At 48.8% G+C, this 44,258-nt stretch carries 24 protein-coding genes; 19 read left to right on the top strand and 5 right to left on the bottom strand.

The window, feature by feature from the left end:
* The 11 genes from B5D63_RS34080 to B5D63_RS34030 all read left to right on the top strand — a co-directional run.
* On the top strand, nt 1-5,511 hold a 5,511-nt coding region (locus tag B5D63_RS34080; protein ID WP_143313350.1), incomplete at its 5' end, for a non-ribosomal peptide synthetase.
* 22 nt (nt 5,512-5,533) lie between these two features.
* Nucleotides 5,534-10,273: a non-ribosomal peptide synthetase gene (locus B5D63_RS34075; protein ID WP_078673373.1), complete on the top strand. Its 4,740-nt coding sequence runs from the start codon at nt 5,534-5,536 to the stop codon at nt 10,271-10,273.
* Entirely contained in the window at nt 10,266-13,403 is a 3,138-nt protein-coding gene (locus B5D63_RS34070; RefSeq protein WP_078673372.1) for a non-ribosomal peptide synthetase, read from the top strand. The genes B5D63_RS34075 and B5D63_RS34070 overlap by 8 nt, the downstream gene beginning before the upstream one ends.
* 41 nt (nt 13,404-13,444) lie before the next feature.
* Nucleotides 13,445-14,710, top strand: a complete 1,266-nt coding sequence (ectB, locus tag B5D63_RS34065) for a diaminobutyrate--2-oxoglutarate transaminase (protein WP_078673371.1) — start codon at nt 13,445-13,447, stop codon at nt 14,708-14,710.
* Between the two features lie 29 nt (nt 14,711-14,739).
* Nucleotides 14,740-19,422, top strand: coding sequence for a non-ribosomal peptide synthetase (locus B5D63_RS34060; protein ID WP_143313348.1), 4,683 nt, complete (start codon nt 14,740-14,742; stop codon nt 19,420-19,422).
* 7 nt (nt 19,423-19,429) lie between these two features.
* On the top strand, nt 19,430-21,085 hold the full coding sequence (locus B5D63_RS34055; RefSeq protein WP_078673369.1) for a cyclic peptide export ABC transporter: 1,656 nt from the start codon (nt 19,430-19,432) through the stop codon (nt 21,083-21,085).
* A gap of 26 nt (nt 21,086-21,111) precedes the next feature.
* Entirely contained in the window at nt 21,112-21,834 is a 723-nt protein-coding gene (locus B5D63_RS34050) for a thioesterase II family protein (protein WP_078673368.1), read from the top strand.
* Between the two features lie 11 nt (nt 21,835-21,845).
* Nucleotides 21,846-22,799 carry a TauD/TfdA family dioxygenase gene (locus B5D63_RS34045; protein WP_078673367.1) on the top strand — a complete coding sequence of 318 codons (954 nt, stop codon included), beginning with the start codon at nt 21,846-21,848 and terminating at the stop codon, nt 22,797-22,799.
* Nucleotides 22,800-22,813: 14 nt separating this feature from the next.
* Nucleotides 22,814-25,201, top strand: coding sequence for an ABC transporter permease (locus B5D63_RS34040; protein ID WP_078673366.1), 2,388 nt, complete (start codon nt 22,814-22,816; stop codon nt 25,199-25,201).
* Between the two features lie 25 nt (nt 25,202-25,226).
* Nucleotides 25,227-26,000 carry an aspartate/glutamate racemase family protein gene (locus B5D63_RS34035; RefSeq protein ID WP_078673365.1) on the top strand — a complete coding sequence of 258 codons (774 nt, stop codon included), beginning with the start codon at nt 25,227-25,229 and terminating at the stop codon, nt 25,998-26,000.
* Between the two features lie 33 nt (nt 26,001-26,033).
* Nucleotides 26,034-27,161 carry a serine hydrolase domain-containing protein gene (locus tag B5D63_RS34030; RefSeq protein ID WP_078673364.1) on the top strand — a complete coding sequence of 376 codons (1,128 nt, stop codon included), beginning with the start codon at nt 26,034-26,036 and terminating at the stop codon, nt 27,159-27,161.
* Nucleotides 27,162-27,214: 53 nt separating this feature from the next.
* Here B5D63_RS34030 and B5D63_RS34025 read toward each other — a convergent pair whose 3' ends face one another.
* Nucleotides 27,215-27,667, bottom strand: a complete 453-nt coding sequence (locus B5D63_RS34025) for a hypothetical protein (protein ID WP_078673363.1) — start codon at nt 27,665-27,667, stop codon at nt 27,215-27,217.
* 194 nt (nt 27,668-27,861) lie between these two features.
* On the opposite strand from B5D63_RS34025, the gene B5D63_RS34020 reads away from it, so the two are divergent.
* Nucleotides 27,862-28,662, top strand: coding sequence for a 3-keto-disaccharide hydrolase (locus B5D63_RS34020; protein WP_078673362.1), 801 nt, complete (start codon nt 27,862-27,864; stop codon nt 28,660-28,662).
* Between the two features lie 112 nt (nt 28,663-28,774).
* On the opposite strand, the gene B5D63_RS34015 is transcribed toward B5D63_RS34020, so the two are convergent.
* Nucleotides 28,775-29,182, bottom strand: a complete 408-nt coding sequence (locus B5D63_RS34015; protein WP_078673361.1) for a winged helix-turn-helix transcriptional regulator — start codon at nt 29,180-29,182, stop codon at nt 28,775-28,777.
* Nucleotides 29,183-29,274: 92 nt separating this feature from the next.
* On the opposite strand from B5D63_RS34015, the gene B5D63_RS34010 reads away from it, so the two are divergent.
* The 5 genes from B5D63_RS34010 (at nt 29,275) to B5D63_RS33990 (ending at nt 34,419) form a co-directional block, all read left to right on the top strand.
* Nucleotides 29,275-29,652 carry a nuclear transport factor 2 family protein gene (locus B5D63_RS34010; RefSeq protein ID WP_078673360.1) on the top strand — a complete coding sequence of 126 codons (378 nt, stop codon included), beginning with the start codon at nt 29,275-29,277 and terminating at the stop codon, nt 29,650-29,652.
* 200 nt (nt 29,653-29,852) lie between these two features.
* Entirely contained in the window at nt 29,853-30,128 is a 276-nt protein-coding gene (locus B5D63_RS34005; protein ID WP_078673376.1) for an ArsR/SmtB family transcription factor, read from the top strand.
* Between the two features lie 78 nt (nt 30,129-30,206).
* Nucleotides 30,207-31,397, top strand: coding sequence for an MFS transporter (locus B5D63_RS34000; protein ID WP_078673359.1), 1,191 nt, complete (start codon nt 30,207-30,209; stop codon nt 31,395-31,397).
* A gap of 227 nt (nt 31,398-31,624) precedes the next feature.
* Complete coding sequence (locus B5D63_RS33995; protein ID WP_078673375.1) at nt 31,625-32,098, top strand: (2Fe-2S)-binding protein; 474 nt, start codon at nt 31,625-31,627, stop codon at nt 32,096-32,098.
* Between the two features lie 29 nt (nt 32,099-32,127).
* Nucleotides 32,128-34,419, top strand: a complete 2,292-nt coding sequence (locus B5D63_RS33990; RefSeq protein WP_078673358.1) for a xanthine dehydrogenase family protein molybdopterin-binding subunit — start codon at nt 32,128-32,130, stop codon at nt 34,417-34,419.
* Nucleotides 34,420-34,561: 142 nt separating this feature from the next.
* Here B5D63_RS33990 and B5D63_RS33985 read toward each other — a convergent pair whose 3' ends face one another.
* The 3 genes from B5D63_RS33985 to B5D63_RS33975 all read right to left on the bottom strand — a co-directional run bounded on the left by B5D63_RS33985 (nt 34,562) and on the right by B5D63_RS33975 (nt 37,369).
* Nucleotides 34,562-35,299 (bottom strand): SDR family oxidoreductase, encoded by a 738-nt coding sequence (locus tag B5D63_RS33985; protein ID WP_078673357.1) that lies wholly within the window; start codon nt 35,297-35,299, stop codon nt 34,562-34,564.
* 62 nt (nt 35,300-35,361) lie between these two features.
* Complete coding sequence (locus tag B5D63_RS33980) at nt 35,362-36,234, bottom strand: AraC family transcriptional regulator (protein ID WP_078673356.1); 873 nt, start codon at nt 36,232-36,234, stop codon at nt 35,362-35,364.
* 286 nt (nt 36,235-36,520) lie between these two features.
* The gene (locus B5D63_RS33975) at nt 36,521-37,369 is read right to left on the bottom strand and encodes a metallophosphoesterase family protein (RefSeq protein ID WP_078673355.1); all 849 of its coding nucleotides are present in this window, start codon (nt 37,367-37,369) and stop codon (nt 36,521-36,523) included.
* An 889-nt stretch (nt 37,370-38,258) separates the two neighbouring features.
* Here B5D63_RS33975 and B5D63_RS33970 point away from each other — a divergent pair.
* Nucleotides 38,259-38,774 carry a UpxY family transcription antiterminator gene (locus tag B5D63_RS33970; protein ID WP_078673354.1) on the top strand — a complete coding sequence of 172 codons (516 nt, stop codon included), beginning with the start codon at nt 38,259-38,261 and terminating at the stop codon, nt 38,772-38,774.
* 50 nt (nt 38,775-38,824) lie between these two features.
* Nucleotides 38,825-44,258: non-ribosomal peptide synthetase (locus B5D63_RS35225; protein WP_078673353.1), on the top strand; the 5,434-nt coding region annotated here is incomplete at its 3' end.

The following is a 44,258-nucleotide window of genomic DNA, read 5'->3' as shown; positions in this document are numbered from 1 at the left end:
CAGGAAGGAGCGACCCTGTTCATGGGGCTGCTGTCCACCGTGTATGCGCTGTTGTACCGGTACACCAACCAAACCGACATCATTATCGGCAGTCCTGTCGCCGGCAGGGACCATATCGACCTGGAACCTCAGATCGGATGTTTTCTTAATACGGTTGCTTTAAGAACACAGGTTGCCGGGGAAGGCAGTTACCTGGATTTGCTGCACAGCGTGAAGGACACCACCTTGCAGGCGTATGAGCATCAGCTGTATCCTTTTGATGAACTGATAGAAACATTGGAGCTGCAGCGTGATATGAGTCGAAGCGCATTGTTTGATGTTATGGTAGTGCTACAGAATACCGGTGAGAAGGTGACAACAGGTTTTAATGATCAATCCGTAAGGCCGCTGGAAGGCGTGGAAGATGTCGTCAGCAAATTCGACCTCACGCTCACTTTCCGGGAAGAAAATGATACGATCCGCTTCAATATAGAATATAGCACCGATCTTTTTGAGAAGGAAACGATTGTTCGTTTGGCAGGGCATTTTCAGCAGTTGCTGGCTGTAATGCTGCAACAGCCTGAATCTTCATTGAACTGTGCAGTATTTATCAATACAGAAGAACAGGAAAAATTGTACGCTTTTAATCCTGCGCCATCTTATTTGCCGTCTGAAAAAACAATTATTACGCTGTTTGAAGAGCAGGTATTGAAGACACCTCAAAATACCGCGCTTGTGTTTGAAGATGTTTCGCTGAGCTATGAGGAATTGAATAAAACGGTGAACCGTTTCAGCAGATACCTGCGTACAAAGTATAACATACAACCGGATGACCTGATCGCCATCATGCTGGAACGAAGCGAATGGATGGTCATTGGTATGCTGGCTATTCTTAAGTCCGGAGCAGCTTATGTCCCTGTAGATGTACAATATCCCGAAGCAAGAATTGCCTATATCCTGGAGGATACCCGCTGTAAGGTGACTGTGGATGAAAAGGAAGTGGCGGCATTTTTAGCGGTGCAGGACCAGTACGATGACAATAATCCGGTGGAAATTGCCGGTCCTGGTCATCTCGCATATGTGATTTATACCTCCGGCACTACAGGGAAACCCAAAGGGGTCCTGATTGAACATGTGTCGCTGATAGATTACAGTGATACCTACCGTATTAAATTTGGTATCGCGGACAGCGATGTAATATTGCAATTGTCATCAATATCTTTTGACATTCATATTGAAGAGGTTTTCCCTACCCTGATCAGTGGCGCGGTGCTGGTAATGGGAAGAAACGGGCAGAAAGATATGGATGAAACGGTAAAGCTGGTGTACGAAAGAAAAGTGACGGTTATCAGTGCTACTCCATTGGTACTAAAAGAACTCAATGATAGTATTTCAGGAGTTACAAATTTAAGGTTACTTATCAGCGGAGGTGAAAGGTTCAATCCTTACTATGTAGCGCAGTTTGTGGAAAAAATCAGTATAGTGGATGGTTATGGGCCTACAGAGTGTACCGTTTGCAGTACCTATCACGACATTGTTTCGCTGGACCAGGCGCCGGCGATTGGCAAGCCCGCGCCGAACAGAAGTGTATACATCGTCAATGAGCAGTGCCTGTTACAGCCACTGGGCATTGTCGGGGAAATATGTATCAGTGGCATTGGGCTTGCAAGAGGGTATCTGAATAAACCGGAACTGACGGCAGAGAAATTTGTTGACAATCCTTTCAGGCCGGGAGAGTTGATGTATAAGTCCGGAGACCTTGGCCGCTGGCTTCCTAACGGAGACATAGAATTTGTTGGCCGTAAGGATGACCAGCTGAAAATTCGTGGCTACCGTATAGAAGCCGGTGAGATAGAAGCCACGTTGCAATCGTTCCCCGGAGTGACCGCAGCGGTGGTCACTGCCTGGCTTACGCCACAGGGCGACAAGGAACTGGTCGCCTACCTGGTAAGCGAGCAACAGGTACAGACAAGCGAGGTTACCGCTTTCCTCGGAAATATACTGCCTGCGTATATGGTCCCCTATTACTATGTGGTGATGGATGCGCTGCCGCTGAATTCCAATGGAAAAGTGGACCGCCGTCAGTTACCTTCTCCGGCAACAGACGCGCTGGCTTCAGATGTAACTTATCATCCGCCGGTTAATCCTGTACAGTCGGCACTCGTGCAGCTATGGCAGGAATTACTGAACCGCAACCAGGTAGGCATTCACGATGACTTTTTTAGACTGGGGGGCCACAGCCTGAAGGCTACGCGGCTTGTCAGCCAGATTTACAAAACGCTGGAAGTGAAAATCGGGCTGAAGGACATCTTCCTGCATCCGGTGCTGGAAGACCTGGCTGCGCTGATCATGTCCATGCAACGTACTGCCTACGCGAATATCCCTGTGGTAGCACCATCTGTCAGCTACCCCTTGTCGTCTTCACAGCGCCGGCTGTGGGTAATCAGCCAGCTGGAAGGAGGGAATGCGGCCTATAACATGCCGGGGGTATATGTCTTTGAGGGAACACTCAACACTGATGCGCTGGAGGCTGCGTTCTACTCCCTGATTGCCCGCCATGAAATTCTGCGTACGGTTTTCCGGGAAGATGAATCAGGGGAGGTCCGTCAATATATTCTTGATAAAGACAGCATCGGATTTGCATTACAGGAAGAAGACCTGCGGGCGTGTCCCGATGCCGACGAAGCATTGATGAGGGGGCTAAATAGGGTGGCGTTGACACCATTTTCGCTGTCTGAAGGGCCGCTGTTGCGTGCCTGCCTGTACCGGCAATCTGACGAGAAATCAGTGTTTGCCTGCACCATGCACCATATCGTTAGTGATGGCTGGTCAATGGGTATTATGATGAAAGAACTGTTGTATTTCTATAATGCCGCAGCAGCCGGGACCTCTTTATCGTTGCCCCCATTGAGGTTACAGTACAAAGACTATGCGGCATGGCAGCAACAGCAATTAAGCGGTCCGTTGCTGCGTACTTACCGCTCCTACTGGCATCAGCAACTGGAAGGGGAACTGCCGGTATTGGAACTGCCGGCAGATAAGATTCGTACTGCGGTCAAAAGTTATCGCGGCAGTAGTATAACGCATGTTATCAGTGAGGAATTGACGGACCAGCTGAAGTCATTCTGCCTTAATAATGGCAGCACGTTGTTTATGGGACTGTTGTCCTGTGTAAATGCTTTGCTGTATTGTTATACAGAGCAGCATGATATCATTATCGGCAGCCCTGTCGCCGGTCGGGAGCACGCCGACCTGGAAGACCAGATAGGCTTTTATGTGAATACGCTTCCCCTGAGGACCCGTTTTAGCGGCAGCGACAGCTTCCTTCGTTTGTTGCATCATGTCCGTCAGGTTACCGTGGACGCCTATACGTATCAGCTATACCCGTTTGATATGCTGGTGGATGAACTGGACCTTCCGCGGGATACCAGCCGTAATCCGTTGTTTGATGTCATGGTAGTACTACAGGAGGCAGCAGAGGACAACAGGACGTCACCGGTGTTGGAGGGCGTACAGGTAATGCCTTATCCGGAAGATACCGCAAAACCCAACAAATTCGATGTGTTGTTCAGCTTCAGGGAAATAGCGGGAAGGCTGCATCTGACAATTGACCACAATAGTGATCTGTATAACAGTAACAAGGTGCGTAAGATGGCTGTCCACCTGGAACAACTGCTGGTGGCTGTGTTGAAAAACCCTGATATCGAACTGGAAAGGATTGCATACCTGGACGCCGGCGAAGAGACAAAACTGATATCCGGTTTTAATGCCATACCTGAAAACTATGATACTGATAAAACCGTAACAGACCTGTTTATTGAACAGGTACACAATACACCCGACAAGATAGCTTTGGTATACGGCAGCAAGGTGTTTACCTACCGCCAGGTATATGAGAAAGCCGCGGGGCTGTCTGCTTACCTGTACCGCCAGGGGGAAATACAGGCAGGCGATATCATTGCCATACACCTTCCGCGTGGCGAGTGGCAGGTGATCAGCATATTGGCGGTCATGTTTGCCGGAGCAGCCTATTTACCCATTGATACCCGGTTTCCTGCTGAAAGGGTCGACTTTATCGTGTCAGAAAGCAATTGCCGTTTTGTAATAGACGAAAATTTCCTGAACACTTTTGAAGTGCTACAGCCTGACACAGATCAGTCTGTGTTATTCAGACACGCATCGTCAGATGATCCGGCCTATGTTATTTATACCTCCGGCTCTACGGGCAAACCCAAGGGAGTTGTGAGCAATCACCGAGCACTGGTGACTTATCTGCGCTCTATTGCCCGTGAATATGATTTTACTGCTGATGAACGGGTGGTACAGATATCCAATATCTCTTTTGATGCTTCCGTGGAACAGCTCTTTTTAACGCTTACGTCGGGCGCCGCGCTGTACCTGATCAATGAGGACGAGCTGATGAATGCGGACGCACTGCGGGAGTTCATTGGGGAACGCGGCATCACCCATCTGCACACAGTGCCCGCCTTGCTGGAAACGTTTGTGCTGCCGGAAAACCATTGGGTGAAAAGGATCGTAGCAGCGGGAGAAAGCTGCCCGGTCGCACTGGTGAATAAGTTTGCCGGCCCGGTAGACTTCTTCAATAAGTATGGCCCGACCGAAGCCACTATCTCTGTGACTATATTCAAAGCATCCGGGGAAATGAATAAGGCCGAATATGTTCCTATTGGTCGTCCTTTATCACATGTGAAGGTGTTTATTATGAACCGGAAAAATATGCTGGTGCCGGAAGGCGTTACAGGCGAGATCTGTATCCGTACCACCGCACTGGCCACCGGTTACCTGCATCAGCCGGAACTTACGGCGGAAAAATTTATACCAGCTCCTTTCGGTGAGGATGGCTATATGTATCGTACCGGCGACCTTGGATACTGGCGCGCTGACGGTAATATTATTCTCACCGGCCGGCGGGATGACCAGGTCAAGATCCGGGGCTACCGGATTGAAACCGGTGAAGTGGAAAGCGTATTGCGCGGGTACGAAGGGGTGGACTCTGCTGTTGTTTATGTGAGAAAAGACCATCAGGGAAATAATCAGCTGATGGCCTGTTTTGTGGCTGCCTGCGAAATAGACATTCCATCGCTGCGTGCCTTTATGAGCAGCAGTTTACCCGTATATATGCAACCTGTGTTCTATAAACAGATAGCGGCGTTGCCACTGCTCTCCAATGGAAAAATACACCGCGGCCGCCTGCCGGAACCGGATAGTCTGCACGCAGAAGTAGTCAGTATTGCACCCCGCACCGAAACGGAAACCAGTATAGCGGCTATTTGGGAAGAAGTGCTCGGAAAAAAGCAGATAGGGGTCAACGATAACTTTTTCCAGCTGGGAGGACATAGCCTGAAAGCCGTTAGAGTACTCCAGCTAATGCAGGCGACCTTCAGGGTAAAGATAGAGCTGTCGGTATTTTATATGGACCCTTACGTGGAAGCGCTGGCGACAGAAATCGATCATCTCCGGTGGCTCAGCGCTGCTGAAAACAGTGGAGGCGCAGACAAGGTAATCATTTGATGTGCTGTAACCATTTTTATATATGAACGAAATAAAACAAATACTGGAAGATATCCGCAAGACCGGCGCCAGCCTCGCTGTAAATAATGGAAACATAGAATTACAGCCAGGGCTGTTGCCGCTGGGGGACACCCTACTGAACGCCATACGCGAAAACAAGCAGCGGTTAATGGAGTATATCAGTAAAACAACGACTACTGCAGCATTCAATGATATTCCCCGGATGGCCGACCAGGATAACTATGTGTTGTCTTCTTCCCAGCGCAGATTATGGTTGTTGAGCCAGATAAAAGAAAGAAGCATTGCCTACAATATGCCCGGGGCTTACATCTTCGAAGGACAATTGAATAAAGCGGCGCTGGAACAAGCCTTTGACCTGCTGGTGAGGCGGCATGAGATCCTGCGCACTGTCTTCAGGGAAGATGAAAAAGGCGATATAAAACAGTTTGTTATCGCGCCGGAAGACGCCCGCAGTAATATTAAATATGACGATCTCACGGGAAGGCAGGAGCAGATAGATGCGGTGTCGGCAAGGGAGGTCCTGACGGAATTTGACCTGGCGGAAGGGCCTCTGTGGCGGGCTGCCATATATACCATCGGCGCAAACAAATGGCTTTTCATTTATACCCTGCATCATATCATCAGCGATGGCTGGTCAATGGAGGTGTTGATAAAGGAGTTGCTCGCAGCGTATAACGCGGCATGTATGAAAATGCCTGCAGGACTGCAACCGTTGCCAGTCCAGTACAGGGACTATGCGTCCTGGCAACAGCAACGCCTGCGGGAAAATAATATGGGAAGCAGCAGCGAGTGGTGGCGGCAGCATCTGTCCGGACCATTGCCTGTGCTGAGTTTGCCGGTAGACAAAAGCGGGGCTCAAAGTAAAAGTTATCAGGGAGATGTCGTTAATTTCTTTTTTAACGATGAAGATAGTAAAGCCCTGAAAAAAATGTGCAGGGAGACAGATGCCACCCTTTTTATGGGTTTAATGGCGCTGATAAACACCCTGTTCTTCCGCTATACAGAGCAGGAGGATATTATAGTGGGGTGTCCTGTGGCCGGCAGGGACCATCCGGGGCTTGCAGGACAGATCGGTTGTTACATCAATACCCTGGCGCTACGGACGCAGTTCAGCGGTGATATGCATTTCCCGGAACTATTACAGGAAATCAGGCTGCGGGTTACAGCAGCTTTCCGGCATCAGGAGTTTCCTTTTGATGAACTGGTGCAGCTGCTGGACGAGGATAGAAAAGAACTTTTTACGGTGATGATGGACCTGAAATATGCTGAAACAGCGGTGGTTCAACATCAATTGCCGCGTATGCATGGTGTTTCTGTGGAAAGATATCCGCTACCGGCTCACACCGGCAGTAAGTTTGATTTCATATTTCATTTTAGTGAGACCGCCACAGGCCTGGCATTGAGTGTAGAATTTAATACGGACAAGTATTTCAGGGATACTGTGCTGCAAATGTGCCGGCACCTGCAACAGTTGATGAAAGTGGCATTGGCCCAGCCGTCGCAGCCCCTGTACCTGCTGAATTATCTCGATGATGAAGAAAAAAGTAAACTGCTGCCCCGGATTAATGAGGGTTATTGTCCCCCGTTAACCGCTACCATACCGGCGCTGTTCCGGCAGCAGGCGGGGAGAAGTCCCAATACTACAGCTTTGGTGGCGGATAACCGTACGTGGACATACGGGGAGCTGGATGATCTGTCAGAAAGAATGGCGGTGTTCCTGCAGCGACGCAACCTGGGGCCACGGTCCAGGATACTGCTTTTCCTTGACAGGTCCCCCGAAATGATTGTGGCCATACTGGCTGTGCTGAAGCTGGGAGCGGTATATATACCGCTGGACATCACGAGTCCGCCGGAACGCCTGCATTACCTGATAACCGATACAGCGGCGCAGTTGCTGATAACCAGCCAGAAATGTGCGGCAATGCTGCCGGAGGGTGTCACGCTTACGCACGTACTGGTTGAAGACGCCCTGAAGGATGCCGGCGGCTCAGATGCGCTTATGGGCGAAAAGGATATTACGGGTGCTGATCCGGCCTATATAATCTATACTTCCGGCTCCACGGGGAGACCCAAAGGGGTGATAGTCACCCATCATAATGTGGTCAGTCTGGTGACTGCCCCCGGCGTCATTGCGCTCAATAGCGACGATCGTGTACTGCAATGGTCCAACTACGTATTCGACGGTTCGGTGTATGAGATCTTCGGTACGCTGCTGAATGGCGCCAGCCTGCATCTTATTTCCGCTGAAACCGCTATGGAGGCCGACAGGCTTGGACAGGTACTGGTAAGTGAAAAAATAACGGTTTCTTTTCTTACAACGGCGCTTTTTAACGGCCTTGTGGACATCCATCCGGAATGTATGTCCGGCATGAGAAAGATAATATTCGGCGGGGAGAAAGCATCCGTAACGCATACACGAAAAGCGCTGGCGCATCTTGGGCCAGGACGACTGGTAAATGCCTACGGCCCTACAGAAACAACGGTATTCGCAGTAGTGGAAGAGGTGAATTGTATTACTGACGATATCGTACCTATCGGGATGGGACTGGCAAACTGTTACGTCCTTGTCCTGGATAAGCGTGGGCAGCTGGTGCCGGCGGGGGTACCCGGCGAGGTATTTATTGGCGGGCGGGGCGTGGCTGCCGGATACCTGAACCTCCCGGAACAGTCGGCCGAAAGGTTTATAACAGACCCGCTGCATCCGGAAGTTACTACACGGTTGTATCGTACCGGCGACCTGGCACGCTGGCTGCCAGATGGGAGATTGTTATTCTCGGGGAGGAGAGATAATCAGGTAAAGATACGTGGATACCGCATTGAGCCCGGTGAAATAGAGCATGTGCTGATGGAAAATGAGCGTGTTGACAGGGCCGTAGTACTGGTGAAAGATGATGGTGAAAATGGTAAATGCCTCGTAGCGTGGTTTACCGGGAAAATGCCGGTACCGGAAGCATCAATCCTGACCTGGCTGAGAAGCAGGCTCCCGGAGTATATGATACCTGCGCTGCTGATACAGCTTGATGAATTTCCATTGACTGCTAATGGTAAGACAGATAAAAGAAAACTGCGTTTGCCGGAAACGATGGTTGTAAAGCAGGATGTTGATTACGCTGCGCCGGCCAACGACGCGGAGCGTGCGCTGGCTGACGCCTGTGAAGAGGTGCTGAGGGTCAGGAACGTGAGTATGAAAGCTAATTTCATCGCGCTCGGGGGAGATTCCATTAAGGCTATCCGCGTGGTGGCCAGACTACGCGGCAATGGGTTCCGCCTTACCATCGGAAACATACTGGCGTATCCCGTATTGGAAGATATGGCTGCACGGATAAAGATCGATACCCACACCTGCTTTCAGGGCACGGTAAGAGGCAGCGTTCCTCTGTCGCCGGTGCAGACTTACTTTTTCCGCAATCATCCCGAAAATAACCATCATTTTAATCAGTCTGTGATGCTGTCCTGCAAAATTGCGGTGGATACCGGCATACTGCGGCAGGTGTTAAACAGCCTGCTACACCACCACGATGCGCTGAGAATGATCTATCGTCAGGAAGAGGGTATATGGCAACAGGAGAACAGGGGAGAAGGAGAATATGCTGAGATCGAGGTTGTCGATAACCCAGGGGCTGACATCACTGCTGTCTGCGATGCTATGCAGGCCACTTTAGACCCCGGGAAAGGACTGTTGTTCAAAGCGGTGCTGTTCCGTAATGGCGATGCAGACAAATTGCTGCTTATTTCCCACCACCTTATCATAGATGCGGTGTCCTGGCGGATACTGCTGGAAGATATCAATACCCTCTACTATCAATACCTGCATCATCGGCCGCCAGCGCTTCCTCTTAAAACCGATTCGTTCAGGTATTGGGTAGAGAAGCTGGGGGATTATAGCAGAACTGACGACTTGTTAAAACAGGATACCTACTGGGCGGCTATTGCCGCACAGGTTGTCCCGCCGTTGCCATCTACTTTCCCGGATGCCGCCAACATGGTAAAAGATCAGGTGTACAGCCAGTTTACACTTACTATGGAAGAGTCGGAACTGTTATTTACCCGTTGTTATACTGCGCACCGTACAGAAATAAATGATATTCTGCTCACTGCGGTCAGCCTGGGCGTTTCGGAAATATTCTCCCTGGACAAACTGCTGTTCTGTATGGAAGGACATGGAAGAGAGCAGATAGATGATACCACTGATGTTAGCCGGACCGTTGGGTGGTTTACTTCTATGTATCCCGTTGTCATCGACATGCAGTACCGGGAGGATATGGTCCGGCAGCTGATAGCAGTAAAGGAAAAATTGCACCGTATACCCGACAGGGGAATAGGCTACGGTGTATTATGCTACATCGCAGGAAAAGAATATGACGTAACACCGGAAATGTCTTTTAACTACCTGGGGGATTTCAGTACGACCGACAACACAGAGGAAGGTGATAGCCATTCATTGTTTTCTTTTACCGGAGGTAATCACGGCCGGGAAACTGACGAAAGGATGGCCAGGAAATTCCTGCTTGATTTTTCGGGGATGTCGGCAAACGGGCAGCTGCAAATGGGAGTGAGCTATAGCTCCGCCAGGTATAGCACTGTTATAACAGATGCCTTGCTGAAAGCCATCAAAAAATGGTTGCAGGCTATCATTGCCTACCTCTCTGAAACAACCGTAGAACAACTTAGTTCGGTTGATTTTACCTATAAAGATCTCAGTATTGAACAACTGGAAAAATTAAATCAGATTTATGGTTGAAAATGTTTATCCATTGAGCCCTTTGCAGGAGGGATTATACTATCACTGGCTGGCAGCGCCGCAATCGCCCGCATATCTTGAACAGATGTGCTATCGTGTGGCAGGCGCGCTTGATATAGCATTGGTGGAAAAGAGTTTCCGCGCCCTGGTGAAACGTCACGCCATCCTGCGTACTTCCTTTACGCACGAGATCGGAGAAAAATTACTGCAGATAGTGCACAGAGATGTCAATACATCTTTTGTATTTACTGATGCCGTGGCTGATGACAGCTTCTCAATGGAAGAATTTAAGCTGAAGGACAGGGCGACCGGATTTAACCTGCAAAGAGGCTCCCAGATGAGGCTTTCCTTAATCAAGACGAATGAAAAGGAGTACGAGTTCATCTGGAGTTATCATCATATACTTATGGATGGCTGGTGTGTGAGTATTCTGATCAGAGAGTTTTTTCAGATGTATCATGCATGGGTGCAGCAAGCAGAGCCAGTGTTGACAAAAATTTACCCATATGCTGATTATATCAGCTGGATCAGTAAAATAGACCGCAAGGTATCCCTGGACTACTGGACTGCTTACCTGGATGGGTTTAACCAGCCTGCTACCTTGCCACAACGCTGCCCGGCAACCGGAGAAGTGCCGGTATTGGCGGAAACGGAGATCGTTTTGCCGGCAGATGTGCGGCAAAATATTGCCCGCGTATGCCGGGAAACAGGCATAACGGAAAATATTTTTGTCCAGGTATTGTGGGGTATGTTGCTGGCAACCTGGAATAATACCAGTGACGTGGTTTTTGGCGCGGTAGTATCCGGCAGGCCCGGTGATCTTCCGGGAGTGGAAGAAATGATAGGGTTGTTCATCAACACCGTGCCCGTACGGATTACCCTTTCGCCGGACATGTCATGCCGCGCCTTGCTGAAATCGGTGCAGCAGGACTATATCAGGGGCGCTGAGCATCATTATGTGCAACTGGCTGAAACACAGGAAGCGTCTGGGTTGGGAAGCAGATTGTTTGATCATATTATCGTCTTTGAAAACTACCCCGTTCAGGAAATGCTGGCGCAAACAATGGATACGCTCTCCCTGTTGTCGTCCAATGTTTATGAACAGACGAACTACGATTTTTGTCTTACGGTTTCTCCGGGTAATACCTTCAGAATATTGATCTCCTATAACAGTAACGTATACACACAAAATACGCTTGCGCTGATCAGCAGCCACCTGGAACGGCTAATCGCAGCTGTAGCCGCAGACCCCGACGTGAAGATCAGAAATGTGGATGCGTTGGACCATGCGGAGAAACTACGGCTGCTGGAAACATTTAGCGGTGAAGTAATTGATTACCCAACGGATAAAACACTCCCGGACCTGTTTGAAGAGATGGTGGCAATATCACCGGCCAGCATCGCGCTGGTGGCCGGTGATATCACCCTGACCTACCAGGAGTTGGATGAAAGATCAAACCGGCTGGCGCGTTATCTTATGGAGCGGTATCATACTGTCCCTGGCGATCTCGTAGGGATAATGCTGCCCCGGGATGAATGGATGGTCATAACTGTCATGGCTATATTAAAATCCGGTGCCGCATATGTACCGGTGGATCTTTCCTATCCGCAGGAAAGAGTGGATTACATGATGGGCGACGCCGCCTGTAAAGCGCTGGTGGACGGGGATGTGATAATGGCATTTCTGTCGGCTGCGCATTTATACAGTGATGCCGCGGTGATATCTGGTGTAACTGCCGCCCATCCGGCTTATGTAAACTATACTTCCGGCTCAACGGGTAAGCCGAAGGGCGTGCAGGTCGCGCATCGGCAGGTTGCGAATATCTGCCGGGGATGGCAGCAGGCCTATGGCCTCGGCACATTTTCCGTGAGCCTGTTACAGTTGGCAAGTATCGCATTCGATGTATTTATGGGCGACTGTTGCCGGTCCCTGTTTTCAGGCGGTACAATGGTCATCTGTCCGGATGAGGTGAAACTGGACATGGAAGCGCTGTATGCAATAATGTATCGCCGCCGTATCACTATCCTGGAAGGCACCCCCGGAATACTACTTCCGCTGATGGAATATGTACAGCAGGAACAAAAGGATATCAGTTTCCTGAAAGTACTGATCTTCGGTTCCGATACAATGAATGCTGCCGCTTATTATGAGTTGCAGCAGCGGATAGGTGACAAAACCAGGATCATTAACAGTTACGGCGCGACCGAAGCGACCATCGACACTTCCTTCTTTGAGCAAAAATATCCCGCGCCGGACTATTCCGCAACAAACCTGCCGGTGGGAAAGCCATTTCCCAATAATACTTTCTATATCCTGAATTCAATGGGACAATTGCAGCCAATAGGGTTGGCCGGGGAAATATATATCGGCGGGGAAGGCGTAGCAGACGGCTATCACCGGAACCCCGAACTGACGTCAGCACGATTTTTACCGGACCCCTTCAGGCCCGGCGGCCGCATGTATAAAACAGGGGATCTCGGAAGGTGGCTGCCGGACGGAAATCTGGAGTTCCTGGGCCGCACGGATTATCAGATAAAAATCCGCGGATACAGGATAGAACCGGGTGAGGTTGAAAATGCGTTGACTGCCTGTCCGGGCGTCAGGAACGGTATTGTGACAGTACACACTACCGTCGACGGAGAGAAGGAACTGGTGGCGTATTTCCAGGCCGATGAATCTATTAGTTCCGACAGCCTGAGGGCTGCCTTGCTGGACATGCTGCCTGTCTACATGTTGCCGACCTGGTTCATACAACTGGAACAGTTTCCGGTTACCGCAAACGGCAAGATAGCACGTGAAAGGCTTCCTTTGCCGGACAGCGCCGGCAGACAGGCGGCGCAGGAAATAGTGCTGCCGCGGAACGAAACAGAAGAAAAATTATTGGAGATCTGGCAGCTTGTACTCAAGCGTGAAGTGATCAGCGTGGAGTCTGGTTTTTTTGATCTCGGTGGTCATAGCCTGAAGCTCATGCAGGTGGTGGCAAGAATAGCGGAGCACTTCGGTATTAAGATCGAAATAGGATATTTTTTCCGGCATCCCACCATCGCCGCGCTGGCCAGATATATTGACGCGTTGCTGTGCGTGCCGGAAGATACAAATGCAGATACAGCAGAGGATCTGATCTTTTGAAGCGGTCCCTGTATTTCTTTAGGTTTAAAAAACATATCAGTATGCTGAATGAATCAAATGTTAACTACTACGCCAAAGCATTTCCTGCTGTTTTTACCGTTGCAAAAGGAGAAATTGTTACAGATACTACCGGGAAGGACTATATCGATTTTTTCTGCGGCGCCGGTACTATGAATTATGGACATAACAACCCTGCCCTGAAAGCGGCTGTTCATTCCTTTCTGGATAATGATCATATTCTGCATTGCCTGGATATGGACAGTAAAATGAAGGAACTGTTTCTTACGGCGTTCCAGGAAACGATCTTAGAGCCAAGAGGGCTTGACTACAAGGTCCAGTTTCCCGGACCTACCGGTACGAATGCTGTGGAAGCTGCTGTTAAACTGGCGCGCCTGGTTACAAAGAGGAAAAAGATCATAGCGTTTACCCAGTCGTTCCACGGAATGACTTCAATGTCCATGTCTTTGTCGGGATGCAGGGAAGAACAACATCCCGGCAATACCCTGCATGATGTAACTTTTTTTCCCTTCGATCAGTTTGGGGATGGCGCTTTTGATACGCTGCGTTACCTGGAGGCAATGATTAAAACATCCGGCTCCGGTGTGACGCTGCCAGCGGCCATTATCCTGGAAACCATACAGGCGGAAGGCGGGGTGAACATTGCCGGGGTAGCATGGCTGAAAGCATTGAGAGCATTCACCGCCGAAAACGGGATACTATTAATCGTAGATGATATACAGGTAGGTTGCGGCAGGACCGGCTCCTTCTTTAGTTTTGAACGGGCGGGAATTATTCCCGATATCGTATTGTTATCTAAATCCATTAGCGGGTTCGGGCTGCCCCTGTCGGTCATATTAATGAAGCCCTCGCTCGACCACTGGAAGCCGGGAGAGCATAACGGCACCTTCAGGGCTAACAACCTTTCACTGTGTACGGCCCATGCGGCGCTCCACTACTGGAAAGATGACGGCCTGCTGAACGAAATAAAGGAAAAAGAGGAAATGATCGGGTTGACACTGACGCAATTGGTCACACAGTGTGAAGCAGTAAAAGGTGTCCGGGGAATGGGAATGATATGGGGGGTTGAATTCAGATCGGGAAGTGAAGCCCGTGCCGTGGCTTCCGGTTTGTTCCGCGACGGGCTGCTCATTGAAGCCTGCGGAATGGATGACCAGGTCCTCAAAATCCTGCCGCCGCTGACGATCAGCAAAGACAATCTAAGGACCGGCCTTGCCATGATGGAAAGGCGTATCAGGGAACCGGAATATGCCGGCGCAACCCGTTTGATGAATGAAACAGCGAGCTGATTTGAATTTCCCAAAGTTTGTACTTTCTTATGGAACATATACCTGACCTCATTCTCCATTTAAAAAGCAAAGGCATTTTTGTTAAAGCGTCCGACGGGCTCCTGAGGGTTGTGGGCAATACACCGGCCTTATCCGATAAGGAAAAGGAGAAAATAAAACAACTGAAAGCGCCCATACTGGCATTTTTGCAGGAACATTCTCCTGCTGCCGACGTGCAGGGCGGTATTCCGTTGGTGGCGCCGGCGCCGGATTATCCGCTGTCGGCAGCCCAGCGACGCTTATGGATATTGAGCCAGTTTAGTGAAAGCAGCATTGCCTATAATATACCCGGCATATATACCTTCTCCGGAGAAATGAATATTGGCGCGTTACGGCAGGCATTGCAGCAGGTGATCCAACGTCATGAAATCCTGCGTACCGTTTTCCGGGAGAATGGAAAGGAAGAGGTGCGGCAGTGTGTCCTGCCGTTGGAAGCGTTACCCTTCCGTATGGAGGTTTTCGAATTGGTCAACGACCCGCATCAGCAGGAAGAAATAGACAGGCATGTGCGGAGGGTGACGGCCACTGCTTTCGATCTGAGTGCCGGCCCGCTTTTAAGGACCACCTTGTTGAAAATTGAAGAAAATAAATGGATGCTGGTCTATGCCATGCATCACATCATCAGCGACGGCTGGTCTATGCAGGTACTGCTACGGGAGTTACTTTGGCTGTATTGTATGGGGTGCGGACAGTCAATAGCGCCTTTACCTCCATTACGACTGCAATATAAAGATTATACCTGCTGGCGGAACTCGCAGCTAAAAGGCCCTCTGCTGGATTATCACCGCCGTTACTGGCTCCGTCAGTTCGATGGAGATATTCCGGTACTGGAACTGCCGGCTGATAAACTACGTCCCGCGGTAAAAACATACAACGGTCTTACACTGACCAGGGTCATCCCGGTAGCGCTGGCAGAGAGGTTAAAGTCGTATGTGCTGCAACAGGGCGCCACGCTTTTTATGGGCCTGCTTTCACTGATGAATGCATTATTCTACCGGTACACCGGTCAGGAAGACATAACGATCGGTACCCCGGTAGCTGGCAGGGACCATGTGGACCTTGAAACACAGATCGGCTTTTATGTAAACACCCTCGCGTTACGTTGCCGTTTCTCCGGAAAGGATTCTTTCCGTACGCTCCTGCAACAGGTAAAGCAGATAACAACAGAAGCGTACGAGCATCAGATTTATCCGTTTGACATGTTGGTGGATGAATTGCGGCTGCAACGCGACATGAGTCACAGCCCGTTGTTTGACGTAATGATAACGATGCAGGATACAGCGGAAACCAGCGCCGGCAAAAAAGGAGGCGGTGAACTGACGGCCACGGCGCTTGCTGAAGGCGCCCGTTCCAATAGCCAGTTTGACCTGTCGGTAGATTTCGCCGACACGCCGGAAGGATTACTGGTAATACTGGAATACAATACGGATCTGTATCACTATGACAGGGTGGCGAGACTGGGAGCGCATATGGAACAATTACTGGAAGCGGCCCTGCATCTTCCGGACCAGCCATTGTCGGTACTCGATTTTCTCAGCAGGCAGGAAAAACAATACCTGCTGGAGACGCTAAACAATACCGATACGCTTCCTGACGATACGGTTTTTCCCGCCTGCTTCGAGGAACAGGTTGCGCTGTATCCCGATAACATTGCCGTTGTTGCCGGAGCGGTAACGCTTACCTACCGGGAACTGAATGAAAAAGCCAATCAGCTGGCCCGCTATCTGCGGCAGTCCTGTAATGTACGCCCGGATGAACTGGTGGCCGTATGTCTTGACAGGAACGAACAAATGCTGATAGCCGTGCTGGCCATCCTGAAAGCCGGTGCTGCATATATGCCGGTTGACCCGCTTTTTCCGCAGGAACGCAAAGACTACATGATGCAGGACAGTGGTTGCAGGGTGTTAATTGACACAGAGAGCCTTGACTGTTTCAACGAACAGCGGGACCTGTATGCGGTAAGTAATCTGCCTGCTGTAGCTACGCCGGCCCACCTGGCTTACGTGATATATACTTCAGGGTCTACCGGCAAGCCGAAAGGAGCGATGATTGAGCACAAAGGACTGTTCAATCACCTGGTGGCGATGAAAGAAGAACTGCAATTGCAGGCTGACAGTAAAATAGCCCAAACGGCTCCCTTTACCTTCGATATATCCGTATGGCAATTGCTGAATCCCCTCATATGCGGTGGCGCTACAGTCATATACGAACATGCACGGATTGCAGATCCCGGCGATTTTATTCATCAATGCATCTCCGATGAGATAACGATACTACAGCTGGTGCCCAGTTATCTGAAGGTGATGCTGGATATCCTTGAGGAGCATCCCGGAATATTGTTTCCCCGGCTGAGGTATTTGCTGGTAACAGGAGAGGACACGGAAGCGGTGCTGCTACAGCGTTGGTTTGCGCTCTTCCCGGCTATTCCTGTTGTGAATGCCTACGGACCGGCAGAAGCGGCGGATGATGTGACCCTTGCCATTATGCACAAAGCGCCGGTGTCAGGAAAAGTCCCTGTCGGCCGGCCTATTCGTAATATCCGCATATACCTCCTGGATAAAGACGGGATGCTTTGTCCGCCAGGGATTGAAGGCGAAATATGTGTATCCGGGACCGGGGTGGGAAGGGCTTACCTCAATAATGAAGCGCTGACAGCCGCCCGGTTTACGACAGATCCTTTCAGGCCGGGTAACATACGCATGTATAAAACCGGCGACATGGGCAAATGGGGCACGGATGGTAACCTGTTTTTTTCCGGAAGAAGAGACGGACAGGTAAAAATCCGCGGACACAGAATTGAGACCGGCGAAGTGGAAAACCGCTTGCTGCAGGCTCCCGGGGTAACGGACGGCGTGATAGCCGTGAAACGCAATGCCAACGGGGAACAACAGCTGGTAGCCTATGTGATGGCTGGTCCGGCTGTCGGCATAGCAGGAATCCGTCAATATCTTAGTCAGTACCTCCCGGCCTACATGCTTCCGGCGCATGTCGTCTTTCTGGCCGCTTTGCCACTAACAGCAAATGGGAAAATAGACAGAAAGCACCTTCCCGATCCCGGTGACTACGCCGTCGCCCGGCCGGAAACAGATTTGCCGGCCAATGAAATGGAAGAAAAACTGCTGATATTATGGAAAGACGTATTAGGCGTGGCAGCAATCGGGATGAATGACGACTTTTTCCTGTTGGGAGGAAATTCCATTTCCCTGGTGAAACTTAATATCAGGTACAACCGCGTGTTAGGAAGAAATGAGCCTCTGACGGTTCTCTATAGCTACACAACCATCCGGATGCTGGCTGATTATTTTTCAACGGAAAGTGGCACGCCATATGCCCCGGCTGAGCCACTATACAGCCTGCCGGCATCCTCCGGGACATATGATATTTCCTTTAACCAGCAGAGCTATTTTCAGGACTTTGCAATACCAGGCGACCCTGTTCAGTGCAATTATACCGTTTGCGGACTGGATGTTGCCGCTTTCAGAAAAGCGCTGCAGCTGCTGGTACAAAGACATGAAATTTTAAGGACCGTTTTGGTGAAAACAGAAGGCCGGATACAACAACGGATATTACCTGTAACGGAGAATGAGGTCCCGGTCACATTAAAGCAGATTGTCAAGGAAGATATGGCCGCGATGATTACAGCGGAAAAACAAGAAGATTTTTGTCTTTTCGGGGAACCGCTAATACGCGTTACCATACTCGCAATGCCGGAACAAGAGTACCATGTTATGATCACCCTCGATCATATTATTGCCGACGGTGTGTCTATCGGAATTCTGAAGGATGATTTGCTGCAATACTACCAATACTGTTGCGGGGACAGTACCATTGATGTGACTCCCCTGAAATGCCAGTACCGGGACTTTGCGGTATGGCAACAACATTTTGTGGCTTCTCCTGCGGGGCGTTGTCAGGAGAACTACTGGCTTGCGCGGCTGGAAAATTTTATGCCCGCCGTCAGCTTTGCTGCCCTTGCAGAGCAGGGCGCACTTCTCAACACAACGGCTGTGGCCGGGGCCATAACCGGCGACTGCTACCAGGAGGTGGTACAGTTTGTGAGAACACACCAGCTAACGATGTCGGGCCTTATGCTGGGCACGCTTATGTTGCTGGTGAGGCAATACAGCGGACAGCAGGACATTACGGTGCAAACACAGTTGTCCGGAAGGTATGCGGTAGAATACGGAGACATGGACGTAAGCCGGACGATAGGTCTTTTTTCCAACCAAATCATGATAAGGGGAATCACCGATGGCTCACTGGAAGTATTGGGATGGCTCAAGAAATTTCAGCTGCATTTTCTGGAAGATATGGCCAATGGCAGTTATCCTTTCGTGAAACTGCTGGAACGCTTGCCAGTGAATCCGCTTCAGCTGGTGAATGCCGACCTGCTGTATAACTACCAGGACTATGACTACCTGAAAGATATGCCGCTGCCGGAAGAGACTACTGTAAAATACCTTCAACTGGATAAGGAACAGAACAGAATAGCACTGAGTGTAATAGAAGCAGGGAAGGGATTGCTGCTGCAGTTTCTAACGGACCGGCAGTATTTTTCCCCGGAAAGGTCAGTGGCTTTATTTACACATTATAAACAGCTGCTGCATGCGGTTATACAATGTCCGCATATGATTACCGACGATTTGCCAATGGTGGCTGATATTTCAAATTAACGCTGATATGAAAAAACTGATGAGACTTACGTTGCAACATACGGGGCCGGGCAGACTGATGCTGTACACACTGCTTGGGATTTTATCCGGTATCAGCAGCTTCCTGTTTATCAGCCTGGTAAACAAGGCGGTAGGGCTGTTGCTGGATGAAACATTTACGGAGAACCAGCTGGTGTTTTGCGCCGGGTTTCTCCTGACCGTTGGATTATTTGTTGGCCTGAAGTTTTTATTGGCGAGGTCTATTATCCGTATGTCGCAGGAAACACTGTGGAGCTTGCGGAATGATATCCTGTCGTCCGTGCTGAAGGCGGGTTATCAGCAGCTGAACGCGCACCGTATACGGATACGTTCCGCGCTGCTCAATGATGTATATACGCTTACGGACGCTTCTATGAGTGTGATAGGGTTTTCTACCTCCCTGATACTGTCTGTTGCCTGTTTACTTTATCTGTTGAGTATTTCATGGTCGCTTTTCCTGATCACGCTCTTGGTGGCTGCCGGAGGGATAGTGCTCTACCGATGGAATACCAACAAAACGCTGGGACATTTCAAAAATGCCAGGGTGTTGGAAGATAACTTTGTTAGAGAGTGTGATGATATCCTGGACGGGTTCAGGGAAATATACCTGGAACCGGCGAAGGGGCGTGTTGTATACCGGCGTATCAGTGTTGATATTGCGGGGAAATCGATTGCGAGCAATACCATTGCCTACCGGGGGTTTGTAAATAACCAGATGACCGGTCAGGTATTGTTTTATATATTGATTGCTGCTGTATTGTTATTCCTTGGGAAAGCCCTGCATATAAGTCTTGCGGATACCATCAGTTTTATTTTTACGCTGCTCTACCTGGTCGGCGCACTGGAAACGATTATGGTGATGCTGCCGGTGCTGGCCCGGGCATCCGTTGCGGCAGGCAGTATCATAGAACTCCGGGAATTCATGTCAGATACATCGTCCGATACGGAGGAAAAGACCATCCTGCCGGCAAGAGCGGAGGCGGTACCTTTTTCCTGTCTTGGTTTGCAGCACGTAGTTTTTTCCTATCCCCATAACGAGAACATTTTTAGAGTAGGTCCTGTGCGGATAGAAATTAACCGTGGTGATATTGTTTTCATCCACGGCGGCAACGGCAGTGGTAAAACGACGCTGTTATATCTTATGCTGGGATTATATGTGCCCGATGCGGGTGAACTGACACTGAACAATGAACCGGTAGATCGTGATAATTATGCCGCATACCGAAATAATTTTTCTGCAGTGTTCAGCGATTTTTATCTCTTTAACAATATCTCGGGGTGGCCGGGAATGAACCTGGAACGATGGGAAGAATACCTGCATCTTTTTGAGCTGGAAGGAAAAGTGAAGCTGGAAGGCAGTTGTTTTTCCACAACGGACCTTTCTACCGGTCAGCGCAAGCGGCTCGCGCTTATTGTCGGGCTGATGGAAGGGAAACCCATCCTGATGCTGGATGAATGGGCCGCTGATCAGGACCCCTATTTCAGAAAGAAGTTTTATATGGAGATATTGCCGCAATTGAAAGCGGATGGCTTTACCATTATTGCTATTACACACGATGATAAATATTATCACTGTGCAGATTATATCTACAAAATGGAACATGGGAGGTTAATAAACGAAACAGTTGGAGTAGCGCAGCATTGAAATATGTCATTCATTAAAGGATTTATATGAAGAAGCCACAATTATTTCTGTTACACTTTGCCGGGGGAAATTATTTCTCGTATCAGTCTATGATCCCTTATCTGCATGGTTTTGAAGTGATCTCGCCGGAGCTGCCCGGCAGAGGCAAAAGAATAATGGAACCCTTGGTGACCACGTTTGAGGAGGCGGCAGCTGATATCTTCCGTCAGATAACAGCGCGTTTGTCCGGCCGGTTCTTCATTTACGGACATAGTATGGGAGCATATCTGGCGTTGCAGGTGGCGCATATGCTGGAGCATATTTCACAAGCCCCGGAAGCGGTATGGGTAAGTGGTACCGCCGGTCCGGACTACCTGGAACATACAGGCCGGCATCTGTTGTCCGGGGAAGGACTGACAGAAGAGCTTAAAAAATTGGGAGGTATTCCGGATGAATTCTGGGAAGATGATGACCTGTTTAGTTTTTTTGAACCTGTTATCAGGGCGGATTTTGAGATAGTTGATACCTGTTATATCCCGGACGGTACCTGCATTAGCGCGCCGTTATACGCCATGATGGGAGAGGAGGAGGAGAATGCGCAGCACATTGGCTGCTGGGAAAAATTTACACGGGCTGCATTTAAAAGCCAGTTGTTTCCCGGAAAGCACTTTTTTATACACGACCATCCGGCGGCTATTGCCTCCGCTATTCACAGCGTCGGTTATCCGGCAGCGGGCAACAATAAAATACCTGAAAAGTCTCACCTATAAACATGTAACATATGAGCAACCTGAAAGATACCGGCAACGGACAGCTCCCCCAGCTTATTCAGCTGGCAGATCTGCCGGCTGATGAATTTGTCAGTTATTTCCGTCATCACCGGGGGGAGATAGCGGAAAAGCTGCTTACGAGTGGCGCTGTTAAATTCACCGGTGTGGAAATTAGTTCACTGGATACATTTCAGCATATTGTAAACAGTATCTCTACCCGCTTTCTCAGCTATATTGATGGTAATTCACCCCGTACAAAATTGTCGGAAAACGTGTATACCTCGACAGAATATGATAATGCCATGAAGATAACCATGCATAATGAATTGTCTTATTCTGCCAGGTGGCCCGGACAATTGTTCTTCAGTTGTATACAACCGGCTGCCACTGCCGGCGAAACGTTGCTGGCCGATAGCCGCCGCATCGTAGAAGTGATGAACAAGGATATTGTGAGCGAAGTAAGTGCGAAAGGGGTACGTTATGTCCGCAATCTTCAGGGCGGAATGGGAATAGGCCCTACCTGGCAGGAAACCTTCGAGACAGAGGACCCCGCACAGGCGGAAGCCTATTGCAGGTCTTATAATATCGCATTTGAATGGGGAGACAATAACAGCCTCCGGTTGAAACAGTTTAGCAAGGGTATTATTCATCACCGTCATAGCGGGGAACTGCTCTGGTTTAACCAGATCGATCAGTTTCACCCGTTTCATCTCGGAGAAGATCTCTATGAAGCAATGGTGGCCGCATATGGCGACCCGTCGGATTTTCCTACCTATGTGACGTTTGGGGACGGCAGTCCGGTAAGCGATGATATGGTACAGGAAATACTCACTACTATCGACAGTGTGACCATCGCCCCTGCGTGGCGTAAAAATGAACTGCTGATCGTGGACAATGAAATGGTGTGCCACGGCCGAAATCCTTTTACAGGAGAGCGTAGGGTACTTGTTGCTATGTCTGAATAAATTATTACTGTTCTATGATACTTAATTACTTTAAAGTAGCCTGGCGTGGATTGAAACGCAGAAAAGTGTATGCAATGGTCAATACGCTTTGCCTTTCCCTTGGCACGGCCTGTACGGTATTGATTTTTATGCTCACCCATTACCATCTGAGCTTTGATACTTTTCACACGAAATCCGACAGGATCTATCGTGTAGTAACGGAATTTCACCAGGGCGCCGTTACTTCCACCCCGTCGGTACCTTCGCCGCTGGGCAAAGCATTCCGCAGTGATTACGCCTTTGCTGAAAAGGTAGCCCGGACCGCCACATACAGCAATCGGCTGATTACCCTGCGCGGCGATGGCAATAACAGAAAATTCCAGGAGGAAACCGGGGTTGCATTTGCTGAACCTGAATTCTTTGATGTGATGGATTTCCCCCTGGTACAGGGAAACAAACAGGTAGTGTTCAGCGAGCCCGGATGCGCCGTGATCACCGAACGGTTGGCAAAGAAGTATTTCCGGGACGAGTCGCCGCTGGGCAAGGTCATCCGGCTGGACAACAAGCAGGATTTCAGGATTACGGGCGTACTCAGGGACCTTCCGTTGAACACCGATCTGCGCCAGGAGATATACCTCACCTACAGTGATCTTAAACAATATGACCCCTGGCTGGGCAGTGATGACAGCTGGGAAGGCGTTTCCAGTGGTATGTTTTGTTATGTATTGCTGAAACCGCAGGTCACCGCGGAAAAAGTTAATGCCGCGCTGGCATCCATGAGTACAAAATATTATAATGCGCGGGATGCACAGGTCTTCAAATTTCACCTGCAGCCGATTGCGGATATGCACTTTAACCCTGAACTGGGAGGGTATGTTGAAAAGAAAAATTTATGGGCGCTCGTTATTGTAGGGGTATTCCTGCTGGTAACGGCATGTGTCAATTTTATAAACCTGGCCACAGCACAGGCCGTAAACAGGTCAAGAGAGATCGGGGTGCGTAAGGCGCTCGGCAGTAACCGCGCGCAGCTGTTCTGGCAATTTATTACCGAAACCGCTATTGTGACCGCACTGTCTGTAGTATTGGCTTTTATCATTGTGTATTTCACCGTGCCCTATTTTAACCGTTTGTTCGGATTGAGGATCAGCGCCAATGTTTTTCAGAATGCCTACCTGTTGATATTATTGCCCCTGTTACTCGTCATCGTCACTTTCGCGGCCGGTTCTTACCCGGGAGTGGTACTGGCCGGATTTCAACCGGTAGTGGCGCTAAAGGGGAAGATCACCTACCGCAGTGCAGGAGGCGCCTTGCTGCGTAAAGGACTGGTGATTACGCAGTTTTCCATATCGCAGCTGCTGGTGATAGGGATGCTGGTGGTCACAAGCCAGATGCGGTATACCAGGAAAGCAGATATGGGATTTGCAAAAGAAGGGGTACTCATGCTGAGCATTCCCGAAAAGGACAAAGTGAAGATCAGTACGATGAGAACGGAATTATCCCAGCTGGCGAATGTGAAGAAAGTCAGTTTTTGTTTTGAGGCGCCTGCCGGTCCTGTTAACTACGCTACAGAGATCCGGTTTGGCTCCCGGCAGGAAAACGAAAATTTCGATATTAATATGAAAGCCGCGGATAATTTCTACGTCCCGATGTTCGGGCTCCAGGTACTGGAAGGAAGGAACCTCTATCCGTCAGATACCGCCCATGAATTTCTGCTGAATGAAACAACGGTGAAACGGCTGAATGCCGGTGCCCCCAGGGATATGGTAGGGAAGAAGGTGACAATAGACGGGGTGGATGGCGTTATCGTTGGCGTAGTGAAAGATTTCCACAACCAGTCTTTCTACACGGCTATTGATCCTATCTGTATTACTTCTTCTGTCAAAAGATACAACAATTGCGCCGTGCTGGTGAACCTTGACAACCTTCCATCGGTGCTGGCCTCGCTGGAGAAGGTATGGACAGGATTGTATCCCGACTATGTATTTAAGTATGAGTTCCTCGATGAACGGATTGGCAGATTCTATAAAATTGATGATATGATGCTGCGTCTTATCCAAATCTTCGCGCTGATCGCCAATTTTATCAGTTGTCTTGGTTTGTACGGGCTGGTTTCCTTTATGGCGGTACAAAAGAACCGGGAAATAGGAGTGCGTAAGGTGATGGGCGCTACTACCGGTAATATTATGTGGCTCTTCGGTAAGGAGTTCCTCAAACTGCTGATTATCTCATTTGTACCGATAACCCCGGTTGCAGCCTGGGTAATGAGTTCCTGGCTTAATAACTTCATGTACCGCATTCATTTCGGACCGGGCACATTTATACTGGCGTTGTTGCTGACCCTTCTCATTGCGGCGCTCACATCAGGCTACCGTACGCTGAGATCGGCGCTTACACATCCGTTAAAGAGCCTGCGTTCAGAATAATTCATCCATTAAACAGCATTATTGTATGATAGGTATTGTTGGTGGGGTAGGCCCGTTAGCGGGTGTGGACCTGTTTACGAAAATCATTGAGGAAACGATCGTCGAAAGAGACCAGGAACATGTTCCGGTGGTATTGTTGTCGGTTCCGGGCACTATTCCCGATCGTACGGAATATCTGATGGGAAGGGAGCCTCGTAACCCGGCGCTGGGTATCGGGACCGTATTGCTTCAACTGGGGAAAATGGGGGCGCGTGTTGCAGGAATACCCTGCAACACGGCCCATGCGCCCGCCATATTCAACATTGTCAAACAAATACTGCGGCAATCGGATAGTCAATTGGAGCTGCTGAATATGATCGAGCTGACGGCGGACCATCTGTTTGAATATTACAAGGGGGCGCGGGTGGGTATCCTTACCACGCTCGGTACCTATCATGCAGGTGTTTACCGCCATACGCTGACCCGGAAAAAAATTGATGTAATTGAACTGGAAACAGCGGAAATGCGAAATGGCGTGCATAACGCTATCTATGACGCCGGTTATGGTATTAAGGCAAATCCGGTACAGGTAAGCAGGAAGGCAGAAATTATTTTGCACGATGCTGCCGGTGAGCTGATAAAAAGGGGCGCGGACATCATTGTCTCCGGATGCTCTGAAATTTCGTTTACACTCACCCCGCGTAACTTCGGGAATGTAAAGCTCATTGATCCCACAAGGCTGCTCGCATTGGCATTGGTAAAGGCAATAGACCCCGGAAAATGCAGAAAAGCGCCATCGCAACCGGTCGCCCGTTTGTAGATATTTTGTATTTTTAATACTTAATACACTCAAATGACCAGACTATCCATCGTTTTTTTTGTTCATCTTTTGTTGCTCGCTTCATTCAGTAATGCCCTGCCGGCGGGAAACGTTACGCCTGGAAATCCTGTTGGCGACAGTGTGGACGCTCTTGTGACACGCGTGATGAGTGAACGTCACATTCCGGGTTTGCAACTCGCTGTCGTGAAACAGGGAAAGATGCTGGATAACCGCTGTTATGGCATTGCGAACCTGGGTGATAGTATCCCTGTTACGAAAAACACGGTATTTTCTGCCAACTCCATTGCCAAAATCCTGTCGGGCGTAGCGATATTGCAATTGAAGGAAGCCGGCAAACTGAGTATCGATGCCCCTGTTTCCGGCTACCTGGACAGTCTTCCCGATAGCTGGAAAAAAGTCACTATCCGCCAGCTGCTGGCAAATGTTTCCGGTATTCCGGATATAACAGATTCCATCACCGACCGCCTGATAAGTGATAACGGGGAATATGCCTCCTGGCAGAAGGTACAGGCACTCCCGATGGAGTTTCAGACCGGTGAACAGTTTAGTTATAATACCACCAATTACCTGCTGATCGGTAAAATCATCGATAAACTCGGTGACATGCCTTTTGTCGAATTTTTTCACAGGCATCAGCTGGCAACTGCTGGTATGAAACATACTGTCTTTGCCAATTCCTATAATATCATACCCCATAAGGCGCCCACCTATTCGTATTTTCATCAGTGTGCCAATGGCCGGTACCGTAAAACGGATAAACTGGAAGAGGCTTATGAAGAATTCCCCGGCTTTTTGAGGACAGATGCAGGAATGTTTACTACCGCTACAGACCTGGCCCTGTGGGTAACGAAGCTGCAAACGGAGAAGTTGCTCCGCGATAAAAAAAACATAGCGGAAATGTGGATGCCGGTGAAACTGAATAATGGCACTTACGGCGGCTTCGGTGGGTTGTTGAATGGCTATGCCCTGGGGTGGCCGGTAATACTGCGGGAAAAACACAATGTAGCGGCGGCCATTGGAGGTGGAAGGGCTGCGCTCTTCTACTATACCGCTGATGACCTGGCAATCATTGTGTTAACTAATCTCGCGGGAGGAAACCCGGAGCTATTTATAGATGATCTGGCTACCTATTATCGCTGACCTGCCATCTTGCAGATGAATTTTATCTTCGAGGCCATCCCTTTCGCAGGATGTTATTGTAATATTTTAATAAAATTCAGAATGCTTACTTCAAAAACTTTCCTGAGCTCATCAAAATTAAACCTTTGTTCAAAGTTTATATCGGCTATATTATCTATATCTACTACTTTGAACACAATATCATCCAACCCGGTCCCAAAAGTAATTTCCTGATTAATTTTACAATTCTTGTTCTCGTTAATTTGTAACAGAATGCTTAATGTTATATCATTAGGCCGCTGTCCATTCTTTTCCTCTATGTCTTCTTTGAATGTATATGATATAGAAAATGTAAACACTTCTTTTTTACCTCCTTCAAGCGAATGAAGTATAAAATTGTTCCTTCTTCCATAAATTACCTCTTTCCTTACTAACGATGCTATACTTGTTTTAAGTAAAAAAGTATTGAGATGGTTTTCTATTCGTAAAATTTCATTATTCAGGAATGATTTTAAATACATAATCATCAGTTGGGTTAATGCTTGCGTGCCTTTCCTTCTTGAAAGATTTCCAAATTACTCTTTTTTTCTGAGTGATGTGGAGGACAGCCCGCTGAAAGGTCCGATAAATTATCGGCGATAACGGCTGTTATGTTTTATTTACCAGGTTTTTGCCCTATCTTAAAGGCTTGCCCGTAAAAGTGAACATATATATCGCCCATATGAAAAACAGACTTTCGTATCTCCTCGTACTGCCGCTGCTGTATTGCGTGGCTTGCCAGCAAACCGCAAAAGAAAACAGCCCGCAATGGGTAAGCCTGTTTAACGGCAAAGACCTGAACGACTGGATCGTAAAAATTCACCATCACGATGCAGGCGATAATTTTGGCAATACCTTCCGGGTGGAGGATAGCATCATTAAAGTGCGTTATGATCAGTATGGTGATTTTAACGACCAGTTTGGGCATCTCTATTATAAACAGCCGTTCTCGCATTATCACCTGAAATTTGAGTATCGCTTTGTCGGGAAATGGTATCCTTCTGCGCCGGAGTATACGCTGCTCAACAGTGGTGTAATGTTTCACTCGCAAGACCCCCGCGCCATGCCAAAGGAACAGGACTGGCCGATTTCCGTAGAAATGCAGCTGCTCGCCGGTTTGGGTGATGGCCATGCACGCCCTACCGGCAATATGTGCTCTCCCGGGACCAACGTCGTATATAAAGGAAAACTGGACCCGCAGCACTGTATTGAGTCTTCATCCAAAACATACGAGGGCGAACAATGGGTGAGAGGGGAGCTGATCGTACTGGGCGACTCACTCATCACGCATATCATCAATGGCGATACGGTGCTGCAGTATTCAAAACCCCAGATCGGCGGTGGTGTGGTCAATAACTATGACCCGGCGGTGAAAATAGACGGAAAGCTGTTGTCAGAAGGTTACATCGCTTTACAAAGTGAAGGGCAGCCGGTGGATTTCAGGAATATCCGGATACTGGACCTGCGTCCTGTTAATAAATAGGATGGGAGTAGCTTATCTTCATCATGACAAGGCGGCTGAAAGGCCGCCTTGTCATTTAGGCTTTCCTGTAATAGCGGGCGACGCATAGCGCTGCAATGCCGGCAGGCAACCATTATTTTATTTTCTTTTTCAGCGCCAGGCTCAACTCCTTAATAACTGCCGGCTTATCGCTCTTAATTCGTTTACCCAGCTCTTTCCTGGGGCAGTTTTTATTGTATTTGGCGCCCCAATCCATTATCTCAATGACAATCGGCAGTAAGTCGGCGCCTTTTTGAGTGAGACTATATACGAACTTTGACTTGTTTAAGGGCGAAACTTCTTTTACCAGGATTTTCTCCGATTCTAAAAGGTTTAGCCTGTTGACGAGAATATTGGTCGCAATCTTTTCTTCTGACGCTAAAAATTCGCTGAAGGATACTTTTTCTCGTAACATAATATCACGAATGATCAATAACGACCATTTGTCGCCAAATATCTCCAATGAGCAACTGATCGGACAATCGGACCTTTTGTTTTCCATAAATAAACTAAGTTATTGCATTTTGCAATTTCTTTTTATATTTGTTATTGTATTTTGCAATAACAAATTTATCCATTTCAAACTAACTTATCATGGAAAACTCTTCTGAAGCGAAAAAACTATTGGAGGCCTATTATGACGGATTCTCCGGGAAAGGCGATTGGGAGCATACCTTGTCTGATGACTTCCGGTTCATTGGCGGGGACATGACAAACCCGGCCCCTGTTATGGGAAAGCAAGCCTATATTGAAATTATCAGGCGCTTTTCGCAGCGTTTTGAAAGTATGAGGGTGCAACAGGTAATAGTGGAGGGAGATAAAGCCAGTGTCATTGCCAATTACGATTTCGTTTTTCAAAATGGCGCCAGGGTAAATGGGAATGTGGCAGAATTCTGGACAATTGATCATGGCAAACTCAGCTCTCTGACAATCTTTTTTGATACACAGACTTTTATGAAGAACTCGAAATAACGACAGGCTTTTGTCGTTTGTGCTGACCCCGCCAACAAATTTGGACCCTGCGCTCATTTTAGCTATGGTGGCCAAATCTTCAACGTATTTCCATTTGTGGTTATCTGTCACCCTATTATCATTTTAACTTTTTGCATAGAAATATTTATATGTTTCTATATTTCCGCTTATCTTTGCTCCGGAATCAATTTATTTTCCGGATGGACAATAAGAAATTTGAGAAAATATCCCGTGCGTTAAGTGATGCCAGCAGGATTACCATACTGCAGGAAATCAGGAAGAAACAGGGATGTTTGTACTGTGCAGAGATAACCGATATGCTTGACCTTACCCAGCCTTCCGTTTCCCACCACCTGAAACAGCTGGTGGAGGCAGATCTGCTCATACCTGAGAAAGAAGGAAGGAATATCAAATACATTTTAAACCAGGAAGTGCTGGCCGACTATATCGCCAGCCTGAATTTGCTGAGGGGCTGATTTTCTTAAAACGCCGGATCCTGTTATATCATGACCTTTATTATATAGATACATTCAAATGTTTCAAACTAAAAATTTATGAAAAAATCCATATACGCAATGGCGCTGGGAGCTTTTGGCATTATCACAACGGAATTTGGCGTTATAGGTGTATTACCTAATCTGGCTCAGGTGTTTCATGTTTCCCTGGAAACGGCAGGTTGGCTCTTAAGTGCATTTGCGCTGACGGTGGCGGTATCATCTCCGTTTATAACAGCACTGACGGTCAACGTCAACCGCAAGCTGCTGATGTCTACCGTATTGGCGGTATTTGTGGTGTCTAACATTCTCTCGGCATTTGCCCCCAATTTCACGGTATTGATGATTGCCCGGATTTTACCCGCCTTCCTGCACCCGCTATTCTGGAATATATCACTGGCTGCGGCATTCAAGGAGTCAGGCAGCAAGGCGGTTTCCATTGTGATGTCGGGTGTCAGCATAGCCACGGTGATGGGCGTGCCGATCACCACTTATGCGGCTGAATTTTTCAGCAACTGGCAGGCTTCCTTTTTCCTGGCAAGTTTTGTTAGCCTGATCGCATTCGTCGGACTGGTCCTGTATGTGCCATCCATGCCGGCCACCAGGAAGGCGGCAGGCGACAGCCAGCTGTACGTATTAAAAAGCCCCCTGTTATGGTTGAATCTTGTTTCCACCATCCTGATGCTGGCAGGAATGTTTTCCAGTTACGGCTACCTGGCAGCTTATATGGAAAAGGTCACCCACATGAACGGCGTTCAGATCAGCGTTATGCTGCTCTTATTTGGCGGCATGGGCGTGCTGGGCAACTGGCTTACAGGTAAGGCCTTAAGTAAAAACGTCATGCTCACTACCCGCGTATTTTTTACGGCGCTTATATTCGTGCAGGTCCTGGCTTATATTTTCGGCGGCCTCTTTGTTCCCATGGTTATCCTGCTTTCTTTCTGGGGAGCTATCCATACCGGCGGTTTCCTGATCGGAAATATCCGCACAACCCGTTCCGTGCCTCACAGTGCGCTGGAATTTGTAAATAGCCTGCTGACATCCTGCTATAATATCGGTATCTCCCTGGGCACTATGCTGGGAGGTTTGATCATTGCCAGGTATGACGTGCATTATGTTGCTTGGATGAGCGTAGGGTTACTGGCGGCAAACCTCGGTCTGAGCTTCGTTACATTCGGTAAAAAGCATCAGCAGCCGGTACCCGCTGTGGCGGCAGAGAAAGAGCCGATGGCCAGCATGATGCATGCATAAACCCTTTCGTATCCGGATTGATAAATGAATAACGCAGTAGCCTGTTTACAGGTCACTGCGTTATTCTTTTGTTTCCGCAGATATCCATATACGTTAGTCCTTCCTTGCGACAGCCGGAATTTCCTGACTTTTCATTTCTTTTTCTTAACTGAATGCCTTAAATTAAGATGGTTTTTGCCGAATGTGGCAATCCAACCTTTTACTGCGCTACTTTTAAACGGAATATTATGGCTAAATATTCAATTCAGGTAAATGGCAAAAAGCACGAAGTGGATGTGCTGGAAGATATGCCATTGTTATGGGTACTCCGCGATGTCATCGGCCTGAAAGGCACTAAGTTCGGCTGCGGCAAGGCCCTCTGTGGCGCCTGTACGGTGCATCTTAACGATGATGCCATCCGGTCCTGCAGTTATCCCATTTCCAGTGTCGGCGATGCCAGGATAACCACGATAGAAGGGTTGTCGGAAGATGGGGACCACCCTTTGCAGCAAGCCTGGGAAAAATTTGTGGTGCCTCAATGCGGCTATTGCCAGACCGGCCAGATCATGAATGCGGCGGCGTTGCTGAAAAGGAACGCACACCCTTCCGGCCAGGAGATCGAGCAAACTATGCAAGGTAACCTTTGCAGGTGCGGGACCTACAACCGGATCAAAGCGGCCATTTCTGCGGTAGCCGGCACCTCGTCGTCGGCGTCCAAATAATTTCCTGATCCTTAACCAGCGTACAAATCATGAAAATATTCGCTCCTTTTCAAAAGAAGAAAAACGAGAATATTGCTACCGAAGTTTTCAGCGCTTCCAGGAGAGATTTCCTGAAGGTGGGCGGCCTGCTTACCGGCGGGCTCGTACTCGGCGTAAGTTTCTTTAGCTGTAATGAAAAAGGTAAAAAGATCGTTAGCATCGCGCCCAACGTTTACCTGCAGATTGGCTCGGATGGTAAAGTGACGATTGTTGCACACCGTTCCGAAATGGGGCAGGGGATACGGACCTCTCTTCCATTGATTGTGGCGGACGAGCTGGGGGCCGACTGGAATACCGTCCGCATCGTTCAGGCGGAAGGAGATGAAAAAAAATATGGCAATCAAAATACGGATGGCTCCTTTTCCATCAGGCAATTCTACAAACCCATGCGGGAAGCGGGCGCTGTCGCCAGGCTGCTATTGATCAGGGCCGCCGCACAGCGGTGGAAAGTACCTGCTGAAGAATGTGATACCGAAAAAGGACAGGTGGTCCACAAGGGCTCCGGCAAAAAGCTGAATTTCGGAGAGCTGGTGGAAGCGGCGAAGTCGTTGCCCGTTCCCGCCGTAAGCGAAATAAAATTAAAGGATAACAGCAAGTTCAACATGATAGGGAAGGAAACGCCTATTGTGGACCTGCACGATATCATTACCGGCAAAGCTGTTTTTGGCATCGATGCCGTGACCGACGGGATGAAAATAGCCGTTATTAAAAGATGTCCCGTTGTGGGAGGCGCCGTAAAGTCGTTCGATGATACAAAAGCCCGTGCCATCCCCGGTGTGATCAAAGTGATTGCTATTAAAGGCCCGGGCTTGCCGGCCACCTTGAGCAAACCCCTGAGCGGCGTGGCCGTTATCGCGGAAAATACCTGGGCGGCGATCAAAGCCCGCGATCTGCTGGAAGTGGAATGGGACCTGGGGCCCAATGCCGGCTACGATTCAGCCAAACAGATCGAAACGTTAAAACAGGAGGTGACCAAAAACGGGACGGTGCGCAGAAAACGTGGCAACTTCCAGGCTGCCAAAGCCGCTGCGAAAAAAGTGATTGATCATACTTATGTGGCGCCTTATCTCGCACACGCCACCTTAGAACCACCTGCAGCCCTCGCCGTTGTGAAAAATGATAGCTGTGAAATCTGGGCCTGCACACAAAATCCGCAGGGAGCACGGGAAGCGGTAGCTGAAGCATTGGCATTCCAGGTGGACAAAGTAAAGGTAAATGTAACTTTGCTGGGCGGTGCATTCGGCCGGAAATCCAAGCCGGACTTCATCGTGGAGGCAGCCTTGCTGGCAAAGGAATCCGGGTTTCCCGTAAAGGTACAATGGACCAGGGAAGACGATATTCATCACGATTATTTCCATGCATTGAGTGTGCAACGGATCGTTGCCACCATCGACAACCAGAATAAACTGAGCGGCTGGGACCATCACATTGCCTATCCCTCCATTTCCGCCACAGAAGATAGTGCCGTAGTACAACCAAGCGATGGAGAACTGGGGCTGGGCGCAACTGATTTTCCGTATGATGTTCCCGCTATCAACGTGGAAACGCACGACGCCAAAGCGCATCTGCGCATAGGCTGGCTGAGGTCTGTACGCAATATCCCACAGGCTTTTGCCGCTGCCACTATGATGGATGAGGTGGCGGAAGCCAGGGGAATGGACCCCGTATCCAATGCGCTGGAGCTTCTTGGGGAAGACCGCAATATTACTTTCAACGATGAACTGGTAAAAACTACCTACCCCAATTATGGAGAGGATATTGCCAGTTATCCCTGGGAAATTGCCCGCATGAAAGAAGTGATCCGCCGCGTGGCTAAGGAATCCGGCTGGGGAAAAGACCTGCCTAAAGGTTCCGGGCTCGGGTTTGCCGCGCACAAAAGTTTCCTTACCTACGTAGCCTGCGTAGTGGAAGTAATGGTGGACACAAATAATAAAATCACCATCCCTAACGTATACTACGCCGTGGATTGTGGCCTGGCGGTGAACGTGGACCGCATCAGATCGCAGTTTGAAGGTGGCGCCCAGTTTTCTGCGAGTCTTGCCCTCAAAAGCATGATCACCGTGAAAAACGGGCAGGTAGAGCAGAACAATTTCGATGGCTACCAGATCATCCGGATGCCGGAATCACCGGGGCAGATCCACGTGCACATCGTGGAAAGCACTGCAAAACCGACAGGTATAGGAGAACCGCCTGTGCCGCCCTTTACGCCTGCGCTATGCAATGCGATCTATAAGGCAACCGGGAAACGTATTTACACGCTTCCGATAGATATGAATGCCTGATCATTTATCTAATGGCGGCAGTTTATTACCTGCTCCCCATAAACGGGCTGATTAAGCGATGAGGATAGCAATACCGGGTGGGAAAATCAACCCTGGTGGAGGAGCTCCTGCCACATCTCCCCGGTATCGACTCCGGCAGAAGTTACCAGGGTATTTCTCCTGTTTCCGGGTTATTCTCCTCACTGAAAAATTTCCCTGTAGGACCATCGTTGTCAATTAAGGCATATTTTACGACCCGTTTTCCGGCATCTTTAACGGACCCGGACCCACGATGCCCATTAAAATCTGTTTTTGTATATCCCGGGCAAACGGCATTTATTTTGAAGCTGGTATTTTTAAATTCGTACGCCAGAACAACGGTGTACATATTCAGGGCCGATTTTGAAGAGAGGTATACAACGCCTTTATAGTCGTAGTATTGATAGGTGGGGTCGCTGTGAAGGGTAATGGAGCCCTGGCTTGAACTAACATTTACAATACGGGGCTCAGCCGACTTTTTTAATAAACCAATAAATGCCTGTGTAACCCGCACCACACCGTAAACATTTGCATCATAAGTTGCTTTGAACTGGTCAATGGTCGCGTCAGTAGCCGCTTGCGGATAGCCTCCATAAATACCCGCATTATTAATAAGGATATCCAATACTTCTGTTTTTTTACCTATTTCTTTGCTGGCCTTAATAACAGATGCATCATCTGTGACGTCGAGCTGGACAGCCTCTGCGTTGTTGAATCCCTTCGCTTTTAATTTACTGACAGCTTCAGCACCGTTTTCCAAATTACGGCTGCCGAGGTATACATAAATTCCTTTTTGAGCAAGTTGTTCTGCGATTTCAAAGCCAATGCCTTTGTTGGCTCCTGTTACTAATGCAAATTTCATTTCTGTGAATTTTATAAAGCAAAAGTAGGGGGCCCAAAAACAGCAGAAATGGACAATTCAACTTATTTCCCCGACAAATCTTGCCTGGGTAAAAACTCGCTGGCGCTTTTTCCGGTACTTTTCTTGAAAAGCCTTGAAAAGTAATCAGGATCATTAAACCCCAGCTCATAGGCCAGTTCCTTGACAGAAGTATTGGAATAACGCAATCTTCTCTGAGCTTCTGCCATCAGGCGATTAATAAAGTAATCTTTGGGTGATGTCCCGGCGTATTCTTTTACGATCCGATATAGGCTGTTGGTAGATAAAGCTAACTTTTCAGCAATGGTGTTGATAGAAGGTTGCTCCGTAAGGGACGTTTCTACGACTACTTTGAACTCGATGAACTTTGAAAGATTCGTGTTGAAGGTATTGGCGGGGCGTTTGTTTTTGAAATAGGCAACGTTGAATTCTGATAGCAGCGAATTCATATAGGCTAAGATTACTTCGGTGTCTGTTTCATGTTTGTCAGAAAGAAGTATCTGGTTTAAAATTCCAAAAACCTTTGTTACTCTTTCTTTTGCGGCACTGTCAAGAATGATGGTTTGTGTGTTGGATGGGTTGACTAAAAAGGGGAATTGTTGTGGTAACAGTGCAAGTGTATTTTCATCAAACAGCAGCTTGAAGTATTTGAGGTTGTCTGTTTTTGCGGGAGGTGTAAAAATTTGATTGGGCATTGCAAAAAGCAGGTGCCCGTCAGTAAGCGTAAAGTCCTGTAGGTCTAAATTATAGGTAATTGAACCGCTTTCAATTAATACAATAAAGTAGGAAGACAATCTGCGGGGCTGCAGGATTTTATTTTGAATGTCATCCGAAATATAGGGATTGTCGTTTGAACGAACTTTTATTTCCAGCTCATCATTTGGTAAGCCCTCATATTTCCCTTTTTGTTCTTGCATAATATTTGCTCGAAGTTTTGCAGGGGAGAAGTTAGACAACAACTTTAATTTTACCAAAAAAGCCCGGGATTTTTGTATCCCGGAAATCAATAGAGATTATTTAACTATTTGGGAAATAGTGTGTTGTGTTTGATTTTCGTATTGAAGGCTTTCGGTGGGTGATCGGAGAAATTCAATCCGGTAGCTCACCCGTTTTACGACCTATGTTGAGAAAAGCGCGACGCCCCCACCGTGGGTAAATGTTGCAGGTCGTACTTTTTCTACTCTTCCTGGTCCCGATGCTGTATCAGTCTTTCCAGTTGTACTGGGTTAATTGGTTTGTGAAGCGCTGGGAGACAGCTTCCAGCGCACTGCTTCCATCCGGACGATGATCCAGGACCAGCATGCATCCCTCCGGCAGAATACCGCTGGGACCAAACTCCAGCTCACTGACCTTCACCGATTGGGTAATACCGTTGATAGCTGTTTCCTGCCGGAAGGGTTCTCCCGTATGGCCGTAAAAGTGATAGCTTACGGGAACGTTATCGAGCACATCCCGGATGGCCTTCATGCCGTAACCGCGCTGACTACTATCGTCTTTATCATGCGTAATAAGCACATCTATATAGCCGGTACTTTTGAGCAATTTTTTTACTTCGCGCTGCTCGTATTCCTGGATGAAACGCGGGTCTGTTCTTCCTTTGGCATCGCCAATGCGGCCGATGCCCGCCAGGTATAAGACCTCCCGGTCTTTTCGCAGTTCCTGTTTTACGCCGGAGCGGCACACGAATATCCGCTTATAAACATCTATGGGGAAACGGGGTAGTGTTGTATTTGCCTGTTCCAGCTGATCCAGAAAGGCATGGTCTTCATGATTGCCCCTTATACAGATCATGTCTATATTGAGGCGGTCCAGTAACCGCCGGATATCTTTGTTCTCCTGCATAAAGTCATCATGGAAGCCCAGTTCATCGCGGTTTTGCCGTGCGTGTTTCAGTGTGGCCTTGTCAAGCCGGTGTATATCCGGATAGGCGCCCATGTCGCCGCATTGCAGGATGAAGTCAATCGTTTGACCGGTTTGTTGCTGGTAACGGTCCACCAGTTTAAAGGGCAACAACAGTTTGCCGTGGACGTCGGCGAATATGGCTAGTCTCATTGTGAAAACAAACAAAAATCAGTGACGAATATACGAAAACTGTACGTTCTCCCGGTGTAAAAGACGCTGCCGCGACAAGAATGGAAAGGCTTATTTATGAGGTAGATATGGTATTCAGTTTAACGGAGGAGAGTATTAAATGTGTCCGGACAACACTTTTTATTTGATATCTGTGTTGCTACATGTTTTTTGTTTACATTCGGGCGCTTTTTAGTACCATAGGGCATTACAGGTTAACTAAATGAGAATTTTCTGATTTAATTTTTTTAATTCTAAACAAAAAACTAATTTTAGAGCCTAAGAAATAACCGTTGGATGTTTGTTAGCGAATAGTAAAATGCCAGTGGAGTCCCAGCTTTAGTTTGGTTGGCCAGTCTGGAGACCTTAGGGTGCTTGTTTTGCAATACTTTTTATTATTCCTTCAGAACTTGATGTTGTAACAAACAATATCTGTTAATGTATTTGTTACCGTGTCTCTAATTTTTTCACTTACATACAAAATATGTAAGTGAAAGTAGCGATAGCTCTGCCCTTTTGGGTTTAAGACTATGCCGATTGTATGCTATGTGCCGGAGGACCCGTGGCCGCCAGGACGGGAGTGAGCCGAATGTGCCAAAATCAGCTTTAATATCACTATCATATTTTTCAAAATATTTTCCATCTTCATCGGCCCGGTGGAATATGTTTAATTAGTAATCCTAAACAAATTTAGTTGCCGCTGGTTATGTTATACCGCAGGGAACCCGAAATAAACTGCCACACACTTGTTTACCATCATACCCCTTGATGGATAGGCATTATAACTTCGTTTACCCCACCAGAAACGTTGAGCAATTCAAATGACCATTTACGTACAAAACGTTACCTCATAATAAACACAGCAGCACCTATGTCCCAGTTTACACCTTCTTGGTACCTGATCTACACCAGATCAAGGCAAGAAAAAAAAGTAGCTGAACAACTGTCCAGATGCAGTATCGAAAATTATCTGCCCCTTAAAAAAGAAAGGCATAAGTGGAAAGACCGGTTTAAAACACTGGAACTGCCCTTGTTCCCTTCTTATGTGTTTGTATACCTGGAAGATCCGCTTCAGTATACGATCAGTACACAGGTGGAAGGATTATGTCACTACGTTAAGTTTAACAATAAGATAGCCTCCGTTAGCCAACAGGAAATAGATAATATACGTTTGCTCACTGTCGCAGGTTTCGGACTGGAAGTATGCTATGATCACATCAGACCGGGTGAAAAATACCTCCTGCAGGAAGGCCCGCTCAATGGCCTCTCCTGCGAAATTGTACACTTTAAGGGGCACCAGAAATTTCTCGTAAGAGTTGAAATCCTGCAAAGGTCTATTCTGATGGATGTTCCAGCGATTTATATCGGAGAAGCGCTCGCACTATAACCGGGTAATTACCCATTTCCCCCCACCGCATTTTTGAATCAGTAGTTGATATGGAAACGATCAAGAGAAAACTCATTGATAACTACTGGCAGGAAAAGTTGAAAAACAGGACAGGGGCTAACCGCTTGCAGTTAGCTTCCGTGGCCAGTTCCCGTATTACTGTCAGCACCAGTTCAATCTTTTATTTCAGCAAACTTACATCCGGTAAACCACTGGCGGAATTTACTGTCCTGATGACAGTTTATGCTGTGTTATTACGCAGGTATTTCGGAGAACAACCTTTTATTTTCTCTAAGGGATTGCCGCAGCATGAACAGGCTCCCTTATTGTACGAAGTCACCTGTACAACGCAAACGCTGCAACAACAGCTGCAAACAACAAAAGCAACGGTGCAGGAGGTGTTCCGTTACGCTATGCATACGATGGCCCCGGGTACATTTGAAAGCCATGCGAATGCGGGTTTCTTCTTCTGCCGGGAGAGCGAAGGGGAGGTATTCCCTTTTGCCCTGACGGTACTGCAGGAAACACCGGAATCCTGGAGTCTGCAAGCTTCTTTCGATGAGCATTTCTGTACGCCCGCCATAGCTGCTCATTTCCTGCATTGTTTTGATTACTGGCTGCAACACCTGGAAAGTTACTTAGCCCTGCCTGTAACGGAGATACCAATAATCAATGAACAGGACCGGGAGCTTTTATTACATACTTATACAGCCGGCCACGACGCCTGGCAAAATAAAGGACTACTTGTATCCCAGCTGGAAGCCGCTGTGCTGGCCCACCAGGGACAGGTTGCCGTTGTCTGCGACAGCCGGCAGTTGACCTACGCCCAGCTTAATGAAAATGCCAATCGCCTGGCATGGTGGCTTAAACAGCATTACCACGCTGGCCCGGGAGATATTGTGGCAGTGAAACTTCCGCGCAATGAAAACCTGTTGACAGCGCTCATAGCAGTGCTGAAAACCGGCGCCGCATATGTTCCGGTGGATGTCAATTATCCTGAAGAAAGACAAGCCTATATACAACAAGACTCCCGCGCCAGGCTGATACTGGATACAGCGATGTTGCAGCTGTTTATACAAACGCAGCACGAGATGCCGGCCGGCAACCCCGAAACAGTCAGCCAGCCCGGAGATCTGGCTTATATCATCTATACTTCCGGGTCTACTGGTCAGCCTAAAGGGGTGATGATCGCCCATAAAAATGCGGCTGCGTTCCTGGACTGGTGTAAGTCTGAATTTGCCCTATCTCGCTATGATATTGTGTACGCCGCCACCTCTCATTGTTTCGATCTTTCCATCTTTGAAATGTTCTACACGCTGATCGCCGGCAGGAAGATCAGGGTCTTGCAGAATGCATTGGAAAGCGCGCAATACCTTCAAACAGACAATCATATCCTGCTGAATACGGTGCCTTCGGTCATGCGTGCTTTACTGGATGAAGACCAGGACCTGCGCAACGTATCGGTGATCAATCTGGCAGGCGAACCTTTTCCGCCGGATGTTGCGGGGAAACTGGCCCAGCTTTCCGCAGAAGTCAGGAACCTCTACGGCCCTTCGGAAGATACTACGTACAGCACCTGCTATCGGCTGGAACAGCGTGTATACCGGAACGTACCCATCGGAAGACCGATTGCATATACGCAGGTATACATCCTGGACGATGCCCTCCAACTACTGCCACCCGGCCTTTATGGGAAAATTTACATCGCGGGCGATGGCTTGTGCCAGGGATATCTTCATAAGCCCGCACTCACCGCTGAAAAATTTGTTGCCAATCCGTTCCTGGACGGTACGTTGATGTATGACACCGGCGACATTGGCCGGTGGCTTCCCGACGGTAACCTGGAATACTATGGCCGCAAAGATCAGCAGGTGAAACTGAACGGCTTCCGTATTGAACTGGGAGAAATTGAACATGTTATTTTACAGTTCTCTCCGGATATACAACGCGCTGTGGCCGATGTGAGAGACGCCGGCAACGACAGGATGCTGGTCGGCTACTATGTGGCCGCTCAGACAATAGATATTGCTGCGCTGAAACAATTCCTGGCCGCCAGGTTACCTGTATACATGGTGCCGGTACAGTTTATGCCGCTCACGGACATCCCTTTGAACATAAATGGTAAGGTAGACAGGAAAGCTTTGGCTGACTTGTCCTGGAACGATTTACAGCGCCATGCATTCGTGGCGCCACGCACTGTTACTGAAACCCGGCTGGCCGCCTTGTGGCACAAACTGCTGAACAGGGACAAGATCAGTGCGTTGGACAACTTCTTCGAACAAGGCGGACATAGCCTGAAATTATCCCGGCTGGCCGCACAGCTTCATCAGGAATTTGATGTGCGCATACCGTTGAGAGATCTGTTCAACCACCCCATACTGGAAGACCAGGCAAGATTGATTGACCGCTTCGACAAGTCCGGCTATAAAAGCATACCGTTGCTGGGTGTCCGGGACGACTATGCCTTATCGTCGTCGCAGCGGCGTATGTGGTTATTGAGCCAGATGGAAGAACGAAGTGCTGCCTATCACATGCCCGCCTTTCTCTGCCTGGAAGGTAAGGTGGACACCGCATTGCTGGAAGAGAGCTTCCTGCTGCTGATCGCCCGGCATGAAGTACTTCGTACGGTTTTTATAGAAAATAATACCGGTGAAGTAAGACAGGTAGTACTTCCATCCGGGGAGCAACCGTTCCGCCTGCTGATACGACATACCGAGCAACTGGAGGAAACATTGCAGCAAGACCTGTCTGCTCCGTTTGATTTGTCGGCTGGTCCCTTGCTGCGGGCTGTCCTGTATCCTCGGGGCGATGACCGCTATGTACTTAGTTTTGTAATGCACCATATCATCAGTGACGGCTGGTCGATAGATATATTGGTCAGAGAAGTATTGGCGCATTACAATGGTCATTCGGCACAGCTGCCGCCGCTCACGGTACAATACAAGGATTACGCGGCATGGCAGCAACAAGAGTTGCTGTCTGCCGGTATGCTTGCCAGCAAGGCCTATTGGATGGAGCAGCTGTCGGGCGAGCTGCCTGTGCTGGAAATGCCGCTGGACGCGATGCGCCCGGCGGTGAAAACTTTCCGCGGCAGCGCGATCACGCTCGACCTGCCGGCTGCAGCCTTTAAACGTTTGCTGCAACAACAGGATGCTACACTGTTTATGGGTGTATTGTCGCTGGTGAAAATATTGTTGCACCGATACAGCGGTCAGGAAGATATTATAGTCGGAAGCCCGATGGCCGGCCGCATACATGCCGACCTCTCTAACCAGATAGGCTTCTATGTAAATACGTTGGCGTTGCGTACCAGCGTGAACGCCCGGCAAAGCTTTTTACAGTTGCTGTCACAGGTGAAATCGGTGGCTATGGGCGCTTATGAGCATCAGGCATACCCGTTTGATGAGTTGGTGGAATCACTGGACCTGCCCCGTGATCTTGGTCGCAACGCACTCTTCGATGTATTGGTGGTGTTGCAGAACAATGATAGTACAGCTATTGCCAATGATCATTTTTCTGCTACTCCTTATGAAGGTGTGGAGAGCACTATCAGCAAATTTGACCTTCTGTTCAACTTTACGGAACTTTCAGCGGATACCATCCGCCTGCGGCTGGAATACAATACTGACCTGTATAAACAGGATACCGCCCGTCGTATGGCCCTCCATGTAAAAGGACTTTTGGAGGCTGCTGTAGCTGATGCCGGCATGGCCGTCGGACGATTGGCGTATATGTCTGAAGAAGAAAGGCAACAATTGCTGAAGGTGTTCAATAATACTGCGCAGCCGTTCCCTGTGGATAAAACACTGACGGAGCTGTGGGCTGCGCAGGTACAACGTACACCTGGTCATATAGCACTGGTGTCCGGAGAGCATGAGCTTACTTATGAAGCGCTGGATGAACTTTCAGACCGGTTGTCGCATTTCCTGCGCGAACAATACGGAGTGCAGGCCGGCGCCCTTGTTGGTTTGAAATTGGAGCGCAACGAGTGGATGGTCATTACACTGCTGGCTATATGGAAAGCCGGTGCGGCCTATATGCCCATAGATCCCGGGTACCCCACAGAACGTATCAGTTATATGATAACAAACAGTGGTTGTAAACTGGTGGTGGATGCGGATATGGTGGCTGCCTTCCGGCAGGTGCAACAGAATTACATAGCTGGCAGCTCTGGAAATCACTATGGACCGGAAGATCTTGCCTATGTTATTTATACTTCGGGTTCTACCGGTCAGCCCAAAGGGGTGATGATCACGCATCGCAGCCTGATCAACTACGTCTTTGCCATCAACCGGCACTACCAGGTCGATGACCAGGACCGTATCATCCAGATTTCCAATATCGCGTTTGATGCTTCTGTGGAGCAGATATTGCTGGGGTTATTATTGGGCGCTTCCCTGTACATCATCAGCAGGGAGGAGACATTGGACCCTGTATTGCTGAACCAGTTTCTCAGAAAGCATCGCATTACCCATATACATACCGTGCCTGCATTGCTGGAAGGCGTAGATACAAGCGACGGCTTATGTTTGAAGAGAATGGTTTCTGCGGGCGAAGCCTGTCCTGCCTCTCTGGCGGACAGATGGTTGCACCGGCTGAAGTTCTATAACAAATACGGCCCTACGGAGGCCACTATTTCCAGCAACATTCACCTGGTATCCGGCCCGGAAGAAAGGACGATTCCTGTGGGCCGGCCGCTGGACAACACGCAGGTCTACATCCTGGATGAACAGCAGCAATTGCAACCTGTCGGTGTGGATGGAGAGCTGTGTATTGCAGGCGCGGGGCTTTCACGGGGTTACCTGAATAATCCATCACTCACCGCGGAACGTTTCATCGCGCATCCATTCCATGAGGGGGAGAAATTGTATCGTACGGGAGACGTGGCCAGGTGGTTGCCGGATGGTACCATCGCAGTGTCCGGTCGTGCTGATGATCAGGTGAAAGTGCGCGGCTACCGGATAGAGCCGGGTGAGATCACTCATGCTATTCAGGGCTATGAAGGAATACAACAGGCAGTGGTGGTCGCTGCTGAGATACAGCCTGGTGAAAAAGAACTGGTCGCTTATACGGTAAGTGCTGCTGAAATTGATATTGCCGTGCTCCGCAGCTGGCTGTCCGAAAGGCTTCCGGGCTATATGGTGCCGGCTTATTTTGTAACATTGGACAGCCTGCCGCTGACCGCTAACGGTAAGGTGGACAAACGCCGCCTGCCATTGCCGGCAGATAACGGACAAAGACATACGAACTATATCGCTCCGCGCAATGCTACGGAAGCTTTGCTGGCAACACTATGGCAGCAGTTGCTCTCGCGTGAGGCAGGGGTGAAAGACAATTTCTTTGAGCTGGGTGGGCATAGCTTAAAGCTTTCCCGCCTGGCAGCCGCCATCCATCAGCAGTTCTCGGTCCGCGTGCCTTTGAAGGAACTGTTCCTGCGGCCCGTATTGGAGGACCAGGCGGCCTGGATCGCCGGACAGGAACAGC

Source organism: Chitinophaga eiseniae, assembly GCF_900167135.1.
GTDB classification, from domain to species: domain Bacteria; phylum Bacteroidota; class Bacteroidia; order Chitinophagales; family Chitinophagaceae; genus Chitinophaga; species Chitinophaga eiseniae.
This window is presented reverse-complemented; position numbering and strand designations above follow the sequence as displayed.

Coding starts and splice junctions, on each gene's coding strand:
- ectB (WP_078673371.1), top strand. CDS start 13,445: ATGCTGAATGAATCAAATGTTAACTACTACGCCAAAGCATTTCCTGCT.
- B5D63_RS34000 (WP_078673359.1), top strand. CDS start 30,207: ATGAAAAAATCCATATACGCAATGGCGCTGGGAGCTTTTGGCATTATC.
- B5D63_RS34010 (WP_078673360.1), top strand. CDS start 29,275: ATGGAAAACTCTTCTGAAGCGAAAAAACTATTGGAGGCCTATTATGAC.
- B5D63_RS34040 (WP_078673366.1), top strand. CDS start 22,814: ATGATACTTAATTACTTTAAAGTAGCCTGGCGTGGATTGAAACGCAGA.
- B5D63_RS33985 (WP_078673357.1), bottom strand. CDS start 35,299: ATGAAATTTGCATTAGTAACAGGAGCCAACAAAGGCATTGGCTTTGAA.
- B5D63_RS33975 (WP_078673355.1), bottom strand. CDS start 37,369: ATGAGACTAGCCATATTCGCCGACGTCCACGGCAAACTGTTGTTGCCC.
- B5D63_RS34045 (WP_078673367.1), top strand. CDS start 21,846: ATGAGCAACCTGAAAGATACCGGCAACGGACAGCTCCCCCAGCTTATT.
- B5D63_RS34070 (WP_078673372.1), top strand. CDS start 10,266: ATGGTTGAAAATGTTTATCCATTGAGCCCTTTGCAGGAGGGATTATAC.
- B5D63_RS34055 (WP_078673369.1), top strand. CDS start 19,430: ATGAAAAAACTGATGAGACTTACGTTGCAACATACGGGGCCGGGCAGA.
- B5D63_RS34025 (WP_078673363.1), bottom strand. CDS start 27,667: ATGATTATGTATTTAAAATCATTCCTGAATAATGAAATTTTACGAATA.
- B5D63_RS34060 (WP_143313348.1), top strand. CDS start 14,740: ATGGAACATATACCTGACCTCATTCTCCATTTAAAAAGCAAAGGCATT.
- B5D63_RS34030 (WP_078673364.1), top strand. CDS start 26,034: ATGACCAGACTATCCATCGTTTTTTTTGTTCATCTTTTGTTGCTCGCT.
- B5D63_RS34020 (WP_078673362.1), top strand. CDS start 27,862: ATGAAAAACAGACTTTCGTATCTCCTCGTACTGCCGCTGCTGTATTGC.
- B5D63_RS34015 (WP_078673361.1), bottom strand. CDS start 29,182: ATGGAAAACAAAAGGTCCGATTGTCCGATCAGTTGCTCATTGGAGATA.
- B5D63_RS34050 (WP_078673368.1), top strand. CDS start 21,112: ATGAAGAAGCCACAATTATTTCTGTTACACTTTGCCGGGGGAAATTAT.
- B5D63_RS34005 (WP_078673376.1), top strand. CDS start 29,853: ATGGACAATAAGAAATTTGAGAAAATATCCCGTGCGTTAAGTGATGCC.
- B5D63_RS33990 (WP_078673358.1), top strand. CDS start 32,128: ATGAAAATATTCGCTCCTTTTCAAAAGAAGAAAAACGAGAATATTGCT.
- B5D63_RS33970 (WP_078673354.1), top strand. CDS start 38,259: ATGTCCCAGTTTACACCTTCTTGGTACCTGATCTACACCAGATCAAGG.
- B5D63_RS34035 (WP_078673365.1), top strand. CDS start 25,227: ATGATAGGTATTGTTGGTGGGGTAGGCCCGTTAGCGGGTGTGGACCTG.
- B5D63_RS34075 (WP_078673373.1), top strand. CDS start 5,534: ATGAACGAAATAAAACAAATACTGGAAGATATCCGCAAGACCGGCGCC.
- B5D63_RS33980 (WP_078673356.1), bottom strand. CDS start 36,234: ATGCAAGAACAAAAAGGGAAATATGAGGGCTTACCAAATGATGAGCTG.
- B5D63_RS33995 (WP_078673375.1), top strand. CDS start 31,625: ATGGCTAAATATTCAATTCAGGTAAATGGCAAAAAGCACGAAGTGGAT.